Genomic DNA, 57,671 nt, shown 5'->3' with positions numbered 1-57,671 from the left:
GTCGCTTTGGCGGGAATCGTGTTTCTCCTTCTTCGTCCCGATGCAGCCCCCATCCGAGCTCCAACAACGTCCAGGCCCGTCGCAATCAAGCTCCTTCTTGACGGGCGAGATGGCGCGCGGTTTGCCGGCGAGCTCGCTGCATCGAAGCAGGGATATTTCTCCTCCCGCATCGAGGTGTCGGCACAGCCCCAAAACCCTGATTTCGTCCAAGCCATTGCACGCCAACATGCCATCGGCGTGACGAGCGGCCAGAACTTCCTGCTGGCGAGCTGGCGCGGCGTTCCCGTAACCGCCTTCGCTGCAAGCTTCCTGGATACTTCGGTCGCGATTTTCACGCTCGGAAGCTCGGGCTTGCGGCGGCCGGCTGATCTGGTCGGAAAACGGGTCGGATACCGCAGGGCGAGTGAGGGGGACGTCGTCTTTGATGCCATGATGGCGCAGCTCGGGCTTCCCCGAAGCCAGATCACCAAGGTCCCAGACCGCGACAGCTTCGAGGCTTTGAGGGCCGGGGAGGTGGATGCGATCATTGCCGCCATCGACGAGCAGCCCGATCCCTCCAGCGCGACCTTCGTGAAGCTGAACGTCATCAAACCGCAGGACTACGGCATTCATGTCCCAGGCCAGGTCTATTTCGCGAGCAATGATCTCATCCATGACCAGCCGTCCGTGATCGCCGACGTCCTCCAGGGACTCATTCGAGGATGGCAATTTGCCTACGCGGACTATGCACGGAGCGTGCCCGTTCTCGCCGGCACCGGCCCGGCCGGGCTGAATTCCGAGCGGCTGAAATTCGAGCTGCAGCAGCAGCGCCCGCTGGTCCTGCCGACGGGCGGCCGCATCGGCGACTACGACGAAAGCCGCTGGCGGACGCTCCGGGATATCCTCCTCTTCGCCAAGCTCGGCGAGGAAGACGTGCCTCTGGCTCAAACGGTCAACTACCAGTTCCTGCGGGATGTGTACCGCCGTTCACCCGACCTCGCTGCGCCCGGCGCCTGGAGCGAGGAAAAATAGGACCAAGAAGCCACACCTGCGCGCCATATCGTCCCAAAAGGTCCTCGGCCGCTCCGGCATCGGTTGCATTCCGGCCGGGGGACTTGGTAAAGTTCGGTTCACTATTTGGGCTATCGCGGAGTGGCTTTACGGACCGTGACGTTGGTCGGCTGGGGTCCGACAAGCACGAGTCGGGAAACAAATCTGCAGGGGCGAGGAGCTTTTTGGATGTTTAAGACGTTGATGCGAGCAGGTCTTTTGGCCGCAACCGTTACCTTCTGCGCCGCGAGCGGAGCGAGCGCCGCAATGCAGATGCCCGCGCCGGCGGCCCTGCTCACGGGCGAGAGCCAGGTGACGCCCGTTACGTTCTGGGCGCAGCCGTATCCATATCGGTATGTGCCGTCGCGCCGTTGTCCGTTGGTGCGCGTCGAGACGCCTTATGGCTGGTACATGGACCGGGTTTGCGCGCCTGTCGGTCCTGTCCTGCGCCGGGCGTATTGAGGTTGAAGTAAACCGAGCGGCGACTGCCGTTATTTGATGATCCTTCAGGGCAGTCGCACAGCTGATGCGGCTGCCTTGCTCTTTTTTGTTTCATTGTGTGCTGACCTTTTGTGCGCGCAGCGCAGGTTCACCATGAATATCTTTGTCGGGCCGGGACAGGCTGTCGCATGGTGAAGATCGTGTTAGCAGTTTGGCGGGGCTGCATCGGCAGCGTGATTGCATAATGCGACCGGTCGCCGGATCCTCGCCAGAGTGGTGGTGATCCGGCCAGCCGGATGCTGATAGAGGATACGATGACAGGGGTTTCAACCTACGATCTCACGGGCAAACGTGTCTTCGTCGCTGGTCACCGCGGCATGGTGGGATCAGCTGTCGTCCGCAGGCTTGCGTCAGAGAATTGCACCGTGCTGACGGCTGATCGGCGTGAGCTGGACCTGACGAAGGAAGAGCCCACGCTGAAATGGCTCGAGGCCAATCGTCCGGAGGTCGTGGTTCACGCCGCTGCAAAGGTCGGTGGTATCGCAGCCAACAACAATTTCCCGGTCGACTTTCTGTGCGACAACCTTGCGCTGGAATTGAGCGTGATCCGCGCAAGTCACGCGGTTGGCGTGCAGCGCCTGCTGTTCCTCGGCTCCTCCTGCATCTATCCCAAGCATGCCAGGCAGCCGATCGCCGAGAGCGAATTGCTGGCAGGGCCCCTTGAGCCCACCAACGAGTGGTATGCAATCGCCAAGATTGCCGGCCTCAAGATGTGCCAGGCGTATCGTCGGCAATATGGCGATGATTTCATCTCGGTGATGCCGACCAATCTCTACGGTCGCGGCGACAATTATCATCCGGACCATAGTCACGTTCCAGCAGCATTGATCCGGCGCTTTCACGAAGCCAAGCTCGCCAATGCGCCCAGTGTCTCGGTATGGGGCACCGGCACGCCGCTTCGCGAATTCCTCAATGTCGAGGACTTTGCGGATGCCTGCGTTTTCCTTCTGAAGAACTATTCGAGTGACCTGCCGATCAATGTCGGCAGTGGCGACGAATTGTCGATTGCCGAATTTGCGACAACAGTCGCCGAGGTCGTGGGCTATGGAGGCAAGCTCGCGTTCGATACCTCCAAGCCTGATGGAACGCCACGCAAGTTGCTGGATAGTTCGAGAATCCGAGGACTTGGTTGGCAGCCGAAGGTTGCCCTGCGGGCCGGCCTCGCGGCGGCCTACGCAGATTATCTCGAAGGCTACGGACGTCATCTGGAAGTCGGCGCGACGCGCTGAGTAACTTACGTAGATTGCAAGCGTCTTTTTTATTCTGAACTTTGAATTTGGACGGACTTTATGCGTGTTCTCTTGGTCGGCATCAATTATGCCCCCGATCTGATCGGCGTGGCGAAATACAACGCCGAGCTTTGCGAAAGTCTGGTAGCCGACGGTCATGAAGTTAGAGTGATTACGGCGCCTCCCTATTATCCCGCCTGGAAGATCCCCTCGGCGTTCAAATCGTCCTACTTCAGATCGAGAGATATTCACGGTGTTCGCGTAACGCGTACGCCGATTTATGTACCCGGACATCCCTCTGGTGTTAGACGGCTGGTCCATCACGCTTCATTCGCGCTCACGAGCGCGGCGCCGGTCCTTTTTGAGGCGCTATCCTGGCGGCCCGACGTTATGATCGCGGTCGCGCCATCGCTGATGTCGGCTGCCTTGGTCTCGTTCGTCGCTCGTCGCGTCGGCGCCAGATCATGGCTTCACGTGCAGGATTTCGAGGTGGATGCGGCGTTCGATCTTGGTTTGCTGCGCAATCCTTCTCTGCGAAAGTGGATGCTTCGAGTCGAAGCAGCGATCCTCAGATCGTTCGATAACGTCTCAACCATCTCTCAAGCGATGATTGAGCGGCTGAGGATCAAGGGGCTGAGGCCCGACAAAACCGCCGAGGTGAGAAACTGGATCGATACCACCGCGATCTGCCCGGGTTCGCGAATGACCAAATACCGTCAGGCGCTGAAGCTGGGCGAGGACGATATCATTGCGCTCTATTCCGGAACGATGTCCAACAAGCAAGGCCTTGAACTCGTGATCGAGGCTGCGATTGGCTTGGAGAAAAGTCATCCGCATATCCATTTCATCCTTGCAGGCGAGGGGCCTCATAAGATGAGGCTCGAGCAGCTTGCCGCCGGACATCGCAATGTCCACTTTCTCGGACTTCAGCCCAATGACAGCTTCAATCAATTGATGGCCACTGCCGATTTCCATCTGATTCCGCAGAAAGCCGAAGCCGCCGACCTGGTGTTGCCCTCGAAACTCGGCGCGATCTTCGCATCTGCCCGGCCGGTCATTGCGATGGCTGAAGAAGGCACCGGCCTCGCGGCGGAAGTCACGAATGCGGGCCTCGTGATTCCACCGGGAGATTCGTCGGCTCTCGAGCTTGCAATTTGCCAGCTCAGCGAAGCGCCAGCCCTCCGCGCGCATTACGGCGAAGAAGGAAGAAAGCGAGCTCTTGATCGTTGGGATCGACGCACGATCGTGCGCCGGTGGTCGGATGCCATGACAGGGCAGGGCAATGCGACGGGGCCGACGAATGTCGGCCTGACGGCTGCTGCCAGCGAGATTGGGCTTCCGGTGGAGGATGCCGTTCGATCGCCCTGAGCCATTCGATCGCGGTTGGATGCGGTGATGTCGCGCGAAAAAAATGAGCGCCGCGATGGGCGCTCATTTGCTTGGCTTGATCACCTTACTGGTCGATCAAGAGCTACTCGTGTCGCGGATAATATCTAAACCCGTTCTGCTTGATCAGTTCGTCGCGCTTTGCGGATTCGAGATCTTCCTTCATCATTTCTCGAACCAGGCTTTCGAACGACGTTTTGGGCTCCCAGCCGAGTTTCTGCTTGGCCTTTGACGGATCGCCAAGAAGCGTCGCGACCTCAGTGGGGCGGAAATAGCGGGGATCGACGGAAACGACGCACTTGCCGGTCTTGGCGTCGTACCCTTTTTCTTCGACGCCGCTTCCCTCCCAGCGAACCGTCATGCCTACTTCGTTCGCAGCGACATTGACAAAATCTCGGACAGACTGCTGCACGCCCGTAGCGATCACGAAATCCTCCGGCTTGTCCTGTTGCAGCATCAGCCATTGCATTTCGACATAGTCACGCGCGTGTCCCCAATCGCGCAGGGCGTCGAGATTGCCGAGATAGAGCCGCTCCTGCAGGCCCAAATGGATGCGCGCCAAGGCGCGCGTGATCTTCCGGGTCACGAAGGTTTCGCCCCGGACGGGAGATTCGTGGTTAAACAGGATGCCGTTGCAAGCGTACATCCCATAGGCTTCACGGTAGTTGACCGTGATCCAGTAGGCATAAAGCTTGGCGACCGCGTACGGTGAGCGCGGATAGAACGGCGTGGTCTCCTTTTGGGGGATCTCCTGGACCAAACCATACAGTTCAGATGTCGACGCTTGATAGAAGCGCGCCTTCCTCTCCAAGCCGGTAATGCGCATGGCCTCGAGGATGCGCAAAGTGCCGAGAGCATCGGAATTCGCAGTGTATTCCGGTTCCTCGAACGAAACCGCAACGTGGCTCTGCGCCGCGAGGTTGTAGATTTCGTCTGGCTGCACTTGGCCAACGATCCGGATCAGGCTCGAGGAATCCGTCAGATCGCCGTAGTGAAGCCGGAAGGGCGGATCGGGCTCGTGCGGATCGAGATAGAGATGATCAATGCGGTCGGTATTGAAGAGGGAGGTCCGGCGCTTGATGCCGTGGACCTCGTATCCCTTCTGCAAAAGAAGTTCAGCCAAATAGGCGCCGTCCTGGCCGGTGACGCCGGTAATGAGTGCACGTTTCTTTGTCATATCAGTCCCAAAATGGAAATTTGTGCTTACACGAAATTGACTTGGTTAGGGAGGGTGAAACAGAACGAAAATCAAGCTTAGATTAACGGCGTCTCGCTCCAGCGGAGGCGCCAAGAATCCCCAACAGAGTTCTCGCGAGGTTCAGTGGCCCTCAGTGCGTTCGTCCCACCTTTGGCCGTAGCCGGACCACCAAGCGTCAAACCCGGGCGGAAAGAAGCGGGATCGGATCTGATGACAGCATTCGGGCATGGCCGGTAGTTCGTCCAGAAGACTACTCAGAAGGCAGCGACTTCCCGCGTCCACCGTTGTGGATCCGATCCTGACTCCACCCGCACAACAGTGAAGCGATCCAACGCATCCACCAACGGCGTGACCACCGGACTCAGATTATCGAGCACAAGAACCGCTCTTCCCTCGCGCACTAGCAGCACAAGGTGGTGCTCTCCGGTCGTTCGGATGACGACCTCCGCGAGAAGAAGTGCCGAACTGGGCCAGCCGGATCGCAGCAGCAGATGGCGCTTGGTGACGGCGTAGTCGCCGCAATTGCCTTCATACGGGAATATCTGCCATTCCGCGTCACGCCGGCTTGCGGGCGGATCTTTCGGTGCTATGCCGAAATTCACAGTTGCGTTGATCTGGGCGAGTTCTCGCCAGCGCTGGATTGACGAGCGGAAATCTCGGATCCTCCGATCATCGTGGTGCTGGCAGTCCTCGGGATATTGAATGCAGAATTGTGAGAATGACAGCGGTGGCGTCACCGCTTGGGATTCGTAGTTTGAATAGGCGGGCTGGCTGCAAACGCAATACATTATGGCCAGCATGCGAGTCGCATGTCTGATCATCGAAAGTTCGCCTAGCATTCCTGATTGTTAGGCGAAGTATATTGCGATGCAATGGAAGCGCCATGACAATTGTGCGGCAACCGATGCACAATCGTGGAGCAGGGGGTGCGCGTTTGATGTCGACCGGCAAGAAGGGACCAAGGAGCAGTCCGTGATCTTCAATTTGCGCAAGATCGACTCCCTAACGCATGGAAGCCACCTGCTCCTGCTCCGTCGTCTCGTACGGCGGCACGTTAATCGGGTTGTCCAGAGGTCCAGCCGAGCGCATCGACAGGGCGTTATCCCGTTTCGACGGAGTGGTCATGACTTCCACATCGTCCTTCACTCACATAGGGTGACGGTGAATGGTAGCGTCAGAGAAGATCCTCGGCGGCCAGACCGACGGACATGCCAGCCTCGACATCATCAAGCAGCACCTCGCGATCCTTTACACGAGCGGCCAGGAATGGATGGGACGTATGAAGCGTTTCGCCGAACGTGCGCGGCCTCGACATCTTCAGTCAGAAACTGGTGGCGCGCGAACCGGGCGCATGGAGCATCACCGAGGAAGGCCGCAGTTTCCTCGCGATCCTCGAGCGCCCGCCTGCGGCCGATCGATTGCGCCCGCCGAGCCGCGCCCGGTCGCCCCGATGACCGGCGCAAGCGCTAGGTCCGCACCTCAATTTCGGTGAACAACGCCTGTGCTCGCGCGGTCACCTGCCGGTGAAGCGCGGCGTCCGCTTTTCGATGAAATGGGCGATGCCCTCCTTGAAGTCCTCCGTTCCGCGGCAGATCGCAACTTCCCTGTTTGCGAGCTGCGTGGCCTCGGCCAGCGTTTGCCGGGGAGCCGCCGTCAACTGCTGCTTGATGATACGCATGGACCGGGGTGAGCAGAGATTGGCGAAATCGGATGCCGTCTGCTGCACGGTCTCGCGGAAGGTGTCCGCCGGCAGCATCCTGACCAGGCCGAGCCGCTCGGCTTCCGCGGCTTCGACCACGCGCCCCGACAGCAGAAGATCCGCGGCATTCATCGGTCCGATGAGTTGGCGCAACATCCAGGCGCTGCCGTGCTCCGCGATCAGGCCGCGCCGGGCGAAGGACGTGGTCAGCTTCGCACCTGCGGCCATGAAGCGGAGATCGCAATACAGCGCGATGCAAAGACCAACGCCCGCGATCGCGCCATTGATGCCCGCAATGATCGGCTTGGGAACGGCAAGCAGATAGCTGTATCGCTGCGCCAGATCGTCGTCGCTCTCTGCGGGAACGACCGGTGCCGCGGCGGCCGCGCTTCCCGATGAGGCATCCGACAGGCGGCCCATATCGGCGCCGGCGCAGAAGCCCCGGCCCGCACCGGTGATCACGATCGCCCGGATCTCGTCGTCCTCGGATGCGATCACCATTAGGCGGCGCAGCTCGCTCTCCATGATGGGCGTCCAGGCATTCATTCTGTCGGGCCTGTCGAACGTGATCGTCGCAACGCGATCGGACACTTCGAACTTCATCTGTTCGGCAGAAACCATGGGTAATCTCCGTTCGTGGGCGTTCTAGCAAACGCAGGGAAGCCGCGAAATGCCTTTCGCCTATGGGAAAACTTTTCTATCTATGTGAAAAAGCAAGTGAGGAAACATGTCCAAAGACGTCATCAAGACGGCCAAGCGGCTGTTCGAGATTCTGGAATATTTCGACGAGGTGCAGCGGCCATTGAGTCTCAAGGAGGTCGCGCTGCGCTTCGGCTACCCCGTCTCCAGCGCTTCCGCGGTTCTCAAGAGCATGGTTGTGCTCGGCTATGTCGACTTCGACCGATATTCGCGGACCTACATGCCGACCATGCGGATCGTTCAGCTCGGGCACTGGGTGCAGGGCGCGCTCTTCGGCGAACGGGGCATTTCGGCGCTGGTCAACCACCTCAACAAGGAGACGGAAGAGACCGTCAGCATCGCCACCCAGAGCGACCTGTACATGCAATACATCCATGTTCAGCCTTCGCCGCGCACGATCCAGTTCTCGATCAGGCCCGGGACGATCCGCCCACTCGCGCGCTCTGGCCTCGGATGGATGCTACTGAGCGCCCGTTCAGATGACACCATCGAGAAGCTCGTGCGCCGCATCAATTTTGAAGAAGAGGATCGGAAAAAGAAGGTTGATCTGAAGGAACTGATGCTGAAACTCCGCAAGATCCGCAAAGATGGCTACGTCATCTCGCTTCATACCGTAACGGCCGGTGCCGGTGTCATCGGCATGTTGCTGCCGGAGCGGCGTCACGGTCGCATCCTGGCGATTGGCGTCGGCGGCCCGGTTGAACGGCTGGTTTCCAAGCGAACGCAGATCCTGAGATCGTTGCGCGAAGGCATCGACAAATTCGTCTCGCGGGAGGACCTCGCACCTGCGACGAAAGCCCGCAATTAAGCAGAGGCATTTTCACATATCTGTAAATATGAGCGCATATCTGTAATGCTCTAGCTTTCAGCTGCGGCCCGGCACATTGTCCTCCCACTCCACGCCCTGAATGCGCGGAGGTACTAAGATGGTCAAAAGGGTGGAGTCGTGCAGGAGAAGGTCGTCGATCTGAAAACCAAGGATGGGGTGATGAACACGTACGTGTTTCACCCGGACCGTCCAGGACCGTTCCCTGTCGTCATCTTCTATATGGACTCGGTCGGTGTCCGCGAGGAGCTGTCCGACATGTGCCGGCGTCTCGCAACGGTCGGCTACTACGTCATCATGCCGAACATGTATTACCGCATGGTCCGCTGCGTCGATCTCGACGCCAATCGGCTGTGGGATCCCGCTTGCGCAGACAAGCTGGAGTTCATGTGGAAGCTCAACCGCCACCTCACGAACACCATGGTGATGGAAGACACCCAGGTCATGTTCGACTTCCTCGCTAATGAGCCTGCGGCACGGCAGGGCAAGACGGGATGCCTCGGCTATTGCATGAGCGGCCGCTACGTCTACCGCGCCATGGGCGTGTTTCCCGATCGCATGGCTGCTGGTGCATCCGTCTACGGCGCGCGCCTCGTGACTGACCAGCCGGACTCCGCGCATCTCGTCACGGACAAGATTAAAGGCGAGATCTACTTTGCCCTCGCCGAACATGATCACTACGCACCACCCGAGATGCTCGAGCAGGTGTCGCAGGCAATCAAGACGGCCGGTATCAATGGACGGATGGAATACTATCCGGAAGCCGAGCACGGTTTCGCGTTTCCAACCCGGCGCCTCTACCACAAGGCCAGCACCGAGCGGCATTGGGAGCGCTTGTTCGATCTCTTTCAGCGCAATCTGAATTGAGCCCGAACGCCTGAGCCAACCTGCATTCAAGAGAGCCGCCGCGGCGTCGCAGCGCGTCCGGTAGAAAATCATAAGGGAAGAACGATGAAACTTGCGGATCGAATAAAGGTCATGTTTTCTGTGGGGGCGGTCGTGGCCGCCACTTTGCAGCTCGCTTACGCGCCCAGCGCGATGGCTGCCGACCCGGTGAAGATCGGTCTTGCGCTGCCGCTGAGCGGCGCGGCGGCGACTTACGGACAAGAGCTGCAGCGCGGCGCCGAATATGCGGCGGGTCTTATCAACCAGCGGGGCGGCATTCTCGGCGGCCGGAAGATCGAGCTGGTCTTTGAAGACGAAAAGGGCACCCCGCAGGGCGGGGTCGCAGCGGTGCAGAAGCTGATGTCGGTCGGGCGGGTGAAGGCGATCACGGGCGGAACAAATAGCTCGGTCGTGCTCGCGGAGTCGTCCGTCACGAAGAAGCGGATTTTGCAGGTGAACGCGGGCGCGCAGGCCGACGCCATCACCGATCAGGGCAGCCCTTGGTTGTTCCAGATCAACAATACGGTGTCGCTGAATTCAGAGGCGTTCAATGCCTACATCGTCAAGACGTTGAAGCCGAAGACGGTTGCCTACATGGGTGAGAACTCCGAATTCAACAAGACCGTGCTGGAGAAGCTCAAGGAGAGTCTCAGGTCGGCCGGTATCGAGCTGGCGAGCACATCGACCTACGACGCCGAAACCAACGACTTCACGTCCATCCTCACCAAGATCAAGGCGAGCAATCCAGACATGATCTACGTCGCCGATGCCTATCCGGCGCGTGCAGCGCAGCTCTGGAAACAGGTGCGGCAGATCGGCGGCTTCAAGATCGAGGTAATGTCGCCGGGCGTGGTGACGCCGGGCATGATCAAGCCGTCGGAGGGCGCCATGAATGGCGTCATCACGGGTGAAATCTTCATGGCCTCCGATCCGGGGCCTGACGGCAAGGAATTCGTTGAGAACTACCAGAAGAAGTTCAACAACGTCCCCGGCAAGGGCGAGCTTGTGATCTTCGAAGCGATCAATCTGATCGCTTCTGCGATGGACAAGGCAGGCACCGATAGCGACTACGACAAGATCTCGAAGATCATTCGTGAAGGCGCCTGGCAGAGCCCGCGTGGCCTGCTGAAGTTCGACGAAAAGGGCAGGGCGCGCGCGCCGTACTTCTACATTCAGCGAGTCGAGAACGGGGCTGTCGTCCAGCTCGAGCGCGTCAGCGCGAACTGAAGATCGACCGCAAATCAAAGGTAGAAGGCGCGTACGACTTTGGAACTTCTGGCTCAAACCCTGGTCAACGGATTGGTGCTGGGCGCCGGCTATGCCGTCATCGCCGTCGGCCTGACGCTGATCTTCGGAATCGTAGGCATCGCAAACTTTGCCCACGGCGCGTTCTTCGCCATGGGCGGCTACGCCTGCTATTTGCTGACGTCGCAAGGCCTGAACTATTTGGCCGCTGTTCCGCTGTCCGTCCTGATCGTCGTGATCATCGGAGCGCTGACCGAATTGATCGTGATCCGGCGCAGCCTCTACGGAGACTCGCATCACGGCTCGTTGATCGTGACCTTCGCGCTCGGTCAGGCCGCGGTGGCCGGATTGATCCTGGTCTTCGGGCCGGATCCGCTTCCTGTGCCGTCACCTCTAGGGCAGAGCACGATGCGATTTTTCGGGATCTTCGTCACTTCGCAGCGCGCTTTCATCTTCGTCTGCTCGGTGCTCGTGCTCGGTGCCCTCGGCCTGTGGCTCCGGCTGAGCATCAAGGGTCAGCAGGTCGTCGCGGTTGCCCAGAACGCGCGCGGCGCGCTCTATTCCGGAATTAACGTGCCCTGGATACGCGCGCTCGCCTTTGTGCTTGGGGTCGCAGCGGCGGGTCTTGCCGGTGCGCTGCTGGCGCCGATCTCGACGATCTATCCGACCATGGGGTACGGCGCCCTGATCGTCGGATTTACCGTCGTCATCCTGGGCGGAATGGGCAGTATTCCCGGCGCGATGCTGGGAGCGCTTCTGATCGGTGTCGCCAACGCGCTGTTCGAAACTTATGTTTCGGTCTCCTGGACGCCCGCGTTGGGCTGGGCGCTTGTCATCGCCACGCTGCTGTTCCGTCCACAGGGACTGCTCGGCCGACTCCAGCAACATCGGCACTGATATGGCGATCCAGGACTTCGGCACGATGATCGACAGGAAGCAGGTCGGTGTCTCGGACGACAACAAGTCTGGACGCACCGCGCGGGAGGCCGCCTACATCGCCTGCGCTATCGTCGTTATCGCGATCTTCGCTTACGTCTTCACCGACCCTTTCGTGGTAACTCTGGCCGGCTACACTTGCGCGTTGGCCCTGTTTGCCTTGAGCATCAACATCATTCTCGGCGGCGTCGGCGAGGTGCCGCTCGGACAATGTCTGTTTTTCGGCGTCGGTGCGTATGGCGCGGCCATCGGAATGGGCAAAGTGGGGCTGCCTTTCGAACTCGCGGTGCTCATCGCGCTCGTCTTGTCCGTGGCACTAGCTGCCATCATCGGCGTCATCACGCTGCGTCTGACCGGCGCCTATTTCTCGATTGTCTCCTGGGGCCTCACCGGGGTCGCCATGGTCGCGGCGACGAATCTCGAGGAGATCACCGGAGGGCCGCTCGGCTTGTTCGGATTCCCGCCGATCGAGATCGGGCCGCTTCAGCTATCGGATCCGCAGACCTACTTTGCGGTCACCGCCACCATTCTCCTGCTGACGATCCTGTTCCTAGTAGCCCTGCGCCGGTCTCCCTTCGGCGCCGCGATGAACAGCGTCCGCCAAAATCCTCATCTCGCCCGCTCGGTCGGCGTCGACGTAGCACGTGTCCGGCTGAAGGCCTTCATGCTAAGCGCGCCATTTGCCGCGCTGGCCGGCGCGCTTGCCGTTCCCTACACCCAGATCGTGACGCCCGAGGTGTTCAGCGTTGCGAACACGGTGGACGGGCTTCTGATGGTGCTGCTGGGCGGGGCGCAGCTCGTGGTCGGCCCCGTTATCGGCGCCGCGATGTTCACGCTGATACCGCAGGCTATGAACCTCGATCCGAACGTGAGGATCCTGGTGTTCTCGTCGATCATCATCCTGATCATGATGTTTGCTCCCGGCGGGTTGCATCAGTTGGGAGTTGCCCTGCGTGACTGGTTTGGAAGGAAGATAGATGACGATCGTAGTCGCTGAGCGTCCAGCCGTCTCGGCCCGGGACATCGTCAAGCGGTATGGCGGTGTGACGGCTCTAAACGGCGTCAGCCTCGACGTCCAGGAAGGCGAGATTTTCGGCATCATCGGTCCGAATGGCGCGGGCAAGTCGACGTTGTTCGATATCCTCTGCGGTATCACCGTCCCGACTAGCGGATCGATCCGCATCATGGGTAGTGAGATTGCGGGGATGCCGCCCCACCTTATCGCGCGCTCCGGCGTCGCCCGCACCTTCCAGAGGACCGCGGTGTTCGCCGAAAGTACGGTGCTCGAAAATCTCCTGTTCGGCCGCCATGCAAGCTTTCACCACGGCGTCTTGGACCGAATCATCGGCAGCAAAACCTTTGCCGGTGATCAGCAGGCCTTCCAAGCCCGCGTCGAGGAGGTGCTCACGCTTATCGGCCTTGACGGAGAGCGGCACCGCAAGGCTGGCGTGCTGGCCTATGGCGTGCAGCGCCGGCTCGCTGTCGGTATCGCATTGATGTCCGATCCGAAGATCATGTTTCTCGACGAGCCGGCAGCCGGCATGAACGGCCGCGAGACTACCGACTTCATCGCACTGATCCGTGCGATCGCGCCGGGACGGACCATCCTGATCGTCGAGCACGACATGGCGGTTATCCGGCAACTCTGCGGCCGCGCGCTCGTCGTCGTCGACGGGAAGCCTGTCGTGGTCGATGCGCCGCATCACGTTCTCAGTCATCCGGAAGTCGTGACCGCTTATCTGGGGGCTGACGATGACGAGTGATGGCACGCTGCTGACCGTCAAGGACGTCTCGGCGGCTTACGGCAAGGTCGTCGCGCTCCGCGGTGTCTCGCTTTCCGTCAACCGCGGCGAGATCGTCGCCATCCTCGGCGCCAACGGCGCCGGCAAGACCACGTTGTTGAATGCGATCTCCGGCGTTCTGCCGATCACTACGGGCCGCATCGAGTTCGCGGATCAGCGCATCGATGGTCGCAAGCCCTGGACGCTCAGCCGCGCGGGCATCAGCCACGTGCCCGAAGGGCGCGAGATCTTTCCGTCGATGACGGTCGAGGCGAATTTGAGGATCGTCGACGCGTTCGGCAGCGGCCCCGTGTTCTCGGTCGAGGACGTGCTGAACATGTTTCCGCGCCTGCGCGAGCGGTTCCGGCAGGCGGCCGGAAATCTCAGCGGCGGTGAGCAGCAGATGCTGGCGATCGGCCGCGGCTTGATGGCGCGGCCCCGGCTCATCCTGTTCGATGAGCCGTCGCTCGGGCTATCGCCGTTCTTCTCCAAATTCGTGCTCGGCGCGATCGGAGCGCTGCGGACCAAGGGTCTTTCGGCGCTTCTGGTCGAGCAGAACATGCGCGCAGCGCTCAAGATTGCCGACCGGGCCTATGTGCTCAGAGTGGGCTCGATCGTGCGCGAAGGATCGGCCGGCGAAATCGCTGATGCCCCCGATATCCAGGAAGCCTATCTCGGCGCTTAGCGCAATCAGCTCGTTGCAAGGGATTTGAGACAGACACATGCAGGGTCGACGCAATCTTCCACTCGATGGGCTCACGGTCATCGATCTCGGGCAGGTCTATCAGGGGCCGTACGCGACGTACCTGATGGCCAAGGCCGGGGCCAAGGTGATCAAGATCGAACCGCTGGCCGGCGAGCCGGTGCGTCAGCGCGACAGCGTCAGCCGCGGCTCGGGCGCGCCGTTTGCGATGCTGAACGGCCACAAGAAGTGCATCACGCTCGATCTGAAATCCGCGAAGGGCAAGGAGATCCTCAAGCGCCTGGTCAAGGACGCGGACGTCCTCCTGGAAAACTACGCACCGGGTGTGATGGATCGTCTGGGCATCGGCTGGTCCGTGCTGCACGAACTCAATCCCCGATTGGTTTACGCATCGGGATCCGGTTACGGACTGTCGGGTCCGGATAAGGACAATCTGGCCATGGACGTGACCGTTCAGGCCGTGTCAGGCTTGATGAGCGTCACCGGCTTTCCAGATAGTCCGCCCGTCAAGGCCGGCCCGGCCCTGGTCGATTTCATGAGCGGAATTCACCTCTATGCTGGGGTGATGACGGCGTTGTACGAGCGGCAGATCACGGGCGTCGGCCGGCTGGTGGAAGTGGCGATGCAGGAGGCCGTGTTTCCCGCACTCGCCTCGAACCTGGCCTACATGTACGACATCGGCAGGGCACCGCCGCGCACCGGCAATAGACACGGCGGGCTATCCGCAGCGCCCTATAACGTCTATCCGGCGAGCGATGGCTACATCGCGATCATTGCGACTAATGACAAGCATTGGGGCAATTTGCTGCAAGCGATGGGGCGGACCGAACTCGCGGACGATCCGCGATTCCGGGACAAGGTCGCGCGCGTTCGCAACATGGACGAAACGGACCAGTTGATCGCGGACTGGAGTTCGAAGATCTCCCGGGAGGAGGCCTGCGCTGCACTGGCGAGATTCAAGGTGCCCTCCGCACCGGTCCGCGACCTAGATGAGGTCTGCAACGATCGCCACATGCACGCGCGCGGCATGCTCGAATGGCTCGAGCATCCGCAGTTCGGACGGATCGTGATTCCGGACAGTCCGATACGCATCCACGGCGCCGACAGGTTGCCGGCCGCGGTCTCCTCCAGATTGGGCGCGAACACCGACGAGGTGCTGTCGTCCATGCTCGACATGTCCGAGCCTGAAATCGCAGCGCTGCGAACCGAGGGCGTGATCGGTCCGCGTCCTTCATCCACCTAGTGAGCGAGTGACAATGTCAGCTTCGGAAACCCTCGTTGTCGAGACAGCGGCGCGCGTTCTTGCGGATCTGGCCGATCCGCAGACCATTGTTCAAAGGCGCGACGATGCCTGGAAGGTGCCGCTCTGGTCCTCGGTTCAGGAGATTGGGCTGGACCTTGCCTGGGCTTCGGAGACCGCCGGCGGGGCAGGGGCGTCGCTCGCGGATGGCTTCGGAATCATCCGCGAAGCGGGTCGCGCCGCATTGGCGGCGCCTCTGGCGGAAACGCTTCTCGCCGCGTGGCTGCTGGACCGCGCGGGGCTGACCGCGCCCGGCGGGCCGATGACGGTGGCGCCGGTTCGACCGAAAGATCACCTTACGCTCGACAAGGCCGGCCGCGTCAACGGTCGTGCCCGCATGGTGCCCTTTGCCGGCGATGTCGAGCATCTCGTCGTTCTAGCCACTGGAGACGACGGGCCGTCGGTGGCTCTGGTCCGGACCGCCGATTGCAAACTGAAGCCGGGCAAAAGCCTCGCGGGCGACGCGCGCGACACAGTGGAGTTCGTAAGCGTCCTGCCGGTTCATCGTGCGCGCCTGCAGGAATCGGGAACGCGCGAGAAGGACGTCCTCCTGCTGATGGGCGCAGCTGTGCGAGCGCAGCAGATTGCGGGCGCTCTGGACAGGATCCTCGAACTTTCGGTCCTTTATTCGCAGCAGCGTGTCGCGTTCGAGAAGCCGATCTCGAAATTCCAGGCAATCCAGCACAGCCTCGCGCGGCTCGGCGGCGAGGTTGCTGCGGCAGCGTCGGCTGCGGCGTCGGCGGCTGATACCGTCGCCAACACCGGCTTTGATGGCGACGCCGCGCTGCTCGAGATCGCAGCGGCCAAGATTCGCTGCAGCGAGGCCGCCGAGCTCGGGGCCGGCATTGCGCATCAGGTGCACGGCGCGATCGGCTTCACCGACGAGCATATCCTGCACCGGTTCACGCTGCGCCTTCTTTCGTGGCGCGATGAGTTCGGTGACGAAACGTTCTGGAGCCTCAAGCTCGGCGAGGAAATTACAGCCAGAGGTCCCCAGGGGCTCTGGCCCCTGCTGGCCTCTCGCTGAAAGGAGCTGCGATGTCCCTTATTCATTTCGACGCCATGCGCCTGCCGGCTCATTGCCAGGAACTGCGCAAGGAGGTCAGGGCCTTTCTGGAGCGCGAGATCGCGGCCGGTACCTTCGATCCCGAGAGGCCGGAGGTGGGTGAAAAGAATGCCGATGAATTCTCCCGCCGTGTCGGCGCGAAAGGCTGGATCGGCATGACGTGGCCGAAGAAGTATGGCGGTCAGGAGCGCAGCTTCCTCGAGCGCTATGTCGTGACCGAGGAAATGCGGATCGCCAATGCTCCCGTACGCCGCTTTTTCGTCGCGGACCGGCAGAGCGGCCCGACCCTCATTCGTTACGCGCATGAAAAGACAAAGCGGGACGTGCTGCCTCGGATCATCCGCGGCGAGCTTTTCTTCTGCATCGGCATGAGCGAGCCCAACTCCGGCTCGGACCTGTTCGCGGCGAGCACGAAGGCGACCAAGACGGACGGCGGCTGGCTGATCAACGGTACGAAAGTCTGGACCAGCAGCGCGCACATTGCGGACTACATGATCGGCCTGTTCCGGACCTCCGGCTCGACCAAGGAAAACCGGCGTCACGGCCTGACCTCGTTCCTGGTCGACATGAAGACGCCTGGCATCACCTGCCGGCCGATCGGGCAGATGAGCGGCCAGCGAGACTTCAATGAGGTCGTGTTCCAGGACGCTTTCATTCCGGATGATCACGTCATCGGCGAGGTTGATGGTGCCTGGAAGCAGGCTACGAGCGAGCTGGCTTACGAGCGCTCCGGCCCGGAGCGGTTTCTCGAAACTTACGGTGCGCTGCTTGCACTTTCCAACGCGGCGGGCTCGAAGCCAGACGTTCGGGTCACCGTCGGCATTGGGCGGCTGGTCGCGCAATTGCACACGCTGCGCCGCATGTCCGTCTCAGTGGCAGGAATGCTCGAAGCGGGCCGCGAGCCAGTGGTGGAAGCCGCGATCGTCAAGGACCTCGGTACGGTCTGGGAGCAGGGCCTGCCGCACCGGGTCCGCGAGCTCGCTTCACTGCTCGACCTCGAAGACGACGAAGAGGACGCATTCCGCAATAAGCTGGACTTCGAGCTCAAGATCGCTCCGAAGCTGACGATCCAGGGCGGCACCACGGAGGTTCTACGCGGCATCATCGCGCGCGGACTCGGACTTCGCTGATCAGGACAAAAGGAATCTGACACCACATGAGCACTGATATCGCAGTTACCACGCAAGGCCATGTCGCAACGATCGAGATCCAGCGGCCGCCGCTGAATTATTTCGATCTCCAGCTCATCCGCGACATCGCCGACGCGCTCGACAAGATCGATGCGAACAGCGAAATCCGCTCCGTCGTCCTTGCCGCGCAGGGCAAGGCGTTCTGCGCCGGCGCGGATTTCAATACGCCGGCCCGGGACGCGCCGGCCAATGGCGACCAGCGGGACGGCGGTCACCTCTATATCGAGGCCGTGCGCATCTTCCGGAACAAGAAGCCGATCGTTGCCGCCGTGCACGGCGCCGCAATCGGCGGCGGCTTTGGCCTCGCGATGTCGGCGGATTTCCGCGTGACCTGCCCCGAGGCCCGGTTTGCCGCGAACTTCACCCGCCTCGGTTTCCACCCGGGCTTCGGGCTGACCGTCACCCTGCCGGAAGCCATCGGCAAGTCGAACGCCGAGCTGATGTTCTACACCAGCCGGCGCGTCACGGGTGAACAGGCGCTGGCGATGGGATTGGCCAGCGTGCTGGTCCCTCAGGACCAGGTCCGCACCGCAGCCATGTCGCTCGCCCAGGAGATTGCAGAATGCTCGCCGCTCGGCTTGCTGTCGACCCGAACGACCATGCGTGCCGGGCTGGCGGACCGCGTCAAGAAGGCGACGGATCATGAGCTCGCCGAGCAGAACCGCCTGCGCGTGACGGACGATTTCCGTGAAGGCGTCAAATCTACGGCGGAGCGCCGATCCGCCAATTTCACCGGCAAATGAGGGCACCATGACGGAAAAGCTCGAAAAATTCCCGGACGGAAGTTGCGATTGCCACGTCCACATCTATGGGCCGTTCGATCGTTTCCCGGTCGACTATTCCGGAAAATTTGCCCCGAAGCAGGAATTCCCGGTCGAGATGCTGTTCGACGTCTGGAAGTCGATCGGCATTTCACGCGGCGTGATCGTCCATGCCGGCAATGCCGGCTCGGACAACGAGGTGACGCTCGAGGCCTTGAAGCGCTTTCCGGACAAGCTGCGCGCGGTCGCGATCCTCAATCAAGACGTCACCGACAAGCGGCTGGACGAGTTGACCGATGCCGGCTTCAAGGGCGTGCGCATCAATCTCCTGTATCAGGACGGCAAGCCTGTGTTGTCGGGCGGCGGCATGAATCTGGACGACCTGAAGGCCTTGGCACCGCGCATTGCCGAGCGTGGCTGGCACGCACAGCTCTGGATCGAGACCGGCGACCTGCAGCAGCTCGCGCCGGAGATCGAAAAGCTACCGCTCGACTTCGTCATCGACCACCAGGGCCGCACCATGGCGGACAAGACCGTCAACTACAGCGGCTACCAGTGGTTCTGCGACCGCGGCCTCAAGAGCGGCCGCTATTGGTGCAAGCTCTCCGGTGCGGACCGCAACACTCGCATCGGCAGCCCGTACAAGGACACCGAGGACTTCATGAAAGCGCTGGTCGCCGCCAACCCCGACCGGCTGGTCTGGGGCAGCGACTGGCCGCATGTCGGGCACACCGACGATGCGGTCCCAAAGGAGTCCGTGCTTATGGACCTGTTCGGGCGCTGCGTGCCTGACGAGGCCGTCCGTAGGAAGATCCTGATCGAAAATCCGACCCGGCTCTACGGCTTCTGAGAGCCAGAGGTTGCCAACGAATCACGCCGGGCTCGCCACGGCGGGATTCTTTGGACGCAGGGCCGCTGTCGAACTTGCCGTTGCGATAAGTACGTCGTTGGCGTCTCGCAGCTCGGCCTCCATGAAGCCTATGCTACGGCCCTGCCGAACGACTTTGCCATAGGTGCGGTACAGCCCGGGATGGGCTGGAAGCAGGAACGCCACCTTGATCTCCAGGCTGGCGACCGTAATCCGGTATTCGCCGCGCAGCAGGCTCGCCGTCGCCATTGCTGCGTCGAGCCAACCCGTAACGATGCCACCCTGCACGATGCCGCCCTTGGGATGTCCTTCGGTGGAATGGCAGTGCCGCGGCTCGGCATGCCATTCGATTGTGACACGGTCGCGTGTCTCATCGTAGGAAACAGCGCCCACGCCGAGCAGCTCCCAGGCCGCCGGCCGCCGCGCCTCAGTCTGCTTGATCAAGTCTTCGTTCGACATTTCAGGTGATGACTCGCAGTTGCTGGATTTCACGAGACGGGCTGCAGCACGCCTCGCAAACAATCAACACAAGCAGTGTCGCCGTGCAACCAGCGCCCAGCGGTGGTCAGCTATCCCGCGATACCTTTTTGCCAGGTGGAGGGATTTCCGCCAAAACCGCGGCGGGCTCGCTTCTCGAGCCAGTAGCCCATCTGTGGCGGGACCGCGCTGAAGGCCGCATCGACACCGAGCTTCTGTGCCGCGTCCATCGCCCAGTTTGGATTGTGGATGAACTCGCGGCCGACCGCGACGAGATCGGCCTTCTTATCCTGAAGAATCGCTTCGGCCTGGTCGCCGTGGATGATGAGGCCGACCGCCATGGTCATGATGTCTGCCTCGCGGCGGATATAGTCCGCAAACGGGACTTGGTAGCCGTATTTGTTGAGGCGGAAGAAGTTCGGCACCTTGCTGTTGAGGCCTCCGGTGCTGCAGTCGATGACGTCGAGCCCTTCGTCTTCAGGATGCGCACCAGTCGCGCGTTCTCCGCCGGCCCCCAACCCGCTTCGTCCTCGATCGAAAGGCGGACGAATAGGGGTTTTGAGGCCGGCCAATGCGCGCGAACGGACTCGGCGACCTCAATGGCAAATCTCATACGGTTGGCTTCGCTGCCGCCATAATCGTCTGTTCGCTGGTTCGCCTCCGGCGACAGGAACGAATGGATCAGATAGCCATGGGCGGCATGCAACTCGACAATGTCGAAACCCGCTTGGTCGGCCCGCGCAGCCGCCTTGCCCCAGGCCTCGACCGCATCGGGAATTTCATGACGCTCCAGTGCGCGCGGCGTAAAATAGCCGTTGCCGAACGCAAGCGCGCTCGGACCTATCAGGTCCCAGCCGTCCACGTCCTCTACCTCCGCAAGCTCCTGGGCGGAGAGGGTTCCGTCTCCCTCCCAGGGGCGCCGGGCCTTTCCCTTCCGGCCGGTGTGTCCAAGCTGGATGCCGGCTGCGGCGCCGTTCGACTTGATGAAGCTCGCGATGTCGCGAAGCGGCGCGATGAACTTGTCGTCCCAGATGCCGAGGTCTCCGGCCGTCCCGCAGCCGCGGCGCTCGACCTTGGTCGACTCGACGATGACAAGGCCCGCGCCGCCTGCGGCGAACTTGCCCGCATTGGTGATGTGCCAGGGTGTCGGGAAGCCGCGCTCTGCGACGTATTGCAGCATCGGCGGCACCACGATCCGGTTCTTAAATGTGACGTCGCGGATACGCAGTGGCGAGAACAGCAGCGTTTCGTTCATCCCGACCTCCATTTTTGCGCAAGATTAGAGGACCGGTCCGCGCATGCCAATGCGAGTCAGGGACGACGTCGCATTTCTATGGATGTGAAAAGAGGAGCTAACGATATCCGAGTGGCCGCACTGCAGCGGTCGCTCGGGCTTTGTCTTGTCCATGATGCCTTGCGATCAGGACTTTCTCATCAGCGAACACTTGCTTTGCTCGCGGGGAATGTTGGCGTCTTCGGCCGGCACGGTTGCGACGACTTCATAGAAGTCCCAAGGTCCCTTGGATTGCTCCACCGTTTTTGCGCGCAGCAGGTAGTAATCGTGGATGTGCATGCCGTCCTCGCGAACGTAACCCTTCTCCGAGAAGAAGTCGTTCACAGGCATCGAGCGGAATTTTGCGAGCACGGCGGCGGTGTCGAGTGTGCCGGCAGCTTCCACAGCCTTCAGATAGTGCATAGTTGCCGAGTACATCCCGGCCTGAACCATGGTCGGCATGCGGCCGACCTTGTCGAAGAACCGCTTCCCGAACGCACGCGAGGCGTCATTCCGATTCCAGTAGAATGCTTCTGAGGTGTACAAACCCTGCAAATTGGGAAGCCCGACCGACTTGGCATCCGTGATCTGGAACAGCAGGGCAGCGACCCGCATCTTGCTCTTCTGGCCGAGCAGACCAAATTCGTGGGCCTGCATCAGCGAGTTGGTGGTGTCCCCGCCGGCGTTGGCGAGAGCCAACACGTTGGCGCTCGAGTTCTGAGCCTGCAGCAGGAACGACGAGAAGTCGCTGGTGTTGAAGGGATGCCGCACCGAGCCAACCACCTTGCCGCCGGATTCCTTCAGCACGGCAGACGCATCGGACTCGAAGGCTTGTCCGAAGGCGTAGTCGGCGGTCAGGAAGTACCATTCGTTTCCGCCCTGTCCCATCAGCGCCTTCGCGGTACTGCGTGCCAGCGTGTAGGTGTTGTAGGTCCACTGAAATGTATTGGGCGAGCATTTCTCGTTCGTGATGGCGGATGCGCCGGCCGACGACACGATCATCATCTTGTTCTTGTCCCGGACCAGATCGGCCAGGGCCAGCGCGACCGCGGAATTTCCGATATCGAGAATGACATCTACGCCTTCCGTGTCGATCCATCGCCTGGCGATGCCCGAGGCGATATCGGGCTTGTTCTGGTGGTCGGCGAAGACGACCTCGATCGGCTGTCCCAGCAGCTTGCCGCCGAAATCGGCGATCGCCATTTTTGCGACTTCGACCGCCGCAGGCCCCGCAGCATCCGCATATTGGCCCGACTGATCGTTGAGTACGCCGAGCTTGACCGGCTTCGACGCAGGCGCCTGCGCATGAGCCGAAGCAAGACTCAGGAAAACCATCGATGCAGCCAGCACACTTCTCATTGTTTCACTCCCTTTGAAATTTTTGAATGCTTGAGTCAGGATTGATCTTGCGAGGCTATCGGCGCGGGCGAGGTTCTATTCGGCCGCCTCGCGGTATCGCTCCACGCCGTTCAGGCTTTCGCCATTGGCACGAAGGGCGCCGCCCCATTTGGCCAGCCACCAGCCATATTGTTCGGGCCACTGTTCGAAATTGCCGGTCAATCCGAAATGCTCTGCGGCGTGGAGCGCCCAGAAAGGATCGTAGAGCATCTGGCGCGCGAGGAAGATGAGATCGGCCCGGCCGTCCTGCAGGACTTTCTCGGCGAAGTCAGGGGTACGGATCATGCCGACGGCGCCGGTCGCAATGTCGGCCTCACGGCGAATGCGTTCGGCAAACGGCACCTGGTAGCCGGGACCGCGGCCGAGATTGGCATTGGTCGACCCGGCGCGAAGATTGCCGCCCGTTGAGCAGTCGACCAGGTCGACACCCAGCTCCTTTAATTTGCGGGAGAAGAGGACGCTGTCTTCGATCTCCCAGCCGCCGTCGATCCAGTCAGTCGCGGATATACGCACGAACAGCGGCGTGGATGAAGGAAGCGCGGCCCTCACGGCGCGCGTGACTTCGAGCGGGAAACGCATCCGGTTCTCGAGGCTGCCGCCATATTCATCGTTGCGGAAATTGGCGAGCGGCGACAGGAACGATTGCAACAGGTAACCGTGAGCCATGTGAAGCTCGATGACGTCGAAACCCGCCAGCACGGCCCGGCGCGCCGTTGCGACGAATGCATCGCGCACGCCGTCGAGACCTTCCTTGCTGAGAGGAATAGGGGTCTGGAAACCAGCGGAGAACGCGACATCCGAGGGGCCTGTAGGCACCCAGGTTTCCTCGCCCATCTCGATATCGCGGTCGGTCAGATGGCTGTTGCCCCGGAATGCGCGCTGCTGGCTGGATTTGCGTCCGCCGTGATTGATCTGGATAGCGGCTTTTGAGCCTCCGGATTTTATGACATGAACGATCTGGCGCATGCCGTCGATCTGGCCGTCTTCCCACAATCCGGGATCGCCGTTGGTGATGCGCCCCTTCCGGGTGACCGACGTCTGCTCGACGAACACGAGCCCGGCGCCGCCCTGGGCGAACTTGCCGTAGTGAACCAGATGGAACGGTGTGACGTAACCGTTCACGGCCGAATACATTCCCATCGGGGAAACGACGATGCGGTTGCTCAGCTCTACGCCACGGAATGCGATGCTTTCAAACAACTTGACCATTGTAATCTCCCCCTGAATTCGCGGACGAGGACATTCGCCCTTCTTCGTTCGTCATGCTTGTGCGATGGCGCCTGCGCGGCGCAACGCATCGATCTCGCCGTCGGACATGCCGAGATATTGCGACAGCACCTCGCCATTGTGCTGACCGAGGCGCGCGGACGGGACGTAGTCCGGCGCCGCCGTATCGTGCAGCACCAGCGGACTGCGATGAACGAGGATGTCGCCGTATTCGGGGTGCGCAATCTCACGCAGCATGCCGCGGGCGTGGAGATGCTTGTCTTCGGTCACCTCGCGCAGGTCGCGAACCGCAGCGCAAGGCACCCGGTTGACGCGGCAGAGCTCGGTAATCTCGTCGCGCGTGAGCTGCGAGGACCAGTCGGACACGATCTGGTCGGTCAGGTCGATGTGCTTCAAACGGTCAAGCACCGTCTTGAAGCGCACGTCGTCGGCCAGTTCCGGCTGCCCCATCGCGCGCGTCAGTCCGGTCCAGTGGGATTCGTTGACGCTGATGATGGCAACATAGCCGTCGGATGCGGGATAGACGTTATAGGGCGCCTCGGCCAACCCGCCATGACGATTGCCGGTGCGAGGGGCTGCCGCCTTGCGATTGAAGACGTCGGCCAGGTTCGAGGCCATCGCTGGATAGACGGTCTCGACCATCGCGATCTCGACCAGCCGGCCGCGGCCGCTCTTCTCCCGATCGTAAAGCGCGGTGAGAATGCCGGCGTAGAGATGCACGCCGCTGATGAAGTCGGTGATGGCAGGACCCGCCTTGACCGGAGGACCATCGGCAAATCCCGTCACGCTCATGATACCTGATACCGCCTGGACGGTGAGGTCCATCGCCAAATTGTCCCGACTAGGCCCCGACAGGCCGTAACCGGTGGCCGAGCCGTAGATCAGCCGCGGATTGATGGCGCTGAGTGCGGCATAGCCGACGCCCAGTCGATCGAGCACGCCGGGGGCGTAGTTCTCGATCAGCACGTCGGCCTTCGCCGCGAGCTCCTTCAGGACCCTGACGCCGTCTGCCGACTTCAGGTTCAGGCTGATGTTGCGCTTATTGGCATTCAGCATCGCGAACGGGACGGCGTTGCCCTTGCTGATGCGGGCGCGATGACGCACCGGCTCGCCGTTCGGCGGCTCGACCTTGATGACGGTCGCACCGGCCTGCGCCATCAGGAAGCCGGCGTACGGACCCTGGTAAACCTGGCCGAGGTCGATGACGATCACGCCGGCGAGCGGCAATGCGTTATTGTTGTCCAAGGTATCCTCGATCCTGTCAGAAATTGTAGAGCCGCGCCGGATTGGCGATCAGGATCTTGCGGCGGGTGGCTTCGTCAGGAACGCACTCGTGCAACAGCCGAAGCAGATCCTGGAGATTTGGCATCGTCTCGGCGCTGTGGCCGACATGCGGCCAATCGCTGCCCCACACGACTTGATCGGGCGCAGCCTGAACGATGGCGCGCATGAAGGGGGCCGTGTCCGCATAGGGACGGCCGACACGCGTGTTGCGGTCCGCACCTGAGATCTTGGTCCAGTAACGCCCGGTCTTCAGCCGGTCGGTGAAGGCGCGGAAATCCGGGTGATCGTGTCCCTTGTCAGCCATGGTGCGCGACATGTGATCGATCACGTAGTTCAGCGGCAGCTTCTCGAGCTCGGTAGCGGCGGCCGCCAGATCCGAACTCTCGATCCAGAGTTGGGCATGCCAGCCCCGCTCCGCGATGCGAGGGGCAACCTTGACCAGGTCGTCGTAGCTGGTGCCGAGCGTCGAGACCGGCTTGCCGTCCTGCCGGATCATGGTCACGCGCACCGCCTTGAAGCCGGCATCGGTGAGTTCATCGAGCCGCCGATCCGAGACGTCGGGCCGCAGAATCGCGACGGCACGAAGTCGGTCGGGGTACCGGCGCAGCGCGTCGTAAGTGACCGCATTGTCGTCTCCCGATCCCACCGCATGGACAATAACGCCGCGCGTGATGCCGAGCCTGTCCCAGACGGCAAAAGCGTCCTCGATCGTGAATGGCTTGGCCGCGGTAAAGCGTCCCTCGTTTCCGGGCGGAAAGCGATCGAAGGGGCCGTAGATGTGAAAATGACAATCGCAGCTGCCTTCAGGCAATCGGTAGTCCATGCAAGCAAATCCCTGTTCGGTCCTGAGAGGTGTTGCCGCCGCTGCACGCGGTGGCCCGGCGAGCGTCATCGTCGTGAACGTGATGGCTGATCTGTATGCTGGTGAGTAGGTTCAACTCGGCGACGGGAGGTCCGCGCGGCGGCCGATCGACATCAGTCGATCGCAGCAGAAAAATTCAATTCCGGCTCCATGACGCCTCCCTGCAAGCGCGCCACCCTGTGGTGGGCGGTTTTGTTTTTGAGCGGCCGTAACGCCGCGGCCTTGCTGGCCGGAGAGAACACTAAGAGCAGGGCGGGCCCGAGTCCACAGAATTACATATATGTAGTTCTATTTCTACATATATGGAAAGAATGTTGCATCCAAGCATTTGAAACGCTAATTCTCCCAAGGCGGGGACGCCGGCTCCCGTCTATCAAGGTATCGATCCGCTGTTTTTTCGCAGATTTCTTTCCACACATGTGCAAAAGATGAATTCCAGCATCAAGTCAGCCAAGCGAATCTTCGAAGTCCTCGAATATTTCGAGGACGTGAAGCGCCCGATCTCGCTGAAGGAGGTCGCGACGAAGTGCGACTATCCGACGTCCAGTGCCGCGGCCCTGCTAAAGAGCATGGCGATGCTCGGATACCTGTTCTACGACAGCTACAATCGGACCTACATGCCGACGATGCGCATCGCCCAGATGGGCCGGTGGCTTGACACCGGGCTGTTCGGCGACAGCGCCATTCTCGCGCTGGTCGACTTCGTCCACGGCAAGCTCGACGAGCTCGTCAGCATCAGCACGCAATCGGATCTGCATGCGCAATACATTCACGCCCTGCAGACCAGCAAGCGCCTGCGCTTCGAAGTAAAGTCCGGCGACGTCCGCCCGCTTGCGATCAGCGGCATCGGGCGCACGCTGCTCAGCGGCCATACCGACGTCGAGATCGAGCGGCTCCTGCGCCGCATCAATGCCGTTTGCCCCAAGGAAGAGCACTTCGAGCTGAACGCGCTGATGAAGATCGTCAACAACATCCGGCGCGACGGCTACATGTTCTCTAAGCACATCATCGTCCAGGACGCCGGCGTCATCGCCGTCCTGCTGCCAAAGCGCGACTTCGGACGCAACTTGGTCCTGGGCGTCGGCGGGCCGGTGTCTCGTCTTGAGGAACGGCAGGACGAAATCCTCGCTTGTATTCGCGAAGGTATCGCCAGATTTCTGGCGTGACCTGACACATTGAGAAAAGAGTTGGCTCCAGCTCCGCAGATGAAGGTCTGTCGGCTTTCATGGGCGGTTGCGCCGGTAGGCATTAACGAAGCAGACAGGTTTAAACGGCAAGCGCGAATTTCTTTTTTTATGTCCGTATGCCACGCCAACGACCACATCGCCGCTGTCGATCACCTGGCAGGCGGATGCCGACACGACGGCGGGCCCATTAGTGGATCGTTCAGCGCAGCCGGCGCATCGGTCCACCTAAGAAGCGCTGATTCCTGATCTCACGAAGCAGCAACATCCGTTTGGTTTGTGCGGCATTGAGCAAGCCTTCGAACAGGACCAAGACCTCGCGCGCCTGCACGCGCCATGCGATTCCAATACACCCTTATTTGTGCGGGAGCGTCCATTTCAAACACGCGGTGGCGCTGGTTGTTTGTGTGCGGGCGAAGACGATGCCGATCCATGAGCCCGAACGAAATCTGCGATGAAGGACTGTTCGGAGTGCGGCGACCTTCGGTCCAACCAGCACGGGGCGCGGTCGAAGTCGGAGGTGATGCTGAGGTAACAGGATGCGCCTAAGCCGGTATCTGGCCCCGCTTGCAGCCACCGAGCCGAACGGCTCGGGTAACGTTTTCGCAGGATCGGCGACGTAGGATGTAGCTTTACTCGCCGACAGGCCCGCCGTGGGATTGCCCATGACCTCACATTGCGACGATGAATTGACAAGTATCTCGCGAGACATTGCAGCCAAGCAACTCAGCATTGAAAACCAAGCCATCTTGATTGAGGTGCTTGAACAGGACGGACACGACATGGTTGAGGAGAGAAGCAGGCTCGCCAAGGAGCGATCCAACCTGGCAAGGCAGATCGCGCGACAACTCAGGCTGCTACAGACGCGATGCACATTGGACGAATGAGTTCGTTGCGGGCAGCACAGAATGATCGAGCGTCGAAAGCGTGAGCGTATCGAGGTGGACGAGGTCGCCTACGTGTTCGGCGACGGCGCCAGTTTGCGTTGTCGCGTGGTCAACATGTCGGATCAAGGCGCAGCAATCCAGCTTCCGTCGAAGCGATACGTGAACTCCACATTCAAGCTGATGCTTGAAAAAGATCGCAGCATTCGAAGTTGCCGATTGATCTGGTCGAGTGGCAATCTGATCGGCGTTGCGTTCGAGAACTCTGGCAACCCTGCGTGAGCAGGCATGATCTGTGCTGTCGCTGGGAGAAATCGGCGATGTCCAACAATAGACTGGAAATACGTCCGTGGTCGCCCGAGGAAGAGGCGCATCTCCGTGCGCTCATCGAAAGCGGTATGACTGCAACCGAGATCGGCCGGCAGTTAGGCCGCACTCGTTTGGCGGTTTACGGTCGATTGCAGCGGCCGGTTAGTCAAGCCGAAACACCGAGAAGGTCGAGGTCTTTCCCTCGCGCAGGGGAAATTTGCGACCGTCGAGAGGCAAAGAACGAAATGCTCAAACTAATTGCAGGAGCAGCTTGATTGCCGCCGTCCCCGTAGCCATCGCCTATGGCAAGCGGGTGAACTGGGCTCGTGTGCGCCCTGGTCCCGCTCTATCGTGCGGAATCCGTCTAAATGTCCGCTAAACGTCACCAAGGCTGCCCTCGGTAGCCAGAATGACCTTGGTCGGGTCACCTCCATGAAGCGGACATTCCCGCGCTCTGGGCTGAGGTCAGCCACGGGGCCAGAAGCTGACATCGACCACCGCGTCTGCAGCGGTCAAAGGATCGCTGATGCGAAGTCCGGACTGCCCTCAACGGCATGTTGCGTGATGATGTCCATTCTTGCTCGGACGTAGCGCATCCCGACGCAGCTAGCGCCAGCCTCATTTGCAATGCTTACGCTGAGGAAGGAACTTCCCAAATCCTTGGGATATCCCTGTTATGCACAGCACTCCCCACATATACCTTCGTTGTGTTGACAATCTCAAAAAAAGTTCGGGCGAGAGTCGCAAACCGAACCGACATTCCCGCTTCTCTTTAACAAAGTTGTATTGGGTCGGGGCTAAATCACGGCTCATCCAAAATCTGATCGAACACAGAGCGTGAGCTCTCGTGACGCAAGCGAGCGTCGCGAGGAATGCTTTCGCTTGAGAAAGGGAATGTTGCGTGAGTGAAAGCGAAATGAAATTGACGCCGAACGGAACGAATGTTTTCGGGATGCCGTGGTTGGATTTCTCGAAGGTCGCCTTGCCTGGCGTGGGGCGCGAGCTTACCGAGCGAGGCCTCGCTCGCGCACGGGAGGGTTGCGAGAAGATCAAAGCCGCATCGGAAGAGATGACGGAGGCGCTGCGCGAGACCTATTCCAGCAATGCGAGATGCACGACCGACTACGGGCTCAAGGTGTTCGAAATCTCAAACGCCAATGTCGCTTCTGCGCTCGATTTCTTCGTCCATTTGTTCGGCAGCAAGTCAGCGACCGACGTCTATACCTTATCGGCGGCGCAAGCGCGCAAGGCGTTCGACACCGCCTCCGACCAGAACAAGGAATTGTGGGCGCTTGCCCAGAAGCTGGCGACGGAAACGGGTGAGCCGATCAGGAAGCATTTCACCAGGGTTCTCCACCAAGGCGGCGGCTAAAAGAGCGCGCTCAATTTCACATCCAGATTCGTTTGAGGAGGGACCCGGCCGGTTTGGGCAAGCCGAGCTGAGCGAGCACGCCCCACCGCCCCATGCTCGATCAACAAGGTGCGCGACGCCCCCCAACCCCGCACCGACAAGAGGCGTATTCCAACTGGCCGGTGCTTTTCTGCAAAATACAACAAAGACAAATCGCAAGGGAGGGCAACACCGGAATGGTTATGGTCAAATGTCCGCAAACCGGACACGCGATTCCCACCGGTATCCAGACTGATCGCGAGAGCTTTGGACGCCGCGCGGTGTTTTTCTCGCGAACCCGTTGTCCGATCTGCCGCACCGATCACGCGTGGTTTGCGCGGGAAGCCTGGGTCGACGAGCCGGGCATCCGGATCGCGCCGTCATAGCGGCGGCTCCCGAAAGTACCCCAACGGCGAACGGCTTTGTTGACCTTGTCTCGGTCCCGGCGGTCTTCAGACGCAAGCTGCATGACCCGCTCATGGATTTCGGCCGGGACACAAGGTGCGAGACATTCATGAACCCTCTATCGGCGAGCGACGTGTTCTGTACGGTCGCCATCATGAGCGTCACCTTCCTGGCCGAGGTTGGACTCTTTATTTTGATTGGAATGCTTTGAAAGGAGCGCGCGAGCTGGGCAGCGCGCCGCAACAGCGGGGGGAAATGCAGACATCACCCGAGGTCGCAGAAGGGTCATTCGCGTCGTTCCGGTCGCGAGCGAGCCACTTCCGATCTACCCCGATCATCAGACAATTTCAGAGACCGTCTCGACTTCGCATTCGGGGCCAGTAGCGGACAACTTCCTGGCCCTCTCTCAGGGGAGTGACCTCGCCCGGAACAGGTGGACAAGGTCTACCCTGCACATTTGCGAATCCCTGCTCTGTGCTAAGCGCCGGAACGACAGGCTTGGATGGCGATTCCTTTCGCGTCCGTGGAGTTTGCGAGATGTTGGTGGTCCGAGAACGAGGCCCCGCTTACCGGACGATTGAACGCCGGGCGCGATCGGTATTGTTGGAAGCTGGTGCCATCCGCGAGTGCGAGGAGCGGTTGGATGCAGGACCGCACAGATCCACATGCTCGTCAGCTCGCTTTCGAAATTGCTCGGAAACATTCTCCGGCCGGTGTCTCGCCAGAAGCGGCTGCCCTGGCAGTAGCGGAGGTCCTCGACGGCATCGGCGAAACTTGCCCTGAGTGCCTGTCCGAAGACGGGCACTGACAACGGTCTGTTTGGCTCGGGGTTTCTCGCCTGGCTGCGTCCACTCAAAGGACAGGTAGAATCGGCCTGACGGGCTAGGCGAGGCCCCTTCGCTTTGCCTTCAGAAAGTGTCTACGCCCAGAGATATTCCAGCAGTGCCTTGCTTTCCTTCAAGTCGCGAACGTCGAAGCCTTCGTTGAACCAACCGTAGACCGGCGCGAGAAGACCGCGTGCTTCATCACACTTGCCTTGATCACGCCAGAGCCGAGCGAGACTGACGGCAGAGCGAAGTTCCCAGAGTTTCGCCTCCTGCTGGCGAGCAATCGCAATGGCGCGTCGAAACTCAGTCTCCGCCTCGACCTCGGCACCCGGCCGAGCCATCAGCATCAACTCGCCTCGTCGCCGGTGCAGCTCGGCCTCGAACCATCGCACCCCCAATTTCTCGGTGAGTGCCAAGGCGTCGGAGAGTTGACCGAGCCCGGATTCAAATCGTGCTGCCTTTGCCTCGGCTGCCGCGAGCTGCGCGAGGTAGAACGGAAGAGTCCATGCTGCGCCGGATGCCTGGAATCCCTCGATACCGTGCCGCAGTAAGTTCACCCCGGCTTCGGCGTCGCCGGCTTCGGCCAGCGTCCAGCCGCGATAGGCCGTCCCCATCGCGAGAAAAAAAGCAAAGCGCTGCTCGGTGGTAAGCGCTACTAGCTCCTCCGCCCGTCGCCCAACCATAGCCGCATCATCGAGCACGAAATGCAACCGGCAGGCAACGCTCAGCGCGAATGCGAGGCTGATCGGGTGAGATGAATGCCGCGCCTCCGTCAAGGCATCCCTGCTCTGCACGCGCGCCTGGTCGGCGAAGCCAAGTAGGCCACACGTCAGCGACAGGAACGAAAGCATCGCTACGCGGGCGTTTTCCGCGAACAGAGCCGTCAGAAAGCGCTGCTGCTCCGGATCGTAGAGGGCGAGCCCCCGCTCAAGATGGGAACGCGCCAAGGCCAATTGCCCGCGATGAAGCCAGCTATCGCCGACTGCCCGATGACCGGCGACAAGAATGGCCGCGTCGTTTTGTCGTCCGGCCAAATCGAGCAGGTCCTCGGCGATGCGATGCGATCGCTCAGTTTCACCACGCACGTGATAATGCACGAACTCGCCCCAGAGCGCCTTCAGCAGGTTCGGCGTGTCGTTCAGTGACTCGCAGAGGCAACGCGCCCGGGCGTAGGCCCTGCCAGTCTCTTCGGCCGCATGGCCCTTTGCGGCGATCAGCGCGCCGCCGAGCGCGAGTTGAAGGTCAGTTTCGGTGCGCTGTCGCCCCGGGGTATCTGGTAGATGGGATAGCAGATCGAGCGCCCTTCGCATCTGTACGATTGCTTCTGTCATTGCCGATCGAGCTTTCGAACGCTCACCAGCCTGCTGCCAATAGGAAACCGCCTTTTCGATCAAACCCGCATGCCCGCAATGGTGAGCGAGGATCTCCGGTTCCTCTTGGATGCCCCGAGCGAGCCTCTCCTCGAGCGTGCTAGCGATCCGCGCGTGCAGCTCGCGGCGTTGGCTGCGCAACAGTGTGCCGTATGCCGCGTCTTGGACCAGTGCGTGTTTGAACAAGAAATTGGCGTCGGGCGGTTCGCCTCGCCCGAAAATGAGCCCGGCGTTGATCAGCCGGTCGATCGCCGCTTGCAGCTCGTTGTCGCACCGCTGTACGATCGCAGCAAGCAGATCGTAGGAGAACTCGCGGCCAATGGCCGCGCCGACTTGGGCCAACTCCTTAGCTATCGGACCGATTCGATCGAGCCGCGCCATCAACGAAGCATGCAACGTGGCCGGCACAGCAAGTCCGGGCAGGGGCGCGAAGGAGATAGCTCGCGCGAACCCCTCAGGGTTCGTTTCGAGCACCGCTTTGGTCAACTCCTCGACGAACAGCGGCACGCCATCCGTTCGTTCAGCAATTTCATTGACGATTTCGCTCGGCAGCGTCCGGGTGCCGGCCACGCTCCGGATCAGTGCGGCGCCCGCGCTCTGGTCCAGCCGGTTCAGCACGAGCAAGCTGACGTGCGGCTTTCCGGTCCATACCGACTGGAACTCGGGGCGACAGGTGATCAGGACCAAAACCGGTAGGCTTGCTACTCGATCGACCGTTTGGTCCAGCAGCTCGCGCGAGCTCGGATCGATCCATTGCATGTCCTCGAACACAACCATAATTGGATGTCTTTGTGCGAGAGTCTCAAGCTGGCGAACGAGAGCGGCGAAGCTTCTCTCCTTCTTTTGTTGCGGCGTACCGGTAACCGGCAGATACAGATCACCGTCCGGGATCGACAGCAACTCGGCCAGGATCGCCACGTCCTCGTCGGAGGGCAATGCCGGGGATAGTAGCACTCGGAGTTTATCGAGCTTCGCCCTTGGTGTGTCCTCACGATCGAAACCAGCCGCTCGCTGGAGTTGTGCGGTGAAGGGATAGAGCGCACTTTCCTGATGACGTGGCGAGCAGAAATAGCGCAAGTAGGTGTGCGGCTCGCGCTCGATACGCTCCTGGAGAGCCGCAACGAGGCGCGACTTGCCGATCCCCGCCTCGCCAACGAGCAGTGTTACTTGACCGGTACCCACTCGCGCACGGCGCCAGCTCCGCTCCAGCCGCGCAAGTTCTTCCTCGCGCCCAACCAGCGGGGCGAGGACCGCAGGATGCAACGCCTCGAAGCGGCTTTCCGCTGTTCCCTCATGCAGCACCCGCCAGGCCTGCACCGGCGTGGCGAAGCCCTTCAGCGTCACCGCGCCGAGATTCTCGTAGTCAAAGAGCCCGCCGATGAGCCGCCGCGTGTCCTCAGCGATTACCACCCCATCGGGCTCGGCGAGCGCTTGCAGTCGAGCGGCAAGGTTCGGCGTCTCGCCAAGGACCGCCTGTGCCTCCGCAGCTTCGCTGCCGATAAGGTCGCCCACGATGACGAGACCAGTCGCGAGCCCAAGGCGAACCCGAAGCTCGAAGCCGGGCGGGGCGCCCGGCGCGTTCTTGGGCGCGGCGATCTCAAGCGAAGCGCGCACCGCGCGTTCGGCATCGTCCTCATGCGCTGAAGGATGGCCGAACAGAATGAGCATGCCATCGCCGATGTAGCGGCTGATGGTGCCACCGTATTTGCGGACGACCGCCGCTACGCTATCACGATACTCGGCGATTATGTCTCGTAGATCTTCCGGATCGAGCATTGTCGCAAGTGCCGTCGAGTCGACGAGGTCGCAAAACATCACTGTGAGCTGGCGACGCTCGGCGGAAGAACTTGGTGCGGGTGACAAGCTCGAGCGTTCCGTGACCCGTGCTACGATGGACGTCGATGCGCCCGCCCCTGTTGTTACTCGCAGCGGTACTGTCGGCGTCAGCGCGGCACCGCAGTCGCCACAGAAGTTCTTGCCTGTCGGATTGTCGGCCCCGCAGGCAGGGCACCGAAAGACTAGCGGCGCGCCGCAATCGCCGCAGACCTTCTTTCCCTCTGGGTTGACTCTGCCGCAACTCGGACAATCCATGCCGCACCCGATCGAATTGCTGACCTACATGACTTCACGTCGGTCTGGGAGCGACTCTTCAGAGTGCGCTCTTTGAAGATTCTTCGTCAGCTGCCTGCCAAGCGCCAAGAATGATCAAACTCACGATGATCAGGACGTAGATACAGGCGATAGTCGCAGGAAAATGAGCCAGCCGGGTGTCATCGTTGCCTCCCGAGCGGTTGTCTCTAGAAGCTAAGCCGGCAGGCTCGACAAGAGTTATGAAGTGGCTAACACTCTGCAGCTCAAGCCTATTTTCAATCCAAGAAAGCTGAACATAGCCTGTCGCGAGCCAAGCGCGAAATTGGTAGGCAGCGGCGTGCCGCACATGGTCCGGGTGCCGGCGGCCCGGGCGTGCGGCAGGCCGGGAAACTCGGCTAGATCGGGATCGAGATCGTCGAGATCCGGCACGTGGATTTGCCGGTTTCGACCGACCACCGCGCCGGGCATGTTGCGGTCGCCCGCGTTGACAGCGGTCGGCGGCAAGCCCGCGCGGAGGAGCTCGTCGCTCGCGCCGTACCGGAAGGCCTTGCCGCATTCGCCGTTCTCGGCAAGCTGGATCCAGACGCTGGGGGCCCCGATCAGCCGAACGGTAGTCTCCGCTATCTGTTCCGGAGCTGAGTCGGCGTCACCGGAGGTGCTCGCAATCATTGCCAGGATATCCGCGCTGGCTCTTTGGCAGTCCCGCGATTTTGCAAGCTCGCGCTGCAGGTGTTCGATCTCGACCGCGCTCGACTGGTTCTTCTGTTCTAGCTCGGCGATCCTGCGCGCAAGATCGGCGTCTTGAGACAGCCTGGTCATCGATAAATCCATATCGCCCAGCGCCCGCCGGCGCCGCGCTAAATTATCTAAAAACCCAATTACTCCGCGGTCAAGCTAAGCCGGCCAGCGATATCGTTGCAGATATTGGAACAAACGATCGAGTACCCTTCAGTTCCGGGCCACCACGTTCCAAGTCCGCTCAGTGTCAAATTGCGAAGAACTCAAGATGAGCAAATCTAGGCCGCCAAGTGGCAATGAGCGAGCCTCCGTCAGACGAGGCGTTACGTCGCTGGTGGGCCAGAAGCCGACCACGTTTCAGTTAACCCGTTGACGTGCCCGCACGATATGGGCACCAGGTCCGAGCGCGATGCCTCGCCCTAGGACTCCGTAATAGTGCTGGGCTATTTCGCTGGCACCAAGATCTTCCACTACGTTAAACCCCACGCCGTGCAGCAAGTGGTGCAACTCGATCGGCTCGAACAGGCTGAGCCAAGGCTCACCTCGCGCGGCCGCCCTTTCTGCAGTTGCCACAATGCTGGCGCGGCGCTCAGCAGGATAATTCTCAAACGGTTCGGCATAATCGAAAACGACAGCAGCTTGTGGTAGCTCGGATATGAACTTCAAGGTGCACCAGACCGCATGCTTTGTCAGATATGGTACAACGCCAAGCCATTGAAAAAAAGCTGGCTCGTCCACCATGAAACCGACTCTCGTTAGACCTTCTGCCAGACTTTCTCTTTCAAAATCGATGGGCGCGAAGACAAGCGACGGCGGCTCGGACAGGCCCGCGGCCTTTATCCGATCGCGTTTCCATACCTGCGTTGCAGGGTAGTCGACCTCGAAAACACGAAGGCCTAAATCAGCATAGGGATTTCGCAAGGAGAATGTGTCGAGACCAGCACCCAGTACCACGACCTGACGTACGCCACGTGCAACGCAGTTTGCTATTGTGTCTTCGGAGAACCGGCTGCGTGCGGCTATGAATAAGCGCATTGGGCGCACGGAGTCATCTCTTGCGATCTCGCTCAAGGACGCCGCCGTCTCCGCGTCTAGTATTCTCAGCGCAAACTGATCCTTGAAAACTGCCCCGCGTTCCAAGGTTTGGTGAATGGCGCGGTAAGCAGCTGCCCGCCGAGCGGTTTGACTTGGTTGTCCATCACGCATGACGATTTCGCCAGTCGTTTGGTGCTGGAACGCGCCTTGTAGCATGCCGGCGGCAAAAACTCACGTTGGCTCGCCCATCGACCTCCCAAGCGGCATCATATCGGCCCGGGGCCACGAGGTCTGCAACCTACCGTGCTAAGCTAGTGCCGCTCATGCAACCGCCCGATGGTCTAGCGCGTGTTCGCTCTACCGCTCGGGGTGGGGGAGAATCAGCAGCGCCGCCCCGCAGCCACCTCGTAGGGGACGTGGTTGGCTATAGCCGACCGATGGGTCAAGACGAGCGCGGAACGCTTCGCCGGCTTAAGGTCATTCGGCAAAATCGCCGAGCATCATGGCCGTGTCGTCAAGACGACTGGAGACGGCATTGTCATCGAGTACCCAGCGCTGTAGAGGCTGTAGCCTGCGCGGTGGCCATTCAGCGAACGTCCCGGGCGTACTCTGAAAGCGTACACTTGGTGCCGGAATCAGGAGTAACACCGGGCAACGACCGCTTCGGGTCAAAAGAGCCGGTTTGAACGGCTCCGTGTCACTTCCGGTGTGCCCCGATCAGCAGACCATATCTGCGCCAAACCGAACTTCGCCATCGGGCCACAAGCGGAAGTATCCCAACCGCGCAAGTCTAGTCCTGTCTACTTCCAGAATCGGACACACATTCCAGCTCGGCTCCGAGCTCTCAAGCGTATGGGTCGATGCTTCAGGTGAGAAGCAAGTTGGCATCGACCGACGCTGGCGCAAATGGACGAGAATGTCATAAGCCGAACGCTTGCTCATCAGGGCATGCGAAGAGCTGCAAATCGCTCGGTTAGAACCGTGGCTATGCGTCGGCGTTTTGGCACCGAACGAGCAATTGCGCTCGTCGTGGCTTGATAAGTCGCTTCGCATGTCGAGCAAACGTGCTATTATCACGACAGAAGCCGTAGGTTCGCCATGACAGCTATTGCGGAATGGTTGGCATCGATAGGCTTGAGTGAGTACGCGGGGCGTTTCGCCGAGAACGCTATTGATCTTTCGGTCCTGGGCGATCTTACAGAGCAGGACCTGAAGGACCTTGGCGTCTTGCTGGGACATCGGCGCAAGATGCTTCGTGCGATTGCCGAACTTCGGGGCGATGTTCCTCCGGCAGCTCCGACAGGGAGCAAGAAGGTACCGCGGGAGGGCGCCGAGCGCCGTCAGCTCACGGTGATGTTTTGCGATCTAGTGGGCTCGTCTGCACTCTCGGTCCGCCTTGATCCCGAGGACCTGCGAGCGGTAATCGGCGCCTACCACGCTTGCATCGCTGAGATTATAACCAAATCTGAGGGGATCATCGCCCGGTATATGGGGGACGGCGTTCTTGCCTATTTCGGCTTTCCCCAGGCGCACGAGGATGATGCCGAGCAGGCGATCCGAGCCGGGTTGGCGTTGGTAGATGCCGTCGCTAACCTGAAAACAGAAGTCGGCGCGGTGCTCCAGGTTCGCGTTGGCATCGCTACCGGAATGGTTGTAGTAGGCGAGTTGATTGGCGAAGGCGCTGCCAAGGAACAGGGGGTAATTGGTGAGACGCCGAATTTGGCCGCACGCCTGCAGGCGCTCGCAATGCCGGGCACAGTCCTGATCTGTGAGAGTACGCGTCGACTCACGGAGGGACAATTCGAATACCGCAATGTCGGCCCGGCTATACTCAAAGGATGGGTAGAACCGCTACCGGCTTGGGAGGTGTTGGGAACGAGTGGGGTGGAAAGCCGTTTCCAGGCGCTGCACCAGACTCGATTGACCCCCCCAATCGGGCGTGACGAGGAGATAGATCTGCTGTTACGTCGCTGGCACAACGCCACGCGTGGTGAGGGCAGCGCTGTCGTGCTCACCGGAGAGCCGGGCATCGGAAAGTCGCACATCGCACAAGCGCTCGAAGAACGACTCAAGGAAACCGAACCGCACGTCACGCTGCGCCTCTTCTGCTCGGCGCACCACACTAACAGCGCGCTGTACCCGTTCATACGCCAACTCGAACGAGCCGCGCGTTTCGAGCGAACCGACTCGCCAGATGTGAAATTCGTCAAGCTCCAGGCTTTGCTGGCGCAATCCGGTGCTGCCGCAGACCAGATAGTACCACCTTTGGCAAACCTCCTATCCGTGCCTGCCGGTGATCGCTATCAGCTGCCAGATCTGAACCCACACAAGCGGAAGGAGATCACACTGGCGGCGCTTCTGATGCAGCTCAATACACTCGCGGCACGTCAGCCCGTCTTCATTGCCTTTGAGGATGCTCATTGGGCCGATCCTACGTCGCTTGAGCTCTTGACGCTTACACTGGAACGAGTACCGCAGCTTCGGGCGCTGGTGCTCATCACCGCGAGGCCGGACTTCATGCCCCCTTGGCCGGGTCATGCGCATGTGACGACGGTTTCGCTCACCCGCCTGAACCGACGCAACGGTGCAGCGCTGATCGAGCGCGTTACGGCCGGCAAGACACTCCCAAAAGAGGTCACGGACCAGATCCTCGCTCGTACGGACGGCATACCCCTCTTCGTCGAGGAACTAACCAAGACGGTGCTCGAAACAGGCTTGTTGCACGAGCAAGACGATCATTATGTCCTCAGCCGGCCACTGCCTCCGATGGCGATTCCGACGACATTACACGCGTCTCTCATGGCAAGGCTCGATCGGTTGGCCCCGGTGAGGGAGGTGGCTCAGATTGGCGCTGTGGTGGGTCGCGAGTTCTCCTACGAACTGCTGAGCATAGTCGCTGGATTGCCCAGAGAGAGACTTGACGAGGCGCTTGGTCAGTTGGTTCGATCAGAGCTGATATTTTGCCGAGGCGAGATACCCCGGGCGGTTTACACCTTTAAACATGCGCTCGTGCGAGATGCTGCCTATTCGGGACTTCTGAAGAGCCGGCGCGCGGCGCTGCATGCCATGATTGCGGATGCCTTCGAGCGGCATTTCCTGGAAATCGTGGAAGCTCAACCGGAAACAATCGCGCATCATCTAACCGAGGCGGGACTGTTTGAAAAGGCGACGGGATATTGGCTGCTGGCAGGCAGGAAAGCCGCCATGCGCTCCGCCAACCTCGAGGCCATTGCTCAGTTGGAGCGGGGTATCGAGACCACTATCCACTTGGCCGATGGTGAACGAAAGGACAGGTTGGAGCTTGATTTTGCAGTCGCGCTGGGACCCTGCCTGATCGCTACCCAGGGGCCCGCTTCCAACAAAGCGGTGGCAACCTTCGCTCGCGCGCGGGAGCTGTGCGAGCGCCTCCGAGATCCCCCTGAACAATTGCAGATTATGTTCTGGTTGACTACCGCGAGCGTCATTCGCGGCGAGTTGCCGGTTGCCCAGGAAACGATCGCGGCACTGCTTCATCTCACCGAGACGCGCGGCGATCGGCCAGCGCTGCTCAATGCGACCCGCGGTCAGGCCATGATTCGCCTTTTCATGGGACGTCTCACCGATGCCCGTGAAGCTATCGAGCGCGCGGTTGCGGAGTTCGAGGCAAGCTCTGAGGATGACAGATTGGCCGCCCGAGCAGCCGGTCAGGATGCCGGAGTAGCTGACCTTGCGCTGATGTCATGGGTTCTCTGGCTGCTCGGTCACTTTGATGCAGCTAGCGCACGCATGGATGCCGCCATTCAACGCGCCGACGTCATCAATCATCCTCACTCGCAAGCGTATGCCTGCTACTATGCTTCTGTTCTCCACGCTCTTCGCGGCGAATTGTCGCGCGCGCAACGCTATGCGGACCGCTGTCGCAGCTTGTCGGAGGAGCATGGATTCCGCCAATGGCACGGGCTGGCGCAGGCCGTCCGTGGCATATGCGTGACAATGCTTGACCCCTCCTCCAGCGCCGTCGAGGAGATCCGAGCTGCAATGGACGAATATCGTGGCGCGGGTTACCAACTGGGAATCACGGCGCTATATGTGCTGTTGTGCCCGGCTTTGCTGCTTGGACAGGATTACGAGACTGCGATGGCGCTTATCGAGCGGGGCCTGACGACAACCACTCGCAATAGCGAACGGATATTTGAAGCCGAGCTGTATCGATTAAAAGCGCGTACCTTGATGCTTCGCGGTTCAAGAGATGCCGGAACCGAGTTGCTCCAAAAGGCCTTAACGACGGCAAGTGCCCAACGGGCCAAAGCTCTTGAACTCAGAGCCGCAATGGATCTTGCCGCCGTCTGGGTGGAGGAAGGCGACCGTGAAGAAGCGATCAAGGTCCTCACGCCCGTCTACGACTGGTTCACCGAGGGTTTTGAGACGCAGGACCTCAAGCAAGCACGGGCTCTGCTCGATCAACTGCGGTCTACAAGTGCAAGACCGCGATAGTTCAGATCTGCTAACTCTCGGCGAGCGCTTTCTTCAGCTTTTGATAGTCATCGCGAATTCGTCGCCAATCGGCATCTTGCTCGGGTCTTTCGTTGATGAAGAGCGGTTCTCCAGGATGGGGTGTATCCTTGTTTTGGCGATATTGCTTGATCGCTTGTTCCGCAGACTCTCGCCCCAGCTTTCGCCCATTGTCCAGGTTGCTGTGATTCCATTTGAAGTTGATGTGCCCGGGGACGTGAATTTCGACAACCGTGCCATTCCATACGTCGCTTGAACTGTGAACTTGCGAATCTTTGGCCTTCGAATTCTTAGTCTTCGCAGCATTATTCTTCGAAGCCTCAGCTCTTGTTTTCTTGTAATTCTGATCCTCCGCAGTGTTGTCTTTCGATGCGTCGCATTTCCGTTTGTCGTACCGGACGTGGTATTTGAACAGCTTCACGTCATCTTCGCCGACCGAAGCTGCAAACAATTGGCAGAGATTTGCCAGCGCATCGTGAAGATTGTCCGGCTTTCGGATTTGTTTGGAATCGACAATCCGGCTAATCCATATTTCATCGAGCTTTTGCCCTCTCACCTGGAGATCGAGCAGTCCCTCGAAATTGACCGTGTCCACCAAGGCCCCTTCGCAGTAGGTCGTTCCATCGATCTCCACGGTTTCTTCGATGAAGGGAAGAGCCGAGCACGCGCATAAGGACTGTGCGGTGATAGGGCCGCCGTATCTCTTCTTTATGCTTTCGTCGGTCTTGTTCAGCACCGGCATCGGACGATTTGCGAAGAACGTGAGCTCGTGACGATCCAGATCCCACGCGTTGTGAAAGATTAGGGGTTTCTTCTCCGCGTCGTCGCGACCGGACGGGGACAGCCGGTCGAATTTGATCTTCTTCATGAACTCGCTCTCCGGGTAGTTTATTCTGGAGAGTCCGTTGAACTTGGACAGGTACATCAGGGATGTCAGATAGCGGATGAAGGGATTAGGAGCCATCACCTGGTTGAGTATCCATCGATTGAGATCTCCTTCGTCCAACCTCTTGAAAGATCTTCTTTCACCGGTCGGCAGTTGATCCATTACAATTGACAGGGATTCCTGGACGTAATCGAAGATCCTGTAGGGCTGCCATTGGAAGTCCTTATAATTTTTGGGGTCAGTAACGAATTTGTTGAATGCGTCTATGTTGCTGCGCCAATCCGGCCCGAACACGGTGTTTATCGGGAAGCGCCTGTAGCCCTCATCGTCTCGAAATACGCCATCTCGGAAGAATTCGTAGGTTTCTTCGACCTTACCTTTAGCATTGGGTTTGTCTGATTGGTTGTAGACGATACCGACCCATGCACCGATGCAAGACAAAGACCATACGTCGAAATGCAGGTCGGGCTGATTGGCAAGGGCTTCCAGAACCCCGATGTGCAGCCCCGCTGCCGGCCCACCTCCACCGAGCGTAATTGCTCTACGCGGCTCTCCGTTGGTTGGCATTTGAATTCTCCCTACGCATTACTGTCGACGCTCCAATCAAGTTCTAAATTCCGCAACTGGCCGCAGATTAGTTCGCTTTCAAGCAATTGTGAAGTATACGCTGTGAGCGGGCAGGTTGTGATGCAAATCGAATACGGCAGCCGACCTGACGCAGAGCGGTGTAGATCACTCCTATCTTGTTCTTACCGAACGATCGGCGGGCCTGCTGGCTTACCCCTTTTTAGTCCCATCGCCCCATGATGTACCGGTTCTATCCGTAGTCGTTGAGCGGTCGCGCAGCCCACTCCGATGTCGACAGTGGGTCACGTCGATTGAGCTCGTCCCGAACCGGTCAGGATTACACCTGACAGCCGACATTCGAGCAAATGTCGCGAACGGTCGAGAAGGGCCACGAGCGTAGCGTCGCAGCCATGCTCGACCCTGGTCCGTTCGCACCTCGCAAGCCGTCTCAAACGGGAACAGCTCTGAAGGCTCGGCGTGGACACCGCCAAGAAGCAAAGCAGAGGCAAGGGACGCATTCAGCTATCGATCGCCCCAGAGACAATCCGGAACGCCGCGCGACAATCTGGTCCCGCAGCAAAGTACATTCATCTCGAAGCGCGATGTGGCCCAACTATTTTGGTGGACTGTCAGCGTTCCAGGTGTCTCGCCAATACAGCCATTTGCCGCCGACCTTTTTCGATACCGACAAGAACTTGCCGGTCTCGACAACCTTGCCTGCCTTATCCTTGACTGTATAGGAGCCCGAAGACCAACCCAGATTGCCGTTTGCGCCACCATCCTGTTTGTCGCTGAAGCTGAACACAAGGCCGGCTTTGGCTGCGTCTGACGCCATGTTCGCCAGGGAGGTGCGAATGGCGTCGCGGCCTATGACAGCCGGCGCATTGGGTGGCATCAGAACTGCGTGTTCGTCGTACAACTTCGCCATCACATCGCCATCGGCGGCGGTGAAGCCTTTCAGCCACGCCTGATCGGCGGCATGGAGTGCCTTCACTTCCGCGTCTGGTCCGGCGGCCCACGTCGGTAAGACGTCGGCGGAGAACATCATAAGGAACGCTATGACATATGCGGCCCGGACTGCTGTGCGCATGGTTGTCCCTCCACGTTGATGTCGATACGTTCAGGGTATCACTTCGGGCGCCCGAGGTAAGGCGGTTCCAGCGGAGTGCTCCCTACCACCCTACCGGCGCTGAAAAGCTCTAGGCGCTGCTGAGAGAGAGAATTTCCGCGAGCTGACGACGCCACGCGAGGAGTCGCAGGTCGAGTGCCTAATCGGCGATAGATTGGTGATTTGCTCACGTACAAACATTGTCGTCCGGCAAGATCGGCCTTGGGTCATTCGCGTCGATCGGGTTCTCTGACGGCCGAAGGGCTTGTGCCTTGGCCGGCTAAGCAACTGGTTGAGACCTCGCGCCTCGAGCCTGGTATGGGTCAAAGCAGCAGTTAAAGCAGCCGCCGTATGAGGGTCTCCGGCAGACAGCCGAGATGGCAGCCGCTGCAGCGGTGTTTGGATCGGCCGACGCAGTCCAGTTAAGCAACGAGCCTTTCAATTCGGCTGATCGATCAGATGAAGGAATGATGCGGCGTTGGGACAGCGTGGTTGTCGATTCACATCGCTTGCGCGAATAGAAGTTTGAGCATTGAATCAGCGCGGATAACCACAACTGCAAGTGGTTTCTCGGGTATGCCTGCCGCTCTCGCAGGATCAAGCGATGCAGAGATTCGCCTGGGTTTCGGGCGCGTGATGGCTTCATGCGTAGCTGAACCGGAGAGCTACGCCTAGTCGCTCCTGCCAATTGATTGGGAGTAGCCACACGCGCCTCATGCGCGCCTAGCACGGTCGACGGCCAACAAACGGGAGGAGAACAATGAGCAGCTGGCTTAGTGAGCGAGAACAGCGTCTGGTCGCGGGCGCGGAAGCAGCATCGGCGGCAACGCCTATCCCGACCCAGATTGTCTCCAATGGCGAATATCTCCCGCCCCCGCAGAGCGATACGCAAAAGAAAGTCGAGGCACGGATCAACGAGCTCGCTGAGCTCAACGGCAGACACCTCGGCTTAAGCCGCAGGCAGTTCTTGCACACGAGCTGCGGCATGGCGGCAGCGTTCCTCGCCATGAACGACATCTACGGCAATGTTTTCCAGGTCGCGCCCGCTGAAGCCCGCGAGCCCGAGCTGATGCTGGCACGCGCGGAGAGCCTTGCAGGCCAATTCATCTTCGATGTCCAGACTCATTTCGTGCGGGACGACTTCGACCACAAGGAGCTGTTGGGGCTGGCGGACTTTGCGAGCCAGCACTGGAATCCGAAGATGAAGGAGGAAGGCGTCTCTTCGCTTGCCCGCTACAAATTCCAAAACTATGTGAAAGAGATCTACTACGACAGCGACACCAACATGGCGCTCCTGAGCGGCGCGCCCTTCGACGACCCGAGTTGGTGGCTGCTGTCCAATGAGCAGATCGTCAAGGCGCGAGAACTGATCAACGACTTCGCCGGTTCGCGCCGCCTGCTGGCGCATAGCGTCATCACCCCCAAGCAACCCGGCTGGATGGACGAGGTGGACAAGGCAATCGAGGTCTACAAACCGGATTCCTGGAAGTCCTACACGATTGGCGATCCGCTGGCGCCCTCGAAGTTCCCATGGCGGCTCGACGATGAGCAGGTGATGTATCCGTTCTACGAGAAAGCAGTGAAGGCCGGCATCAACACGCTGTGCATCCACAAGGGGCTGCTGCCGCCCGATTACGAGAAGTCGTTCGCCGGCGTCTGGCAATATGCAACGGCGTGGGACATCGGAAAGGCCGCGAAGGATTGGCCGCAGATGAACTTCGTGATCTATCACTCGGCGCTGCGGCCGTTCCTCGAGCTACCCGATCATGCGTGGGCGGAGTTCGAGCAGACCGGCCGTATCCAGTGGGCCACCGATCTCGCGGAAATCCCGCAGAAGCTCGGCGTCGCCAACGTCTATGCCGAGCTCGGCACGTCCTTTGCCAACTCGGCGGTGGCGCATCCCAAGTTCTGCGCCGCGCTGATCGGCACGCTGATCAAGGGGATGGGTGTTGACCACGTCATGTGGGGCACCGACTCGGTCTGGTACGGCTCACCGCAGTGGCAGATCGAGGCGCTGCGCCGGCTCGAAATCCCCGAGGATATGCAGAAGAAGTACGGCTTTGCGGCGCTTGGCGACGCCAACAGCGCTACCAAGCAGCTGATCTTCGCGGGCAACGCAACCAGGTTCTACAAGATCAAGCTGAAGGCGGCCGAGAACACCAGGATGCCGGCTTTTTCCGAGGACCGCCTCGCGGCGCTCAAGAAAGAGTACACACAAGCTTCGAAGCAACCGTCCAACCTGCGCTACGGCTACGTTCGCGCCGCCTAGGAACGATGCCAACAGCGTGGACGAGCTCGGCCGGCAATGGACGCGCGGCTGCCGCAAATCCGACTTCGGCTCAGGGTCGATCGCGCCGTTTCGCGCTCGACAACAAGCTTTCGGTAGGCTCCCATAAGCGGGCATGTAGCTGTACCGCATCAACGGAAGCGATGGGCCAGATTCGGAAGTCGCAGTTTGGGCGGCGAAATCCCGTTCGCTCCGGAATGGCCTGCTAGGGTATTTGATAAAGATGTACCCCGTAGCCTTCAAATTGGTCTTCGAAAGAACCTTGCGCGAGGGATACGCTACGCCCCTCGCCGATGACCCGAGCACTGGTCTGATGAACGTTATTGACCGTGATCCGCGCTGTGGACGGAGAGTTCTGCATCGCGACGGCAAAGATATACGTGTTGTCTTTGTACACCTTCACCATGGTTGCGATCGGGACCTGCGAGCTTACGGATATAGCCCCGGATACGCTTGGGCTCTTCAACGCTGGCGAGAGAGACAAGATCAATCGGTTCGTTTTCGTGACCTCCTCCACGATATCGGGGTAACGGAAGATGGCGTCCTCCCGGAAGGTTGGTTTAAACTCATGCACGAAATAAAAAATTCCTGTCGCGCCATGAACCAATGCCATCCAGATCTCCGCCCGAACTTCCGCCGCAGTCGGTCGACGAGTTGGATCTAGTGCCGTTGTCTCGAGCGCCATCCATACGCTTTGCCCATCGGTAGCCCTCTTCGCGAGATTGGTGACGCCACGCGCAACATATTCCAGCCTTCCCTTAACTTGGGGCGTAGTGGATCCCACTGGATAGATGTCGTACGACAAGAGATCTGCACCTTGGATCGCAGTATCGTAGTATCCCTGATCACCGTTGCAGGGACCACGACCGCGCCAGAATTCGTTGGCCACACCCTGCCCGAAATTGATCATGATCGGTCGCGTTGGATCCCGGGCTTTCATCTCTCGCGTACGCCGAGCGACTTCAATTGCTGGAATGCATGTTCCATACACTCCTGGCCCGATTGGTTGGGCATTGTCCGGTTCGTCTTCTTGCATCCACGCTTTTATAACGTGCCGGTTGACCGATTTCAGCGCAACGTCGTTTTGGCCGGCAATGGCGAACATGTGCTGCCGCGCCAATGCGGCGAGTTGCTCTTCAGTGGGTCCTTCGTACAATCCCACAAAGGTATTGATCCCGATTGCCTTGTAAGAGGCAGCGCGAGTCGGCGATTGCAACCAAACGCCAATCGGGAAGAAGTTGGCATCGGTGGGAAATCCATTTACCTGCAACTCGCCACCCGATACGGGAGCTCCCACGAAGAGCAAGACTGCGACAACTATCCTGAAACCGAACGGCATGGCGCGACCTCAGCTAAGTTGTTGACACCAATGAAGCGATCCCACGTCATCGCGTCGACTACTGGACCATCAAATGGAGCCTAGCATATTCAACCTAAGCCACCCGTACAGATGATGCAGGCAGAACCGCTCTGGACGAGGCGCGGCGGCCTAAGGTCGGCTTCGGGTCAGACTGAGAAAAGCTCGATGCGAGCAATTCGCGTCCGCTAGACCCAGCGAAGCAGACCTGAAGAGTGCAAGCCGCAAGCTTCGCCTATGGCCGGAACCGACATTCGGATCGGTAGACCGGAGCCGTCTACGGCGCGTCTTCTTGGCTGTGCCCGCAGGGTACAAGCGCGACCACACCATCGCGCCGTGTGAGTTCGAATAAGTCACACCGTCAGCTTCGCAGCCGCAGGCTCAGCATCGGCTAGCTCGTTCGCCGCCAGCATCACCGGCTCGAGCAATATCTGTCTGATCACCGCAACCCCGTTAAGCGCGGCTCGCTGCGAATGAAAGCGCCACGTCATTAGGCGCAGGTTGCACAAGATTTAGACTGGCTTCCCTCAAGGCCTTCGCTCTTGGAGGCCCAGCAAGCTGCACCTGCGCCGAGCAGGGCACGAGGAGCCTATGTCCTCGATTCTAATTTTGCTGGCCGCACTTTCAGAAATGCGCTTGAATAAATTCGTACAGCGGAGGTTTGACGGTCTTTTGATGACGAACAGCTTTGATGAGGTGCCATACGATGCGGTGGTGCTGGGCGCTGGCATCAGCGGCTTGGTCGCCACATCGATCTTGCTCCGCGACGGCGCCCGCAACGTCATTGTCATCGACGAGTACGCCCAGAGCGGTGGAAATCACATTGATTGCAAGATCGGTGACTACACGTTCGACGTCGGCAGTTACATCTTTCAGGATGATTCCCCGTTACTGTCGCACTTTCCCGAGTTGTTGCCGCTCTACATTGAGATCCACCCGTCTTGGGGGCGTCTCACGCCGCAAGGCGCAGTAAGCCACTATCCGCTATCGATCGCGGATGATCTGGTTTCAGCTGGTCCAATGGAGTGGCTTCGGATGGCGGGCTCGATCGTTTTTGCCCGAACGTTCCGCCGCAAGATCCGGAGCGCTAAGGACTTTGCAACGTTCTGGATCGGAAAGCGGTTACTGGAGCGCACAGGACTCGGCTTCTATTTGAGCCGGTTCTACGGATTTCCGGCCGACCAAGTCGACGTCAAGTTTGCCGAGAAGAGAATGCTTTGGATCAAAGAGCATGCGACGCTACGAAATCACGTTGCTCGCGCGTTGCGTCGCGCCCCTGACGCGCCCACCAATCGACAACTTGTTCGACCGCGGGAGGGCTTCGCATTTCTTTATCAGAAGGCAGTGGAGCGGCTTGAAGGTCGAGGCGCAAGCTTCGTTCTGGGGGCCAAGATAACTGGTGTTGAAAGGCAGAATGGTGGCTTTTCGATTGTGCTGGGAAACGAGCGCGCGATTGCCGGCCGGCGGCTAGTCTCGACCGTTCCCCTCGCGCGCATCCAGGATTTGTGCGGATTGCAAACCCATCGCGAACTTAAAACTGTCACGTTGCTGACGCTGTTCTACAGCTTTTCCGGTAAACGGGGTTTTACGCAATCAATCCTATATAATTTTTCAAGAGAAGGTGCTTGGAAGCGCCTCACAATGCACTCCGATTTTTATGGCAAGTGCCACGGCCGAGAATTCTTCTCGGTTGAAATCAATGCTGAGCACGTGGCGCACGATAGGGACAAGGCAGATTGTGACTTTAGAACCCATACCTGCGACAACAGTTTGTTTCTTGGCGACCTTCGGCTTGAGGGGGCGCATGCGCTTGGCAATGCCTATCCCATCTACACCGATCAGGCCGACGAGCGCGCCGGAAGGGCGGTGGCCGCACTGCGCCAGTTGGGAATCGAATCGATTGGGCGGCAAGGTAGATTTGACTATCAACCTACCGCGCGTGACTCCACGTTGAAAGCAGAAGCCGCGCTTCGTTCGGACTAGATCACGAGAGCCTGGTCAGATGCGAGCGCATTCAGGTTTGGTGAATTGCTTTCGCAACCGAGGCAGCAGCGGTTGGAGCCGCGCAGAGGTGGCAAAATAAGATTCCTAGAGCAGCAGAAGCGGATCGTGGGGTGGGCTCCGAGAGCCGGCCGGGTGGGGTGTCGCGGGCTGATGGGCCATCTTCCTAACCGTGCCGATGAGGCCTCGTAAGCGACCGCAGTTTCTGCAAAAGACAGGTGTGTCATCGAGGGCTCCGTCGTTACACTCGAACGTAACGGCCATCGTCGCGCAGTTCGAGCAAACGGATTCAAAATCCGTAGGGTCGGTCGAGCTCGCGCTCACCATCATCATCCTCATTGATGCAATCGATGGCTTCAGAGTCGATCTATTCGTGGCTCTCTAATTCCTGTGCAATCGAGCGATTATCAATTCCAATCAGAGGACCTTCTGTCTCGCAGAGGGCTTCAGGTCTACGTCAATATGCCGAATCCTCAAACAGAGCCGGGAGGGTCGCCAGCATTATCTTTGTGTCGAGCATGATGGACCAATTGCGCGCGTAGAATGCATCGCATGCGACGCGCCGGCGGTAAGTGGTTGTGCTGCGACCGCTCACTTGCCAGAGGCCCGTGATGCCAGGACGGCAGGCGAGGTAGGCGTCGACCTTGGAAGCGTACCGCGCCAGTTCGTCTTCGGTGACCGGCCGAGGACCGACGATGCTCATGTCACCTCGAATGACATTGAACAATTGGGGCAATTCGTCGAGGCTTGATCGACGCAGCACTGCGCCCAACAGCGTGACGCGAGGGTCTGTTCGTAGCTTGCGAGCGGCCTTCCACTCGGCAGCGGCCGCAGGATCCGACTCCAACAACCGCTGCAGCCGCTCCGCTGCGTCAGGCGCCATGGTGCGGAACTTGAGACATTCGAAGGTCTGACCATTAAAGCCAACCCGCTTGTGACGAAACAGCACCGGTCCTGGCGAGAACACAATCATGGCCGAGCAACAGAGCAACAGCAAAGGAGAAAACAGCAGAATGCCAAAAGCTGCCAATACAAGGTCAATCGATCTCTTCACGAGTGTACCCACGGGACGCGGTGCCACGTGGGCGGGAGAACGTGTCTTTGCAGAAATAAAAGGCAACTCGCCGCGTGTATCGACCACATTGGCCATTGCGGGAACTCCATAAAACAACACCTAAAAAGCCTTCGAACTCGTCCCCTCTTTTCTTTCGGTCTCATCGCCCGAATACGAGCACATTAAATTCTGACGCGGTGCAAAATTAATACAAGTTTAAAGTTTCGGCAGGGCCAGCGGATTTTTTCAGCGTAGTATCATTGAGCTCGTGATGGCTTTGCGATTTGAATTCGGCGGCAGCAGCGCCGCTACCTTCCTTCAGTTTTGATAATAGGAGTAGCGCCGATCGGAATAACCCTCAAAGCGACGCATAAACGCTTCGTCGGTTTTGTTGAGGACGGCGCCAAGCAATCGTTCCGAAACAAGCGGCGATGACTGGATTGCCTTGAGGACCTCGTTGGTGGACGTGCCCCATTCAACCACCATCACAAACGCGTCAAACAGGCTTGCGACCGCTCTGACGTCAGCGATGGGCAAGATCGGCGGCAAATCGCAAATGATGTAGTCGTAGTCCTCGCGAGCTCGCTCCAGTCCCAGCCTGATCGATGGCGCACAAAGCACATCCGAGCTGTTTGAGGGCGGTGCCCCAGATGGCGAGGGGACGACATCGAAGTTGAAATTGAGGTCGTTGATGATCACGTCCTTGAGGCGCAACCGATCGACCACCATCCGCTGCAGCCCCAACCGGCGCTCGTAGCCAAGCATTTTGGACAAGGCCGGTTTACGTAGATCCGAGTCAATCAGGAGCGTGCGGGCCCCGGTTCTCGCAAGAAATGCGGCAAGCGCCGCCGTGGTGGTTGTCTTCCCTTCACCGGGAAGAGCCGACGTAATGCCGATCACCTTCGGCTTCGCCGGATGCAGGTCGATGGCGACCTTGATGTAACGCAATGCCTCGGCCGTAGCCGAAAAAGGAGCGGCTTGGTTGATCTGGTGGAAGGCACTCGCGTGACCGCCGCGCAATCGCGTCCTCAACTTTGAAACAGCTGGGAACGCAGCCAGGCACGGCGTGCTCAACAGCTTCTCGAGCTGGTCACGTGTGTGGACCCTCCGGTACATGAATTGCTCTCGGGCTATTGCTGCGAGAGTGCCCAGGCCGAGCCCGCACATCGCTGCGAAAGCCAAGGTGATTGCGAGCTTGGGAGAGCTTGGCTTTGCAGGTGCCGAGGCTTCCGTCACCACGCGGGCCTCGGTCGACGGAAACGACTGCTGCTGCACCGACTGGGTGAATCGAGACAGGAAGGCCTCGTAGATGCCGCGGTAGGTGTTTGCGCCCGTTTCCAGCTCACGCAGGTGAACCTGAGCTTGCCGCGTCGCCCCGGATTGCTGGAAGATCTCGATCATTCGCGTATCGATCGCCTCCTCCTGCGACTTCGCAATCTGGAGTTCGCTCTTATAGCTCTCCGCGATACGGGAGATTTCATCCCACATCGACCGTTGCAGCGCGGCCATTTCCGATCGGAGATTCCTGGCGGCCTCATGCTCGGCACCATAGCGCGCGCTCCATTCGGCCTGCTTGTTTTGGTTCTCCAGGTATTTCTGACGGAGCTTGGTAATGACCGGACTGTTAAGCGCATCGGTGACAACCGGATCCGGGATCGTGAAGTTTTCCTTCTCAGGTCGTTGTTCGAGGATGCGTTGTATACGCTCGAGCTTGGCGCGAGCTTGGCTGGTGTCGGCGCGTGCTTTGGCCAGTGCGACGCCGAGCTGATCGAGCTCAACCTCGCTCGCCAGTTTGCCTTCGACGCCAATGATGATGCCGTTTTCGGCCTTGAAGTCCTGCACGGCTTTGTAGGCATTGCTGGCCTGCTGACGGAGTTCGCTGATCCGCTGTTCCAGCCAAGCGCTGGCGCGTCTTGTAGCCTCGTACTTTGCCTGCAGCCGGTATTCGATGTAGGCATCGGCGAAGGCATTGGCGATCCGTGCAGCCTTGTCCGGGTCAAGCGAGGTATAGGCGATCTGCTCGACGTAGCTGCGGCCCAAACGGGTGACGCGCAGATTGTCCTTCAGGACCCCAAGCGCGCGTCGCTCCAGTTCTGCAGACGAAGGCCTTTCTTCGGACGAAGTCGTTAGCCGCAACGATCGGGCCAAGCGGCTTGTGATTGCATCGCTCGAGGCGACGAACTCTGGATCATCCGTGAGATGCAATTTGTTGATGACCGCTTTTCCGACCTTTTCTGACCTGGTGGTCTCGATCTCACTCTCCACAACGGCGTCGTCTACGCCTTGATGTTCCTGGGAATTCTCACTTCGTGGGGAGGTAATTCCCTTGGTATCAATGAACATGTCAGCCTGCGCCGTGAACTTGCGAGGCGCCGTCCCGACGTAGAACGAGCCAAGCGCCAACGAGGCGGCCGTCATGAAGGCGATAAGACGCCATTCGCGACGTAAGAAGTCGCGTAACAGAAGCAGAGATCTTGCCTGATCAGGGGCGGCTTCTGTCGCCGTTGCATAGGGCCGAAATTCGCCGGCGATGTTCATTCCACGCCCTCAACTCAATTCGTTTTAAGAACGCACCCAGTCCAAAAGGAGCAGCTCGCATCTGCTCGCGTAAACAAGAATTGGCATTTAAACAAAAAGGAGTATTGCCCATTAAATTGATGTTACAGAGCACAAATGCCGTGCAGGCTGTGCTCAAGAACCGGTCAATTGAGGGTTGAGCCCATGCTGATCGTTTCCATGCGTTGCTGCCTCGATCTGGCGCGTTGGGCTAAAAGGAGATCGATGTGCGATCGCATTTTGCGGATGAATGGCTCGCGGCCAAACTGCTGGGCATGAGCGACAATAGCCTCGGGCTCAAAGGTCATCCGCTCGAATCTGGCAATGCTATTGCTGATGGCATCAACTGTCTGCTCGTCGAAGAAGAGACCGGTCACGTCGTTTGCGACCGTCTCGGTAGCGCCCCCCCGCCCGAAAGCGAGCACCGGACGTCCGCTCGCCATAGCCTCAACCGGCACCATGCCGAAGTCTTCTTCTCCCGGGAAGATGAGCGCGCGACAGCGCGCGTAATGGTGCTTGAGTGCCTCAAACGGCTGCGGTCCGAGCACGGAGACGGTCGGACCGGCGAGGCGGCGAATCTCGGACAGCATCTCGCCACCGCCGATGACCACCAGCTTCAGTGTCAATTCGTTAAACGCGCGCACCGCAAGGTCGGGTCGCTTGTAGGATACGAGTTCGCCGGCCATCAGATAGTAGTCGCCGAGCTCGGAGGACGGGCACGGCGCGAATGCTGCAGTATCCACTGGAGGATGAATTACGTTGGCTGCGAGACCGTAGTAGCGACGGATGCGGTCGGCGACGGTCGCGGAATTGGCAACGAAGCTATCGACCCGCGCGGCAGAAGCGACATCCCACAGCCTCAGATAGTGCGCGAGCGAGGGCATGGCCAACCGCGCGAGCGAGCCTGCGCCTGCTCGGTAATCGTGAAACATATTCCAGATGTAGCGCATGGGCGTGTGGCAATAGCAGACGTGGAGGGCGTGAGGAGGAGCAATGATGCCTTTTGCCGGTCCGGATTCGCTGCTGAGGATCAGATCATAGTCGCGTAAATCAAGCTGCTCCAGCGCGAGCGGCATGAGCGGGAGATAAGTCTTGTACATGCGTGGAGCGCGCGGTAGCCGATTGATAAAGGTCGAAACAACGCGGTGTTTTCGAATAGTTTCGGAGACCATTTCTGGAACATAGACATGCGTGTAGATGTCTGCCTCGGGATACATCTCGCAAAGAGCTTCGAGGACTTTCTCGCCCCCGCGCATTCCCACAAGCCAATAGTGAATGATCGCGACTTTCATGCAGTCAATCTTTCGCAAATGGATCGAAATGATGTGCTGTGATTGCGCAGTGGGATTGAGCCGACATCTACGCTTCAGCGTGGCAGGACCTCAGGGGCAGGCGGGCAACCTTCGGCCGGACCGGGGCCGCGCCCGTATACGTGGACATAGTCGATCAACAGCGTGGAAGGACTGGGTGTCTGATCGATCGGCCAACCACCGCCGAGGGCAAGGTTCACAAGAGGGTAGAGCGGGCCGTCGAGTTCAGGCGGAGTTGGTTGGCTCCAGACCGGGGTTCTGTCGAAGAAGAACACGACGGCTTGCGGCGAGATATCGACGCCGAAGGTGTGGAAGTCTTGCACGAGCGCATCGTTCGGCACCGTGACCTTCTGCGCCTCGCCCCGGGTCTTCTGCGGTTGCTTGTACCAGATGTGCGTGGCGGCCTGATAAGCGGATGTAAACTGCCCATAATACTCGATGACATCGAGTTCGACGTTTCCTTCCGTCACCGTGGCGGGCTTCAGAGCAGCAAGCCAGAATGCGGGCCACGTTCCCGGACCGGGCGGCATCTTCATGCGCGCCTCGAAATAGCCGTACCGGGTTCCGGTCCCGGCGCCGGAAGCATCGGCTGCCGCCAGAAGACCCGACGTCCACTTGCCGTTCCGATCCTTTGAAGCGGTGATAGTGAGAACTCCGTCTTCCACCTTGAATGGCCCCCTTGGTCCCGGATTGGCAAACGCCGCGTCGCCGAAATCCCCCGACCATGGGGTGTGTGCGGTCCAGCGGGCCGCGCCCAGGCGGGTCGCTGAGACACTGAGCTCGTTGAAGTCTTCAAGCAGGACCGGATGAAGTTCACAGGATGCAGGCTGCTCGGCCGCGAACGCAGAACCGAATGAAATCCCGACAGTTAGCGCGACCGTCGTGGCCGCCCAGGTCAGGTGTTTTGTTGCATGCCCCTTCTCGGTCATTCCGCTCTCCTTGATCCTGCATCGTGCACTTCGACCGTCACACTGCCCCTGCGCGGCTGCTGACCCGAACACCAAAGCCATATAGCGCGCCGACATAGACACTGGCGCCGAACAGAGAGATCACTCCCAGTTCAAAAAAGGCAGCCAGATGGATTTCGGGCAGCTTGTATCGCAGGCCCATCACCAGCAGGGTCATCACCGCACATGCGGCGGCGATCGGCCACAGATTGGCCGCCTCAGACGCGACGCTTGTTCCGACCAGTTGCCGGGCGCCCATCAAAGAGAGGACGAACATGATGAACGAAACTGCGGCTCGTGCCGCGACCACGCCTGCAAGCGAATAGAAGTAGAAGCCAAAACACATCAGAACGATCTTGGCGCACAGCTCGACCAGGGTGAGGCGAAACACCAGATGGGTTCGATTGGTGGCCAGCGCCAACGAATGCAGGGGCTGATAGAAAGCGCTGAGGACGGTCGACAATGCGAGCCACCGCAAGTAGAGTCCAGCCTCGCCCCACTGCGGCCCCAGCAGGACCTCGGCGATCAAGTCCGCGGTCAACGACATTCCGATGCAAGCCGGCGCGGCAAGTGACATCGTGAGCCGGGACGCCTTCGAATAGGCATGACGGAGCCGGTCCTGGTTCTGGTTGATCTGCGACAGTGCGGCCATGAGAGGCTGCATCGCCGGGCCGATCAGGCTCTGGGTTGGCATCACGGATAGATCGCTGGCGATGGTGTATTGACCCAATGTGGCCTTGCTCGAGGAATAGCCGAGTAGGATTCGATCAAACTGCCAGCTCAAGGCGATGATGATCTGAGCGCCGCTCAGCCAACCGAGAAAAGCCGAGAACTCCCGAAACTTCGACAGCGAGAGGTTTGGTCTGTAAGGGGCCAAGAGGTACGACATCGATGTGGCGGCCAAGGACGCTGCGATGCCGCTGGCGACAATGGCCCAGTACCCAGCGCCAAGTCTGACTGCTGTCGCTGCAATGATCGCCGCGGCAAGTTTGCCAAAGATCTCGGCAACAAAGACTGGCCTGAAAGCCAGGCTGCGGGTGTGTTCGACCATTCCAGGGCTATACAGGCTGCGAGCCAAGGGTCCGATGGCGCTTACGATGATCAAGCTGGCCAGGCGGGAATCCTGGTAAATCTGAGCAAAGGGCCACGCCACCAGCAAAAGCACCAATGTCAAGGCGATGCCTCTCAGCGCGCTCAAGGTGAAGGCAGTGTCCAAGTGCGACTTCGTTACGCTTGGCAAGCGCGTCAGAGCCTGCAGCGTTGGGACCTCAAGCACCATGTCCGCGATGATCGTTACGGTAGCGGCGAGGGCGGTGAGGCCGAAATCAGCGGGCGTCAGGATGCGTGCGAGGACCAGAAGCGTGACGAAATCGATAGCCCGGGCTGTTAGCCTGGACGACACAGTCCAAGCGGCGCCCAAGAGGGTTTTGCGGGCAAGCACGACTCAATGCCTGCACGTTGCGACGAGGCGCTGCCTGGTCGTCGATGCGGAAAGAGTGCCGGCTCGCGCGGCTTCATGAGGCAGTGGCGTCATCGCGAGTGCCTGTGCTTGGAGTTACTGGTCGCGGGCGCGAGCTCTTGTCGCTCGGTGTGAGGGTCGCTGCGCGCTCGGGTTCAAGACGGCCTCTCAGAACGTCGGCGAAACCGAGCACGTTTCCGCGAAGGCGGCCCCGCCGATCGATGAAAGGTTCAGGTCTGGCGGCGCGCGCCAGGTTGATGGCGACATTCCGAAAGATCTGCATTGTTGCCTGCCGAGTCGTCATCGTGCCTTTGCGCAGCAGGTAGATTGGATTGACGACTTGGGAATAGCCCAGTCGGTCTCCGGCAACACGGCCCGCCTTCTGTCCCATATGCACGCCGCGGGCGCGGGGAGATTTGATCAGCCGGCCGCCTCGCTTTGCAAGCGCCGCGCCAAAATCCCGGTCTTCCTGCCATCCATAGAGCACGAGCCGCTCATCAAAGGTTATGTTGCCGATCGCAGACATGCGGAAAGCCATGTTGCAGCCGTACGGGCTGAATGGTTCGATGCGCGGTGCTTCGGACGATAGCGTGCCTTCCGTCAAGATGCGCAGCGCTTCATCAAAACTCAATCCCGGTCCAAGGATGCCATCAGCATAGAGATACCCAGTGAAGCCGACGACCTCTGGTTCGTCTCGAAACGTTTGCGCGGCAGCGGCCAACCAATCGGGATCCGCCAGAAAATCATCGTCGAAGAACACGATCACGTCGGTCTCATTCCTGAGCGCGGCCAACGCGGTATTCCGCTGAGCCGGCAAGCCGCCGGGGCCGGTGACAAGCCGAACGCCGGGCAGCTTGGCGGCATCGCCGGCATCCTCACGGTTGACGCAAGAAACGATGACGGCGTCCGGCTTGAGGGTCTGGGTCTGCAACAAGTGAGTCAGGGTAGCCGTCACAGTTTGAGGTCTTCCTCGTGTCGCGATTGCCACCGCCACTCTGGGCATGGGTCCAACGGTGGTTTCACGCCTTCTCAGAGCCGATGCAGGCTCTTGCATCAACTCGACATAGCCAGCCGCGGTGCGCGCCCAAGAAAACATCTTGATACGCTCACGGCCACGTCCGATCAGTTCATCGCGCTGATCGCCGGATATCGAGAGTTGCCGAATGCACTGAACCCATCGCCGTGGATCGTCGGGGGAGCGAGCAAAGCGGCATCGCCGCACACTTCGCTCATGCTGGCGCGATCCGAGGCAACGACAGGACAACCACGAGCCATCGCTTCGACGATCGGAAGCCCGAAACCTTCTGTCCACGATGGAAAGATCAAGCACAAGGCGCGATCCATGAGATAGGCGAGATCGTCATCGGTGACGCGACCGAGCAGGGTCAGGCCGCGTGCGTTCGTTAGACGTTCAGGCGAAAATATGTCCGCGCCGCCACCGGCGACGATCACGCCGATGTTCATTGCTGCGAGCTCCGGCGCGATGGTGCCAACCAGCTGCAGGTTCTTGTGCGGAGCGCGCGATCCGAGCGCCAGCACGAACCGGCCCTCGGCCGCAAGCTGGCAATCCTTGCGCGCGAGGCTGGGGTCCC

Annotated in this window: 48 protein-coding genes and 1 pseudogene (1 of these 49 only partly in view); 25 read left to right on the top strand and 24 right to left on the bottom strand. The window is 60.0% G+C overall.

The features are described 5' to 3' along the window. Positions 1-6 precede the first annotated feature (6 nt). The 4 genes from BRAD3257_RS30915 to BRAD3257_RS30900 all read left to right on the top strand — a co-directional run bounded on the left by BRAD3257_RS30915 (position 7) and on the right by BRAD3257_RS30900 (position 4,127). Complete coding sequence (locus tag BRAD3257_RS30915) at positions 7-1,011, top strand: ABC transporter substrate-binding protein (RefSeq protein WP_122405030.1); 1,005 nt, start codon at positions 7-9, stop codon at positions 1,009-1,011. A gap of 207 nt (positions 1,012-1,218) precedes the next feature. Then, positions 1,219-1,491: a hypothetical protein gene (locus BRAD3257_RS30910; RefSeq protein ID WP_244607753.1), complete on the top strand. Its 273-nt coding sequence runs from the start codon at positions 1,219-1,221 to the stop codon at positions 1,489-1,491. 293 nt (positions 1,492-1,784) lie between these two features. Then, positions 1,785-2,759: a GDP-L-fucose synthase family protein gene (locus tag BRAD3257_RS30905; RefSeq protein WP_122406846.1), complete on the top strand. Its 975-nt coding sequence runs from the start codon at positions 1,785-1,787 to the stop codon at positions 2,757-2,759. A 60-nt stretch (positions 2,760-2,819) separates the two neighbouring features. Beyond that, positions 2,820-4,127: a WcaI family glycosyltransferase gene (locus BRAD3257_RS30900; RefSeq protein WP_122405029.1), complete on the top strand. Its 1,308-nt coding sequence runs from the start codon at positions 2,820-2,822 to the stop codon at positions 4,125-4,127. Between the two features lie 103 nt (positions 4,128-4,230). On the opposite strand, the gene gmd is transcribed toward BRAD3257_RS30900, so the two are convergent. Both gmd and BRAD3257_RS30890 read right to left on the bottom strand, forming a co-directional pair. Then, the gene (gene gmd / locus BRAD3257_RS30895; RefSeq protein ID WP_122405028.1) at positions 4,231-5,322 is read right to left on the bottom strand and encodes a GDP-mannose 4,6-dehydratase; all 1,092 of its coding nucleotides are present in this window, start codon (positions 5,320-5,322) and stop codon (positions 4,231-4,233) included. Positions 5,323-5,597: 275 nt separating this feature from the next. Then, entirely contained in the window at positions 5,598-6,143 is a 546-nt protein-coding gene (locus BRAD3257_RS30890; RefSeq protein WP_244607752.1) for a transglutaminase-like cysteine peptidase, read from the bottom strand. A 498-nt stretch (positions 6,144-6,641) separates the two neighbouring features. On the opposite strand from BRAD3257_RS30890, the gene BRAD3257_RS40555 reads away from it, so the two are divergent. Further along, positions 6,642-6,797, top strand: coding sequence for a hypothetical protein (locus tag BRAD3257_RS40555; RefSeq protein ID WP_181956127.1), 156 nt, complete (start codon positions 6,642-6,644; stop codon positions 6,795-6,797). A 59-nt stretch (positions 6,798-6,856) separates the two neighbouring features. Here BRAD3257_RS40555 and BRAD3257_RS30880 read toward each other — a convergent pair whose 3' ends face one another. Continuing rightward, positions 6,857-7,663 carry an enoyl-CoA hydratase-related protein gene (locus BRAD3257_RS30880; protein ID WP_122405027.1) on the bottom strand — a complete coding sequence of 269 codons (807 nt, stop codon included), beginning with the start codon at positions 7,661-7,663 and terminating at the stop codon, positions 6,857-6,859. Between the two features lie 106 nt (positions 7,664-7,769). Between BRAD3257_RS30880 and BRAD3257_RS30875 the strand changes: the two genes are divergently transcribed. The 12 genes from BRAD3257_RS30875 to BRAD3257_RS30820 all read left to right on the top strand — a co-directional run bounded on the left by BRAD3257_RS30875 (position 7,770) and on the right by BRAD3257_RS30820 (position 19,284). Continuing rightward, positions 7,770-8,549, top strand: a complete 780-nt coding sequence (locus BRAD3257_RS30875; protein WP_122405026.1) for an IclR family transcriptional regulator — start codon at positions 7,770-7,772, stop codon at positions 8,547-8,549. Between the two features lie 138 nt (positions 8,550-8,687). Further along, positions 8,688-9,434 (top strand): dienelactone hydrolase family protein, encoded by a 747-nt coding sequence (locus BRAD3257_RS30870; protein WP_122405025.1) that lies wholly within the window; start codon positions 8,688-8,690, stop codon positions 9,432-9,434. 132 nt (positions 9,435-9,566) lie between these two features. Continuing rightward, complete coding sequence (locus BRAD3257_RS30865) at positions 9,567-10,679, top strand: ABC transporter substrate-binding protein (protein ID WP_244607751.1); 1,113 nt, start codon at positions 9,567-9,569, stop codon at positions 10,677-10,679. A 39-nt stretch (positions 10,680-10,718) separates the two neighbouring features. Further along, the gene (locus BRAD3257_RS30860; protein ID WP_122405024.1) at positions 10,719-11,594 is read left to right on the top strand and encodes a branched-chain amino acid ABC transporter permease; all 876 of its coding nucleotides are present in this window, start codon (positions 10,719-10,721) and stop codon (positions 11,592-11,594) included. Between the two features lies 1 nt (position 11,595). Further along, on the top strand, positions 11,596-12,630 hold the full coding sequence (locus tag BRAD3257_RS30855; protein WP_122405023.1) for a branched-chain amino acid ABC transporter permease: 1,035 nt from the start codon (positions 11,596-11,598) through the stop codon (positions 12,628-12,630). Continuing rightward, a complete protein-coding gene (locus BRAD3257_RS30850; protein WP_244607750.1) occupies positions 12,611-13,396 on the top strand; it encodes an ABC transporter ATP-binding protein in 786 nt (261 codons plus the stop codon). Before BRAD3257_RS30855 ends, BRAD3257_RS30850 begins: the two co-directional genes overlap by 20 nt. Next, positions 13,386-14,099 (top strand): ABC transporter ATP-binding protein, encoded by a 714-nt coding sequence (locus BRAD3257_RS30845; protein ID WP_122405022.1) that lies wholly within the window; start codon positions 13,386-13,388, stop codon positions 14,097-14,099. Before BRAD3257_RS30850 ends, BRAD3257_RS30845 begins: the two co-directional genes overlap by 11 nt. Positions 14,100-14,136: 37 nt before the next feature. After that, a complete protein-coding gene (locus BRAD3257_RS30840) occupies positions 14,137-15,360 on the top strand; it encodes a CaiB/BaiF CoA transferase family protein (protein ID WP_122405021.1) in 1,224 nt (407 codons plus the stop codon). Between the two features lie 13 nt (positions 15,361-15,373). Beyond that, positions 15,374-16,444, top strand: a complete 1,071-nt coding sequence (locus tag BRAD3257_RS30835) for an acyl-CoA dehydrogenase family protein (protein WP_162500415.1) — start codon at positions 15,374-15,376, stop codon at positions 16,442-16,444. Positions 16,445-16,455: 11 nt separating this feature from the next. Beyond that, positions 16,456-17,613: an acyl-CoA dehydrogenase family protein gene (locus BRAD3257_RS30830; RefSeq protein ID WP_122405019.1), complete on the top strand. Its 1,158-nt coding sequence runs from the start codon at positions 16,456-16,458 to the stop codon at positions 17,611-17,613. 26 nt (positions 17,614-17,639) lie between these two features. Beyond that, positions 17,640-18,416 carry an enoyl-CoA hydratase/isomerase family protein gene (locus BRAD3257_RS30825; RefSeq protein WP_122405018.1) on the top strand — a complete coding sequence of 259 codons (777 nt, stop codon included), beginning with the start codon at positions 17,640-17,642 and terminating at the stop codon, positions 18,414-18,416. 7 nt (positions 18,417-18,423) lie between these two features. Next, on the top strand, positions 18,424-19,284 hold the full coding sequence (locus tag BRAD3257_RS30820; RefSeq protein WP_122405017.1) for an amidohydrolase family protein: 861 nt from the start codon (positions 18,424-18,426) through the stop codon (positions 19,282-19,284). A 21-nt stretch (positions 19,285-19,305) separates the two neighbouring features. Here the strand turns inward: BRAD3257_RS30820 and BRAD3257_RS30815 are convergent, their stop codons facing one another. The 7 genes from BRAD3257_RS30815 to BRAD3257_RS30790 form a co-directional block, all read right to left on the bottom strand. Continuing rightward, positions 19,306-19,761 (bottom strand): PaaI family thioesterase, encoded by a 456-nt coding sequence (locus tag BRAD3257_RS30815; protein WP_122405016.1) that lies wholly within the window; start codon positions 19,759-19,761, stop codon positions 19,306-19,308. A gap of 110 nt (positions 19,762-19,871) precedes the next feature. Beyond that, a complete protein-coding gene (locus BRAD3257_RS41820; protein ID WP_283809906.1) occupies positions 19,872-20,126 on the bottom strand; it encodes an oxidoreductase in 255 nt (84 codons plus the stop codon). After that, on the bottom strand, positions 20,123-21,034 hold the full coding sequence (locus tag BRAD3257_RS30810; protein ID WP_283809905.1) for an oxidoreductase: 912 nt from the start codon (positions 21,032-21,034) through the stop codon (positions 20,123-20,125). The genes BRAD3257_RS41820 and BRAD3257_RS30810 overlap by 4 nt, the downstream gene beginning before the upstream one ends. Before the next feature lie 165 nt (positions 21,035-21,199). Then, positions 21,200-22,411: an ABC transporter substrate-binding protein gene (locus BRAD3257_RS30805; RefSeq protein WP_122405015.1), complete on the bottom strand. Its 1,212-nt coding sequence runs from the start codon at positions 22,409-22,411 to the stop codon at positions 21,200-21,202. A gap of 75 nt (positions 22,412-22,486) precedes the next feature. Then, positions 22,487-23,659 carry an NADH:flavin oxidoreductase/NADH oxidase gene (locus tag BRAD3257_RS30800; protein WP_122405014.1) on the bottom strand — a complete coding sequence of 391 codons (1,173 nt, stop codon included), beginning with the start codon at positions 23,657-23,659 and terminating at the stop codon, positions 22,487-22,489. 51 nt (positions 23,660-23,710) lie between these two features. After that, entirely contained in the window at positions 23,711-24,922 is a 1,212-nt protein-coding gene (locus tag BRAD3257_RS30795) for a CaiB/BaiF CoA transferase family protein (RefSeq protein ID WP_122405013.1), read from the bottom strand. A 16-nt stretch (positions 24,923-24,938) separates the two neighbouring features. Continuing rightward, positions 24,939-25,784: an amidohydrolase family protein gene (locus BRAD3257_RS30790; RefSeq protein WP_122405012.1), complete on the bottom strand. Its 846-nt coding sequence runs from the start codon at positions 25,782-25,784 to the stop codon at positions 24,939-24,941. A 467-nt stretch (positions 25,785-26,251) separates the two neighbouring features. On the opposite strand from BRAD3257_RS30790, the gene BRAD3257_RS30785 reads away from it, so the two are divergent. The 5 genes from BRAD3257_RS30785 to BRAD3257_RS42320 all read left to right on the top strand — a co-directional run bounded on the left by BRAD3257_RS30785 (position 26,252) and on the right by BRAD3257_RS42320 (position 30,206). After that, complete coding sequence (locus BRAD3257_RS30785; protein ID WP_122405011.1) at positions 26,252-26,989, top strand: IclR family transcriptional regulator; 738 nt, start codon at positions 26,252-26,254, stop codon at positions 26,987-26,989. Positions 26,990-27,915: 926 nt separating this feature from the next. Continuing rightward, positions 27,916-28,173 (top strand): PilZ domain-containing protein, encoded by a 258-nt coding sequence (locus tag BRAD3257_RS30775; protein WP_122405009.1) that lies wholly within the window; start codon positions 27,916-27,918, stop codon positions 28,171-28,173. Positions 28,174-28,211: 38 nt separating this feature from the next. Further along, on the top strand, positions 28,212-28,475 hold the full coding sequence (locus tag BRAD3257_RS42325; RefSeq protein ID WP_122405008.1) for a GcrA family cell cycle regulator: 264 nt from the start codon (positions 28,212-28,214) through the stop codon (positions 28,473-28,475). Positions 28,476-29,161: 686 nt separating this feature from the next. Continuing rightward, positions 29,162-29,572, top strand: coding sequence for a phasin family protein (locus BRAD3257_RS30765; protein ID WP_100235040.1), 411 nt, complete (start codon positions 29,162-29,164; stop codon positions 29,570-29,572). A gap of 319 nt (positions 29,573-29,891) precedes the next feature. Next, entirely contained in the window at positions 29,892-30,206 is a 315-nt protein-coding gene (locus BRAD3257_RS42320; protein WP_160118878.1) for a hypothetical protein, read from the top strand. A gap of 708 nt (positions 30,207-30,914) precedes the next feature. Here BRAD3257_RS42320 and BRAD3257_RS30750 read toward each other — a convergent pair. The 4 genes and pseudogenes from BRAD3257_RS30750 to BRAD3257_RS30740 all read right to left on the bottom strand — a co-directional run bounded on the left by BRAD3257_RS30750 (position 30,915) and on the right by BRAD3257_RS30740 (position 36,227). After that, positions 30,915-34,055, bottom strand: coding sequence for an ATP-binding protein (locus BRAD3257_RS30750; protein ID WP_244607749.1), 3,141 nt, complete (start codon positions 34,053-34,055; stop codon positions 30,915-30,917). A 102-nt stretch (positions 34,056-34,157) separates the two neighbouring features. Further along, a pseudogene (locus BRAD3257_RS42315) lies at positions 34,158-34,283 on the bottom strand (double zinc ribbon domain-containing protein); the annotation flags it as partial. A gap of 237 nt (positions 34,284-34,520) precedes the next feature. Next, positions 34,521-35,102: a hypothetical protein gene (locus BRAD3257_RS30745; RefSeq protein ID WP_145987047.1), complete on the bottom strand. Its 582-nt coding sequence runs from the start codon at positions 35,100-35,102 to the stop codon at positions 34,521-34,523. 276 nt (positions 35,103-35,378) lie between these two features. Continuing rightward, positions 35,379-36,227, bottom strand: a complete 849-nt coding sequence (locus tag BRAD3257_RS30740) for a class I SAM-dependent methyltransferase (RefSeq protein ID WP_122406842.1) — start codon at positions 36,225-36,227, stop codon at positions 35,379-35,381. 927 nt (positions 36,228-37,154) lie between these two features. Here BRAD3257_RS30740 and BRAD3257_RS30735 point away from each other — a divergent pair. After that, complete coding sequence (locus BRAD3257_RS30735; RefSeq protein ID WP_122405004.1) at positions 37,155-40,529, top strand: AAA family ATPase; 3,375 nt, start codon at positions 37,155-37,157, stop codon at positions 40,527-40,529. 10 nt (positions 40,530-40,539) lie between these two features. Here BRAD3257_RS30735 and BRAD3257_RS30730 read toward each other — a convergent pair whose 3' ends face one another. After that, positions 40,540-42,000 (bottom strand): patatin-like phospholipase family protein, encoded by a 1,461-nt coding sequence (locus BRAD3257_RS30730; protein WP_122405003.1) that lies wholly within the window; start codon positions 41,998-42,000, stop codon positions 40,540-40,542. Between the two features lie 613 nt (positions 42,001-42,613). Continuing rightward, positions 42,614-43,090: a YybH family protein gene (locus tag BRAD3257_RS30725; RefSeq protein WP_122405002.1), complete on the bottom strand. Its 477-nt coding sequence runs from the start codon at positions 43,088-43,090 to the stop codon at positions 42,614-42,616. 778 nt (positions 43,091-43,868) lie between these two features. Between BRAD3257_RS30725 and BRAD3257_RS30720 the strand changes: the two genes are divergently transcribed. Beyond that, positions 43,869-45,377, top strand: a complete 1,509-nt coding sequence (locus BRAD3257_RS30720) for an amidohydrolase family protein (RefSeq protein ID WP_122405001.1) — start codon at positions 43,869-43,871, stop codon at positions 45,375-45,377. Between the two features lie 223 nt (positions 45,378-45,600). Here the strand turns inward: BRAD3257_RS30720 and BRAD3257_RS30715 are convergent, their stop codons facing one another. Next, on the bottom strand, positions 45,601-46,734 hold the full coding sequence (locus tag BRAD3257_RS30715) for an alpha-amylase family protein (RefSeq protein ID WP_122405000.1): 1,134 nt from the start codon (positions 46,732-46,734) through the stop codon (positions 45,601-45,603). Positions 46,735-47,343: 609 nt separating this feature from the next. Here BRAD3257_RS30715 and BRAD3257_RS30710 point away from each other — a divergent pair. Continuing rightward, positions 47,344-48,735, top strand: coding sequence for an FAD-dependent oxidoreductase (locus BRAD3257_RS30710; RefSeq protein ID WP_244607748.1), 1,392 nt, complete (start codon positions 47,344-47,346; stop codon positions 48,733-48,735). A gap of 475 nt (positions 48,736-49,210) precedes the next feature. Here the strand turns inward: BRAD3257_RS30710 and BRAD3257_RS30700 are convergent, their stop codons facing one another. The 7 genes from BRAD3257_RS30700 to BRAD3257_RS42050 all read right to left on the bottom strand — a co-directional run. Then, a complete protein-coding gene (locus BRAD3257_RS30700; protein ID WP_122404998.1) occupies positions 49,211-49,903 on the bottom strand; it encodes a sugar transferase in 693 nt (230 codons plus the stop codon). Between the two features lie 222 nt (positions 49,904-50,125). Next, positions 50,126-52,345 carry a polysaccharide biosynthesis tyrosine autokinase gene (locus tag BRAD3257_RS30695; protein WP_122404997.1) on the bottom strand — a complete coding sequence of 740 codons (2,220 nt, stop codon included), beginning with the start codon at positions 52,343-52,345 and terminating at the stop codon, positions 50,126-50,128. A gap of 164 nt (positions 52,346-52,509) precedes the next feature. Next, on the bottom strand, positions 52,510-53,655 hold the full coding sequence (locus tag BRAD3257_RS30690; protein WP_122404996.1) for a glycosyltransferase: 1,146 nt from the start codon (positions 53,653-53,655) through the stop codon (positions 52,510-52,512). Between the two features lie 74 nt (positions 53,656-53,729). Next, positions 53,730-54,602, bottom strand: a complete 873-nt coding sequence (locus tag BRAD3257_RS30685; protein WP_122404995.1) for a glycoside hydrolase family 16 protein — start codon at positions 54,600-54,602, stop codon at positions 53,730-53,732. 37 nt (positions 54,603-54,639) lie between these two features. Continuing rightward, complete coding sequence (locus BRAD3257_RS30680) at positions 54,640-56,061, bottom strand: lipopolysaccharide biosynthesis protein (protein WP_122404994.1); 1,422 nt, start codon at positions 56,059-56,061, stop codon at positions 54,640-54,642. A gap of 73 nt (positions 56,062-56,134) precedes the next feature. Beyond that, complete coding sequence (locus BRAD3257_RS42055; protein ID WP_347338436.1) at positions 56,135-57,082, bottom strand: glycosyltransferase family 2 protein; 948 nt, start codon at positions 57,080-57,082, stop codon at positions 56,135-56,137. A gap of 119 nt (positions 57,083-57,201) precedes the next feature. Beyond that, positions 57,202-57,671: the 3' end of a glycosyltransferase family 4 protein gene (locus BRAD3257_RS42050; RefSeq protein ID WP_347338407.1), read on the bottom strand. It continues 514 nt past the right edge of the window; the window shows 470 of its 984 coding nt (coding positions 515-984); the start codon falls outside the window, past its right edge; its stop codon occupies positions 57,202-57,204.

It is taken from the genome of Bradyrhizobium vignae, from assembly GCF_900324035.1.
In the GTDB taxonomy this organism is placed as follows: domain Bacteria; phylum Pseudomonadota; class Alphaproteobacteria; order Rhizobiales; family Xanthobacteraceae; genus Bradyrhizobium; species Bradyrhizobium vignae.
This window is presented reverse-complemented; position numbering and strand designations above follow the sequence as displayed.

What these genes read in the sequence shown, in the direction of transcription:
- BRAD3257_RS30910 (WP_244607753.1), top strand. Translation starts at nt 1,219, where the DNA reads ATGTTTAAGACGTTGATGCGAGCAGGTCTTTTGGCCGCAACCGTTACC.
- BRAD3257_RS30905 (WP_122406846.1), top strand. Translation starts at nt 1,785, where the DNA reads ATGACAGGGGTTTCAACCTACGATCTCACGGGCAAACGTGTCTTCGTC.
- BRAD3257_RS30900 (WP_122405029.1), top strand. Translation starts at nt 2,820, where the DNA reads ATGCGTGTTCTCTTGGTCGGCATCAATTATGCCCCCGATCTGATCGGC.
- gmd (WP_122405028.1), bottom strand. Translation starts at nt 5,322, where the DNA reads ATGACAAAGAAACGTGCACTCATTACCGGCGTCACCGGCCAGGACGGC.
- BRAD3257_RS30890 (WP_244607752.1), bottom strand. Translation starts at nt 6,143, where the DNA reads ATGCTGGCCATAATGTATTGCGTTTGCAGCCAGCCCGCCTATTCAAAC.
- BRAD3257_RS30880 (WP_122405027.1), bottom strand. Translation starts at nt 7,663, where the DNA reads ATGGTTTCTGCCGAACAGATGAAGTTCGAAGTGTCCGATCGCGTTGCG.
- BRAD3257_RS30875 (WP_122405026.1), top strand. Translation starts at nt 7,770, where the DNA reads ATGTCCAAAGACGTCATCAAGACGGCCAAGCGGCTGTTCGAGATTCTG.
- BRAD3257_RS30855 (WP_122405023.1), top strand. Translation starts at nt 11,596, where the DNA reads ATGGCGATCCAGGACTTCGGCACGATGATCGACAGGAAGCAGGTCGGT.
- BRAD3257_RS30850 (WP_244607750.1), top strand. Translation starts at nt 12,611, where the DNA reads ATGACGATCGTAGTCGCTGAGCGTCCAGCCGTCTCGGCCCGGGACATC.
- BRAD3257_RS30845 (WP_122405022.1), top strand. Translation starts at nt 13,386, where the DNA reads ATGACGAGTGATGGCACGCTGCTGACCGTCAAGGACGTCTCGGCGGCT.
- BRAD3257_RS30840 (WP_122405021.1), top strand. Translation starts at nt 14,137, where the DNA reads ATGCAGGGTCGACGCAATCTTCCACTCGATGGGCTCACGGTCATCGAT.
- BRAD3257_RS30835 (WP_162500415.1), top strand. Translation starts at nt 15,374, where the DNA reads ATGTCAGCTTCGGAAACCCTCGTTGTCGAGACAGCGGCGCGCGTTCTT.
- BRAD3257_RS30830 (WP_122405019.1), top strand. Translation starts at nt 16,456, where the DNA reads ATGTCCCTTATTCATTTCGACGCCATGCGCCTGCCGGCTCATTGCCAG.
- BRAD3257_RS30825 (WP_122405018.1), top strand. Translation starts at nt 17,640, where the DNA reads ATGAGCACTGATATCGCAGTTACCACGCAAGGCCATGTCGCAACGATC.
- BRAD3257_RS30820 (WP_122405017.1), top strand. Translation starts at nt 18,424, where the DNA reads ATGACGGAAAAGCTCGAAAAATTCCCGGACGGAAGTTGCGATTGCCAC.
- BRAD3257_RS30815 (WP_122405016.1), bottom strand. Translation starts at nt 19,761, where the DNA reads ATGTCGAACGAAGACTTGATCAAGCAGACTGAGGCGCGGCGGCCGGCG.
- BRAD3257_RS41820 (WP_283809906.1), bottom strand. Translation starts at nt 20,126, where the DNA reads ATGACCATGGCGGTCGGCCTCATCATCCACGGCGACCAGGCCGAAGCG.
- BRAD3257_RS30810 (WP_283809905.1), bottom strand. Translation starts at nt 21,034, where the DNA reads ATGAACGAAACGCTGCTGTTCTCGCCACTGCGTATCCGCGACGTCACA.
- BRAD3257_RS30805 (WP_122405015.1), bottom strand. Translation starts at nt 22,411, where the DNA reads ATGAGAAGTGTGCTGGCTGCATCGATGGTTTTCCTGAGTCTTGCTTCG.
- BRAD3257_RS30800 (WP_122405014.1), bottom strand. Translation starts at nt 23,659, where the DNA reads ATGGTCAAGTTGTTTGAAAGCATCGCATTCCGTGGCGTAGAGCTGAGC.
- BRAD3257_RS30790 (WP_122405012.1), bottom strand. Translation starts at nt 25,784, where the DNA reads ATGGACTACCGATTGCCTGAAGGCAGCTGCGATTGTCATTTTCACATC.
- BRAD3257_RS30785 (WP_122405011.1), top strand. Translation starts at nt 26,252, where the DNA reads ATGAATTCCAGCATCAAGTCAGCCAAGCGAATCTTCGAAGTCCTCGAA.
- BRAD3257_RS30775 (WP_122405009.1), top strand. Translation starts at nt 27,916, where the DNA reads ATGATCGAGCGTCGAAAGCGTGAGCGTATCGAGGTGGACGAGGTCGCC.
- BRAD3257_RS42325 (WP_122405008.1), top strand. Translation starts at nt 28,212, where the DNA reads ATGTCCAACAATAGACTGGAAATACGTCCGTGGTCGCCCGAGGAAGAG.
- BRAD3257_RS30745 (WP_145987047.1), bottom strand. Translation starts at nt 35,102, where the DNA reads ATGACCAGGCTGTCTCAAGACGCCGATCTTGCGCGCAGGATCGCCGAG.
- BRAD3257_RS30740 (WP_122406842.1), bottom strand. Translation starts at nt 36,227, where the DNA reads ATGCGTGATGGACAACCAAGTCAAACCGCTCGGCGGGCAGCTGCTTAC.
- BRAD3257_RS30735 (WP_122405004.1), top strand. Translation starts at nt 37,155, where the DNA reads ATGACAGCTATTGCGGAATGGTTGGCATCGATAGGCTTGAGTGAGTAC.
- BRAD3257_RS30730 (WP_122405003.1), bottom strand. Translation starts at nt 42,000, where the DNA reads ATGCCAACCAACGGAGAGCCGCGTAGAGCAATTACGCTCGGTGGAGGT.
- BRAD3257_RS30725 (WP_122405002.1), bottom strand. Translation starts at nt 43,090, where the DNA reads ATGCGCACAGCAGTCCGGGCCGCATATGTCATAGCGTTCCTTATGATG.
- BRAD3257_RS30720 (WP_122405001.1), top strand. Translation starts at nt 43,869, where the DNA reads ATGAGCAGCTGGCTTAGTGAGCGAGAACAGCGTCTGGTCGCGGGCGCG.
- BRAD3257_RS30715 (WP_122405000.1), bottom strand. Translation starts at nt 46,734, where the DNA reads ATGCCGTTCGGTTTCAGGATAGTTGTCGCAGTCTTGCTCTTCGTGGGA.
- BRAD3257_RS30710 (WP_244607748.1), top strand. Translation starts at nt 47,344, where the DNA reads ATGTCCTCGATTCTAATTTTGCTGGCCGCACTTTCAGAAATGCGCTTG.
- BRAD3257_RS30700 (WP_122404998.1), bottom strand. Translation starts at nt 49,903, where the DNA reads ATGGCCAATGTGGTCGATACACGCGGCGAGTTGCCTTTTATTTCTGCA.
- BRAD3257_RS30695 (WP_122404997.1), bottom strand. Translation starts at nt 52,345, where the DNA reads ATGAACATCGCCGGCGAATTTCGGCCCTATGCAACGGCGACAGAAGCC.
- BRAD3257_RS30690 (WP_122404996.1), bottom strand. Translation starts at nt 53,655, where the DNA reads ATGAAAGTCGCGATCATTCACTATTGGCTTGTGGGAATGCGCGGGGGC.
- BRAD3257_RS30685 (WP_122404995.1), bottom strand. Translation starts at nt 54,602, where the DNA reads ATGACCGAGAAGGGGCATGCAACAAAACACCTGACCTGGGCGGCCACG.
- BRAD3257_RS42055 (WP_347338436.1), bottom strand. Translation starts at nt 57,082, where the DNA reads ATGCCCAGAGTGGCGGTGGCAATCGCGACACGAGGAAGACCTCAAACT.